This window comes from Candidatus Omnitrophota bacterium, assembly GCA_021735655.1.
Lineage (GTDB): Bacteria > Omnitrophota > Gorgyraeia > Duberdicusellales > 4484-171 > JAHKAJ01.
This window is the reverse complement of sequence record JAIPGM010000001.1, coordinates 115,343-173,013: the sequence shown is the minus strand read 5'-3', so window position 1 is coordinate 173,013 and position 57,671 is coordinate 115,343. Positions and strand designations below refer to the sequence as shown.

The following is a 57,671-nucleotide window of genomic DNA, read 5'->3' as shown; positions in this document are numbered from 1 at the left end:
TTTTCAAAATGCGGCGAAGTATGCACTCGGGGAAGATAAGAACAAAGCAGGCGGGCTGAAGCTTCACCAAGCATTCTAATGTGACGCTGTTCTAAATTATAAGCAAAGCGGCGGCTCGAAGGCGAAAGCCGCAACATTATCCCTAAACTATCGCCTAACTGCTCTTTAGCTTCTCTTCGCTCAGCCTGGCTAGTTAGGCTATCACTAATTAACTGATCCATTTGAGGATATTTATAGACTATCGCCGCTAAGGCGCGTGGGGTATCAGCTGTTCCAAAAAATCGGCTGATTTTTCGCTCAAGCTCTAAACTGGTAAATTCTTTTAAGGAAGCTTGCCAACGCTGAGCCCCGGTAACTTCATATCTATGGCCCGAGCGCCGATGCACTGAGCTAAAACCTCCTTGAGCAACCCCGATTCCTTTAGCTTCAATGAAAAAAGGCTTATCTAAAATTGAAACAATGATCGGCCGATTGTCATAGAGTAAAATACCCATCCGGCCGCTAAAAGCCTCAGTCCTGCCAGAAATTACTAAGGCTGAATACCGGCTAGGCTTAGCTTTAGCTTGGGCTCGGGAAGCAATCATCAAAACTTTACCGGAATCGTATAAATCTTTCAAATGCTGCGGCAAGTATTGCCAATCAGAAGACTTTCTAAAAGCATTTTCCTTAACCGATCGAGCAACTAAAGGAACTAATTGGGCTTGACGATAAGTATGCTCTGGATCCAGGCGATAATCATAAAGATAACTATTAAAACTTACATCTCTTCGGCAATGGGCAGTCATTCTTAAATCAGAACTGCGGGCTAGAAACTTTAAGTTGTAGCCTTCGGCAGTTAACTCCCCAAGACTACGCCCATTATCTAAAGGTACTTGACTAGCTAAAGCTTCTTTTTCAATAATTGCTAAAGATAAATTGGGCCCGGATAAATTTTTACCGTAAATTTCCTGCTCGAATTGATTCTGAGCAAGATAAAATACAGCTAGATTAAACCTATCACTATAGACTGAAAGCATATCGCTAAAATAATCATAATATTCACCGGCTAATTGCTCAGGGCTATAATTAGAGCCTTGGCCATAGGTATAATCGTAAAGAACAAAAATCCTAACAGTTCGCTTGTTCACTGAGCCGACAGCCAATGACTCAACTAGATTTCTTAAGCATTTAAACACATTGCCGCCAGCAATCAGAAAAACAGCTTCAGGAAATAAAGTTGTTATCTGTTCAGTTGAGAGAGAGCCTACCGACGAAACAATATCCATAGGGCTATTCTGATGGGCGGTGTTTAAGACAATATTACTACGGCTTACTTGGATTTGCCCTAAACCCGAAACTAATTTATCAATCGCGCTAGCTAAGGCGGCTGGACAATCTCCAGCATCAACATGAACAGTAATTAATCTAGCTTTTCTGAGCATTCTAACTGATAGATTTATTTTTCGGCCGTTATCGAGCGGCTTTTGGCCGCGAAAAGGATTATTAAAAATATGGCGGGCTTGTTTAATCACTCGCCAGAGCATCGCTGGAGCATCTTTAGACATAACCAAAGTAGTTGCCTCAGCTGAATCAATCCAGACAATCGGCACCTCAGCTATTTGGTATCCGGCTAAACGCGACAAAAGTAACAGTTCAGTATCAAAAGAAAGATGGTGATCGCGAGCATAGGGTAATATTCTGACAATTACTTCTTTTTGAAAAAGTTTAAAACCGCGCTGGGTATCACGAATTGAAAAAAGCGGCCACAAAATCAAACGAATGCACCAATTATAAATAACTGTGCTAACTCTCCCTAAAAGCGGTATGCCGCGAGCTTCGGCCCCGCTTTGGCGGCGTGAACCAATGGCTACTCCAGCACCTTTGCGAAGAGCCAAAATCAAATCTTTAGTTTGGTTAACATTACTGGAAATATCAGTATCAGTAATCCCGATATAATCAGCCCAACCGTGGCTTAGGGCCTCTTGAAAGCCACGCAAAACCGCTCCACCCTTTCGGCTGCCTAGGAGTTTCTTTTCTTGTTCAGTTATCACCACTACGAAAACTTTAGAATAGATATTAAATTCCCGATTCTGGGCATCAATCTCAGCCAAAATCTGCTCAAGGCATTTGGCTGAAGCAAACCCGGGAGTTCCGTCATCTACGGCAATTAGCCGCCACTGGAAATTAGGATTTTCTTGCTCGAGTTCTCTAAATTGACTTACTTTAACCCTTAAAGCATCTTCACCATAGGGATTATCAGAAGTCTTGGGAAGTAAGCGTTGCTGTTCATTGTACATCGGCATAACAAAAGTCACCCGCATCGAATTAGTTATATCGGAAAAAGAACTTTCTGAACCTTCATTGATTAATTTACCATTATCAAGTGGCATCGACTGGTCACTATCCGGTAACCTACCTATCCATTTTTCTTCTGGTAATTGATGAACTAAATGCAAGAACTCATTCATCCCTTTTTGTCTTGCTAAGGCTCGCAATAAGTTTTCGGTTTCTTGATCGCTAACTACAGTATAATCTTCATATAGATAATTTATTTTTCCGGCTTCAGCACAATCTACAACCAGCACCTCAATATCGGTAAACATCTTTCCTTGCGGCGAAATATCAACCACAAACTGATGATTTCCTAAAACAGTTTCAGCCAGTAAAAACCAATGCTCAGCCGAGCCAATCTTCTTAAGCAAAAATTTAACGCTCAAGTCAGGCCTTCCTCGAATCAGCAAAGCTAACACTCCATTGTAAGCAAGGCAAGCTTCAAACGGCTCTAAGAAAGTTTTAATCGAATCTGACTTACGCTTAATTAACTCAAATAATTGTTTTTGAACCATATCGTGGCCATTATCTAAAGGTTTTGCAGCTTTAGTCTTTTCGGCTCGGGGAATAATCTGAAACGGAGTAAAGGTATGGTCTTGATCGTAATAAAACTTTTTAGCTTCATGATAAAGCTTTAGGGCCAATCGATCATCGATAGTCAAACAGTCTTCTTCAGGGATATAATTATTGCGCCAAAGATAACGAAAATAAACAAAATAAAGAACTCGCGACAAATGCCTGCCCCGGTAAGCCGGAACAATGCTCGGGCCGCCAAAATTGGCTATTTTTCTGGCTGGCATTGCGTCATTTCGAAAATAAATATAGCCAATGATATCATCTTTAGGCCGATATAAATCAAACCAAACTTCATCGCCCTGGTCAAGGCTAAGCCAATACTCAAGGCCATCAACCACTAAACTAACTAAACTCCCTGTTTGAAGCTCAGTAAACAATAAATCTTCAGCACCTTTGGTTGATATATCTATTGCTCGGGATCTAGTTTGCCGTTTTTCTTTTTCATGGCCATTGTCGAGCGGCTCTCGCTTCTCAACCGGATGAAAAGCTTGGGCCACTAAACAGCCAATACTCCCCGCCAAAACATGAAGGGTTGGTAAATACTTATTAAATTCACTTGGTAACATTATTATATACTGCTCATTAACCCCAGCCTCAATTAAAACTTGTTTAGTCCGCGGCGCATAAGGCATAAATATTTCTCCACCGGGAAGAATACCAAAATTAGCAGGATTTAAATGACGTTCAGGCTCGGGCACATCAATAAAACGCACTCCATCTTCTTGAACTACTGATTGATAGTGATCGCGATAGCGAGGGTGTGTACGGGCAACCTGATGCAACAAAGGATCGATTAACATCAACTGGCCTGATTCTGGCCGGGCCATAATCGGAATTGCTCCTAAAGAAGTGTCAATATGCGAGGTTCCTCTTAAACGAATTACGCCCTGATCATTGATCACCAAAAATCCCGAAGGAAATACATGAATCGGAACCTCGGGAATTATATCAGATAGCTGCTGTTTTGAATTTAGAGCGGCTGCCGGAATAATCATAAAGCTGCCGCGCTTACCATAGCCACTGACGAACTCACCGCCCTTAAGATTGGCTAATGCTGAAGAAACCGGAACTATTCCGAATTTAGTAGAAATCATCAAAACAGCATCCTTGGTCCAAAGCGCCTCGCGATCAATTTCAGCTTCCTGACCTTGAGCTGGCTCAGTAAGCTGAAATTTACTGGGTCGCAATATCGGCACATAACCTAATTCCTCCATCTGATGTAGTATTTGATCAACCAAAGGACTTTCATCACTAGATGATAACTCCGGATCATTGGCCAGCTCAACCAAAGCTTCATGGCCAGTAGCTGGATGAATAAACTCAGCTTGCTCAAGACCCCAAAATTCTGACTTATCTTTCTGGCGTCGCTGAGCTGAACTAGAAGAAAGCTTTTTATCAGCTGCTAATACCTGAGCAGCAAATTTATTGATTAAAGCGCGATTGCTAACCCGACTAAAATGTGGTACTGTTCCGAGGCAAACCCGAGCCCAACCTTGACGTTGAGCTAAAACTCCTTTTAAATATTCAACTGAAGCAAGCCGGGATTTAAATCTAATCGCTTGAGTATTTGGCTCTAACCCTTCCTGTAAGGCAGTTTTTTCGGCTGCGGTAGGCTTTCTTGGGCTTGGTTTAAGGGTCCCCTTAAGTGCTTCCTCGGCAAATCTATTGGCAACCGGGCCATTAAAAGCCGGGGTCTGAGCCAAAGCATAAAGAGCAAAAGGCTGATACATCTCAGCTCCATCTCTGACTACATCCTGCAAACAAGTAATTATCTTCGGGCCAAAAAGTTCGTAATGATCGAACCTGACCATAGCTTTAAGAGCGGTTCTTCGAACCGAAGGATATACATCGGGCAGTTCTCTATTTATTATTTTAGCTACCAATTCCTGGCCGGCTTGATCGAGAAGTAATAGACAAACCACTTCTTCGATCTGCTCAAAGCTAAGTGAGCGGGCAGTCGGCCTTATTCCAGTTCCTTCGATAACCCCGGGATAATAATTATTCCACCACCTAGCCTCTAAACAAGTAGGCTGAACTTGAGTTTGTTTTCCATTATCAAGCGGCTCTAACTCTGTACCATATTCTAATTTTAATCTCAAGTAATCATCTACTGTAGCAACTAAAATACGATTGAGATGGTCCGGATCAAACTGACCATAAGTTATATCAATCAACAATGTTTCATCAATCACAACCCAATAATGTTTTTTATATAGCTGCTCATCAACCCGATAATAGCCAACAACTATTTTAACTAAGTGTCTCTGGCCAAAAACTTCTTCGCTGGCAGCGGCCAAAGCTAGGCTAGCAAGATCACACATACTTACCTGCCCATTACGAAAGCTCTCAGCCTGAAAGCGTGCCTCTCTTAATTGCTCTAAGGTTAAAAATATCGCCTGGCTATCTTCATTCAAAGCCTGATCAAGATTTGCAATGCTTAAAGTGGTTGAATCAATCGACTGTAATTTTTCAACTAATAAACTTTTTAATTGCCCAAAGCCTTGGTCTAGACTAACCCTTCTAGCAGCCTCGGTTTCCTGGCTACGACGTAAAGATTGTAAATATTGAAGTATGCCTAGGCCATTATTCAAAGGTCGCTGTAGTGAGTATTCCGGCTCAGAATGCTTACATTGCTGTATGTAACGATATAATATTGGTACGGTTGTAGTAAAGCCAACTAAACCCACGGCTTCACCGCCAAACATCCGCTGATCCCGCAAGAACCTGTTCATAGTGATTGCCCAAACTTTTGAAAAAACTGCCTGAGCCTTTTGATGCAATCGCTCATGTTCGGCTAAATCCGGCTGCTCCGGCGCTTCGTAAGCTTGGCCGCCGGGTAAAACATCATCATAGACTATCGGGCTTTGGGGATTTAAATCTAACATCCACCCTTGGGCTACATCAACAAAGGAATGTACCTGACAATGCTGATCAAAAAACAAAGCATCTTCTGTACCTAAGGCGCCACGTATTTCAACGGCTAACTTCCAAACCCGAAAATTCATCAATTCATACAAAGCTCGCCTTACCGCTAATTGATTAGCTTCCAAACTATCCGGATAAACAACAGCTACTCCGGGTAAAATTTGACTGATGTTTAACTCCGGTAAATTTACGGCTTGGGAGTCATACTCAGGAGGCTCAGGCAGAAAACCTAAATATCTATTTAGGGCAGCTGGCTCACTAAGCGGATTAGGCAAACCCAAACAGTCAAAAATTGCCCGGAAACTTTGCAGCTGGAATTGATAGCCGCCTTGATCCGGTACGCCTTGGGGATTAATAACCTTTATGCCCCGCGGACCTCTTATAAATTTAATTTTCGGCTGCCAGGCACGGGCTACGGTTTGTGAATTAGCTAAAAATCCCAAGAAATTTGTCCACTCTGCCTGTAACTCTAACTGTAAAGCTGAATCATTTAATACCGCCTGGGTAAGATTTCCGACTGTAAAGCGTCCGCTAAAATTCTCGGACTTAGTTCGAACATAATCCCTAAATGAACGCCGGTCACTATGGTATCGTTCTTCTTCATTAATATGGGTTATAACTGCTTTTACCAAGGTTGCTGGATCAGGTAAACTGCCAGACTCGGCAATTTGACGGTATAGCCCAGCCAGTGAATCACTCATCTGGATTAAACCCCGATCAAGAGCTTGCAGAATCCCTAAACGATAATTAAGCTTATCCTGATCTTTAGCTATCTCGCTAAGATAGCAAAAATGGCTGACACTTAAAATGGTTGCAAAAAACTCACGCAAGCCGCGATTAGCCACTGAAAGCCCCAAGGCACTAGTCATCACCTCATGATAAAGCGCTTCCTGAATCACCAGGCGTCGTAATTTTCTATCGGGAATATCAAAAATCCCTGTTTCAAGACGCAAAACGCCCCATAAAAAATCACCCAAAGCCTGGCTAAGACGAATCCAAAGCTGTACGTCATTGATACCGACAAACAAACCGCGGCCATAGGCTTTAGCTAATTTTTCAAAATAAAAGTTAATTTCATAAGAGTGACGATAATCTATTGGCCGGGATTTTGGCTCCTGGCTAGTTAACTCCCCGGAAACTTTAATTCCGCTTGGGCTAAGTTGAATCTGAGAAATTACCTCTTTCGGCCCGGTTGATGTCGGGCTTAAATAGACTCCCCTTTGAGATATTACTAAACTACTGGCTGAGTATAACTTTTGTTCACCGTTAGATTCAACCAAGCTAAGATGATTAAACTCTTGCTTACCATTATCCAAAGGCGTCCGCTCAATTAGACGCTGGCCAATCCAACGGCGATGCTCAAGCATGGACAAGGCTACTGAAAGATCAAAATCCTGATCGCCCTGCATTGGCATTCGAGTGGCCCAATTACGATCCATCATCCACTCAGGCAGATTAGGGTTATTTATCCACCAGTTGTCGGCTACTTCATCTCCGGCATAAACCATAGCTATATCCGAACTGCCTAAAAGGAAACGACTATTTAATTCTTTTAGACCGCCCGGGCCCTCCAAACGATGCCGTAAATAAGCGTGTCCGGCATAAGGATAGAACCCGTGTTCATGGTCAACACAAACCCGCGGCCCATCATGTAACTCTAAAGCTTTTGCGTTCCAACCCGGATTTAAATCAGGTCCGCCACCCCATTTCCACATCCGATAGAAATGCCAGTGATAATTATCAAAGCCCATTCTCTGAATACTTTCAAAACCCGGGCCAAGTAACTCGCCAAGCCTGAAAGCTCCATAAGAATTAAAAACGTTGTCTAATCTCCAAAGTAAATCATGACCCGGGGACTCCCAACTCTGAAAATTAGCAGCATAAGGACCGCGTTCCCAATGAATCCAAGGAAAAAGAAAATGAATAGCATCAGCCCGAACTCCCTGAGCGCCCAAATCACCTAAATAATAATGATAAGGGTTTAAGAAAGGTTCATAGTCCAACTCTCTTAATCTAGGCCAATTCCAAGGAACCAAAGATGTCCAGAATTGTTCAGGGTCACTACCGATTCCGGGTACACCGGGTGAACGATCAAAAAATTCATAATGCCTATCTCTTGAAATGATGTTTTGGGTCCAAAAATTAATACCACCCTTAGCATGAAAGAAAGGATTATCTAAAAGATAAAAGACACCAATATTGCGCAAACCTTCAAGCATATCGCGAGCCTGGCCGAAAGCAATCCATTGCTGGTATTGATAGAACTGAATTAAATCTGAATATTGCATATTTTTATTTTGCTCAGCAACGTTGTACTTGATAACATCTGGATGGGTATCCTGCCTAGGGCAATACATCCCTTCATGAACCCATAAACCAAAATCATTACCCAAGACATCATTGAAGGCCCGGTAATGACCAAGATGGGTTAAATCCCACTCCGGCCCTCTACTTCGCTGATTGTTAACAAACCTTTGAAAATCTTCCCAGCGCTGGCGGTATTGTTTTTCTCGATTGTCTCTGAGATTAAGAAAGGCGGCCTTTCCGATTAATAATTCACGTGGCCGGATTGATCGAAAATCAACGCTACGCTGTGAATGACCGTAATAATCGAACTTACCTAGAAAAGGTTGAGCCTCAGGGATAAGCCCCCAATCAATATAATCAGTATTAAAATAACGCCAATCAGCCGCATCATAAGGAGATTGCGACCAAGGTAACTGCAAAGAAAACGGTAAGAAAAGTATCGCTTGATGGCCTAAAGACAATACATGATCACGAACAAACGGCACTACATAAGTATATTTTCCAATTCCTGCGTCTTTAGCTGTATCGAAAAGTCGAGTGTAATATATCGGAAGTACGTATATACCAGAATGCAAAACTTTCCAAAAGTTAGCTGGCTGGCCATTATCCAAAGGCGCTCGGCCGTTATCTAGCGGCCCCTGCTGTTTACCTATATATATAGGGGCTACAGCAGAGAGAGGGCCCGCCAGCCACGGTGAGGTGTCCTCTCTTTTAACTGCTGTAACCGCTAATAAATCTATATTTTCTTTACCGTTGTCTAGGGGTCGAGTATTGTTTTCATCAAATAAATCAAGGATTCTTTGTTTGAAGACTGCTAATTCTGGATCTAACCCACCTAATAAATCATTAGGTAAGCTATGCATCCAGCGAGTAAGGCTAGCGCGATCGACTCCTAGATCATTAGCTGCTTGGTTGCGACCGCCAGAAGCCAAAATTGAATCAAAGATTGAACGAATGGTTAAGCCGGATGAATGTCGAAAATCAGCTCGAGCCATAACCTGAAATGCCTCACGGGCAACCTCAACAGCTGTAACTACCCATTTGGCTCGTTTCTTTCTAACGGCAGTTTCGGAAATTGCTGGCAGATACATCTCGGCTACTTCGCTGTTATTTGCTCTTAACCTCCGGAAAGTAAATAAAGCCTCTAAATATGACTCAACTAAAAATCCGATAAAATCCAGGCGTTCTTCATCAGTTCGACGGCCATTATCTAACGGCTGCATATTCGAAAATGGCAAAAGGCCTAAAGCTACATCCTTTACCGAAATCACCCGCACCCCCTTGTTAACCGGAGTTTGTTGCGGGCAAAACGGCCATTCTTTAGTGTAGCCAGTTTCCCAATAGTGAGCTTGAGTTGTGGCAACAGCCCGGTAGCAATTAACCGCGGTGATTGAAAAATAATCCGGCTTTATCGCCATATAATAAAGGCCCATACCATTCTTGCCGGCTCGTTTAAATGTTCTATGTGCCTGAACGGCTTCTTCTAAACGAACATGGTTGTAATCGTCATTAATAAAACCATCACCGCGATCTAGCAAACAATAAGTAAAGCGTACGGTTCGTCCTCTAAGCTGAGCCATCAAAAATAAGGCACCGTACTTTCCGCCGTGTTGCCAAAGATTATCAATAGCATGAATTATGCCAGCTCGATAATCTTTATAAACCTCGGAATCAAAATACTGCTCATGTTCAGCTAATACTTGATTTTTAAATCCGTTAAGCGGACCAAAGGCATCTATGCTAACTCTTAAAAAACCTGGCTCTTGTGCTGGCTTAAAATTTTTCTCAATCTGGCGAGCTATGCTTAAACTTGGCCCGGGATTAATCCAATCCAAGTTAGCCCAAACATTATCAATTTCATGAAGAAGGCTATGATCGATCCAATAAGAAGAAGGCATCGGAACTTCTGGCTTACCATTATCCAAGGGCTGCTGATTATCAACAATCAAGGAAGCGGCGGCTAAGCGGTTCTCAACATTAGCTAGAGTAATAAACTTATCTAAAGTCTGGCAACGTGCAGCTAAACCGAGCTCTCGATAGACATCTGGATTTTTATGAGCCAGTTCGTAAGCCACCCGCAGAGAGGTAGCTAAACCCAAAACGAATTCTCGTTGATTAAGCCGTTGATATAAATTAATTCTTTCCAAATAAGCCACATCGAAAACAACACCTCTATGCTGATCAGAATCCATTGAGTCATACACCTCTAAAGATTGACTAATTTCCTCCGGCGTATAGTTAATGCCCAACCAAGAAGCTTGCGCAAGCAAATCCTTTAATTGCGCTTTAAGGCCACCGATCAAAGAAGCGATAACCAGAGTACCTTTTCCGGTAGCCTCAGCCGCCACTAAGCCAAAACCTTCTTTTGATGAAGGCTGTATTGCTATTTTACGCGGTAAAGAAATAACTAACCTACCGTCTCTTTTTTCCATCTCAAGTTGTTGCTGTAAAGCATTAACCTCAAGAGCATTTATCTCAACACCGTTGAGTCGACCTATCTCTTTCCGAGAAAATGGCCGAGCAAACTGACCACCAACACGCAAGCTGCGTCTCTGGGCCCAATTTAAGGCTACTGTCCCGGGTTTATTCCCAAGACCGAGCAAAAACAAGGCTTTCCTAAGTTTAGGAAATTTCTTTCTAAGATAGCGAGAATAGGCATCGATCTTTTCAAAATCGCGTTTTCCCTTAGGGTTATCGTCAGCCATATTTCCGGCATAAACAAATTGTAAATCATTCTGCAATCCCGGATTATCCAAAAATAAACGCACAAAAGCCTGAATGGCCTCCAGCGGCCCCTTAAAAGGATCGAAACGTGATATTTCAACAACCGTAAATTTATTGGGATCTAAACCATATTTAACCATAGTTGCCCGAATAAAATTATCAGCTAGGGGAATATTTTTATAACTAAAAGGGTTAATTGCCGGAGGCATAATAAAGGTTGGCACGCCTTTAGTTTGGAGATGTAATCCTAAAGCAAATTCTTCGGTGTGATAAATAGCTATATCGGCCAACAATCTTCTAGTCGCAACTTGGGCAAGATTAACCGAAAGGGAATTAGCCTGCATCATTTGTTCAAAATCAACTGCTGCTCCAATCATACCCTCTCTCATTAAACGCTTTAAAAGATAGTCATAGAGTAATTTATCCCGTACTGGATCAAGACGGCCGCTAACCATATCGCTAACAAATTCGGCAATTTGACGATTAGGAGTAGAGGTGTCAATATGACAACGCCAAGCAAGATGAACCTCTGGATAAAAAGCCCTGATCAATGGTATTAGACCGACTATCTGAGGGTCTTCGGCAAAAAATAAATCAAGTCCATCAAAGTAACCATCCTGCTCAAGGCGTTCAAAATTTCCGATACTGGCTTCGTCAAACAAAGCTATTTCCTCTAAAGAAATATCTTCCTTGGCTGGCGACTGAAGTCCTTCATGAATATGCACAGTTACATTAAAGAAAGCACTGTGGCCATCCATAACAACCCACTCAGCAGCCATTCCAGCGCTGCACATAACTGAAACAATATCATGCATCATCTCGGCAACGCCACCACCAGATTCAGTAGCGTTCATCAAAACTATCTTCCTAACACCGGATTGATGTAAATTTATAACTTTTTCTCTAAGGGCTTCAAGACGCTCCCCCTTAACTAAACTAATAAAAGACTCAAGGCCTAAGCTAGAGCGAATATTTACCCTCATCTCCTGACGACGGGTTTGAGCTATTTTAGCCACAAACCGTGAAACCTCATATTCGCTAATTACTGCCGGGTGAGATTTGCTTTGCTTGCCATTATCTAAAGGCGGAGCTCGCACGATTGGACTAGTTTTTTCGCTTTTTCCGTTATCCAAAGGAACAGCGTCAAGGCTAAAGTTTCGACTAGCATTTACAGTAACTTTTGGCTTTAAATTACCAACTAAATATAAAGCAATCGCCTTTCGGAAACGAGCTGCTCTCCTAGCTTCAGCGGCAGCTGGCACCCCTTGACCCAATTGATATTCTTTCTCACGGCCTAAAAGATCGGTAACTTGGAGAATTACTTCCAACTGAACATGCCAGTAATTTCTTAATACTTCAATAATAGGCAATAGCTCCATTTCAACAAAATCAGCTCCGCGAGCTTGCCAATCAGCAAGATTAGCAGTGGTCTGACAACATAAACCTTCAGAATGCGCTCCCCGAGCGCCTACTGTATGAATCATGTCGTTAAAATCTTCATAACTTAAATTTAAATAGCTAAAAAGTCGATCAGCGTCAACTTGGTTAACCGGAAAACCAACTGCCTGAGGATCATCATCAATTAAACCCTGCATTATAACTGCATCATTTAAAGCAATATTATCAGCTACTGCTCCACAGGCTCCTAAAAATAAAACTCTTTCTATAGCTAAGCCACCTTGTTCGAGAGGGCTAACTACAAAGTCAAGAACTTGAGCAATTTGACTTCCGTAGGCATCACTAAGATCAATTAAAAGAATTTGGTTATCTCGGCTAAAGGTAATAACCGCATGATGAAAACCATCAACCTGAACTTCCCTTACGGTTGCTGCCGGATAAACTGCCTGAAGATCTTCCAAGCGTTCAGTGAGATTAAAACTAAATACACACTGGGTGAGCTTGCCGGCTAAATCAGCTAAATTATTCTGATAAATAGTTCGGTAAGCAGTTTTAAAATCTCGGACAAATATTTTTTCACGCGGCACACCCAAATATTTCAACATCGCCAAATAATGATTAAGGCGAGTCTTGCCTTGGACTCGTCTTAAAACATAGGTGACACCACTTTCTCGATTTACTACATACCAGCTTTCTTTAAGATTGGCCACCCCTACTGAAAGCTCACTAACTGTGGCTCCTTGAGCTCGCCATTGCCCAAGTAAAGTATTAGTGTCAACAACTAATCCACAATGGATTTCAATTGCCGCTTGGCCTTGGGCTACTGCTAAGGGTATTTCTTGAGGAATTCGATCGTCAACATAAGGCTCAATATCAATCAGACTTTCCGCAGGGCCAGAAGGAACATTTAAAGAACCATACTGCTCAAGATCGCAAAAACTAAAACCCGGCACATAACCGGCTCTTTCGCTGGATTGCGGCCGAACCGCATACATGGTTCGCTCAAACATCTCCGGTGCCCTAACCCGAGCCCAAATATAAAAATTATCAATAAACTGCCTGTGTCTATTTAGGAATTGATCGGTTAAAGTCTCTAGTTCAGAATCGCTTGCGCCTCTCTTTAGAGCTACTACAATCTGTTCGATAAAATCTAAACAAAGATTGCCATAACGATAAAGAATTTGTTCATATTCTCGAATACTAGCCTTATCAGTCCCGGCAAAATAAGCTAAGCGCAAACGTTGCAAGAATATCTCAAACTGAAAATAAGGTATCTCTTGATTAACTCTAGCTATACAGTTAAGTAGCCTTTGAACAACTGGTTCCGGCTGGCGTCTCCCAGCTAACTTAGCATAAGCGGTATTAGGAAATACAATTAGCTGATTAAACGGAAACAATAATAATTTAGGCACCTTAGCTAAACGCAAGAAAGCTACATTAGTCAAGCAATCATCCAGGCTCATTAAAGGGTCAAAATTAATAAAACCACCATCAATATGAAACCCGAGCCAAAGCAATATCCGAATAGCCATTCTAGTCTCAAAGGCCGATACAGCCTTATTGTAACGCTTAAGTTGAGGATCAGAACCACTCTCAAAACCAACAAAAACCGTAGTAAACCCGAGGCGGCGCATACGGATAAGCCGCAATATCTTTTTAAATTTACTCCATAAAGAATCAGCCCGACGATAAATGTGATAAGTCATAATTGAAGCATAAAAGGTAGTTGTCCTAGGTATACGTCCGCTTCGCTTTAGTTGCCTAATCCCGGAAAATAAAAGTTCTACTTGCTTTGGATCGCTACCCAATAAATCTTCAGCTACAATGTTGATTGTACTTTTACCGGAATTAACTTCTGCCTCGATACTCTTTAAAGTCTCAGCAACATTAAGCAAGCGCCATTGATTTTTTGGTATCTGAGCTCGACGACAACTATGCACACAAAAAGTGCAAGGCCGCGAACTAGCTTTTGAACAATCACGAGTTCCCTCAACAAAGCCAACATCCTGATACCAAGGAAGCGGCTGTTCATTGATCTTGCGAATATTTTTAGAAGGAGCCACGTAATCAGCTGCCGAAAGTACCTGAGGATAAGTAAATTTAGCTTCTCCGTTTTGATCAACATACCAAAGATTAGGAATTGACTCTCGGGCGTCGCCTTTAACAATTCCCAGCATAGCTTCTTCACCTTCGTTGGTTACTACTAAAGCTTCAGGAAAAGCTTTTAGGATTGCTGCTTCCTTGCCAGATATTCCCCGGTTACCAAAAACTAATCTCGTGTTAGGTGAAGCCTCTAAACTAGCTTGAATCTCTTGAGCAAAATCCATAGCCAAATCAAAATACATCGGATTAACTGAAAAACAAATAAAATCAGCTGAGGCCTGACTTAGATGCTCGCTAAATTGAGTAATCTGGCTAGGGTTATAATAAAAAACTTCCTGCTCTAACTCGCCGGAATAATTTTTCTCAATAAAACCGGCTAAAGTTTCAATGCCGGTTGCCGCAAACCAATAGCCGCGCCAACCACCAAAATTAATCCAAATAATTTTACGCGGTTGATGGCCGTTATCGAGTGGTTTAGATGACGCTTGTAGACTACTTGAACCAGATTCAACCCACTCACTAAGATAATAAATAAATATGCCGGACCAAATAATCCTTACATTGGCCACAATAAGGTCGATACTATCCGGCCAAAGTGACCAAGAAAGGCCTAACCAAAATCCCCACCAGCTGGCATTAAAAATCCAAAGACGTAGATAATTAACAATATGCTTTTTAATTGTTTTTTTACGGTAGCTGTCATAGTCAACAATATATCTTTGAATTAAATAGTTTAGCGGTAAACCGATGAAAGCTGAAAATAAAGTTATATCTAAAATAACCTTCCAAACATCACTGGGAACATTAGCTTTCAAAAATCCATACCAGGCACCAAAAACAATTAAACCTAAATATATTGATCCGGCTAAAGTCCAACGAAGTATCTTTCCGAAATTTTTACGGCTCAGGGTTTGGCCACTAATTGTCTGCTTTACATACATCCCAAAACCACAAGCTAGACCACCTAAAAACCCTTTAACTAACATTGCGTTTAAATCCGATGATTTAACTGTATCAACGTACCAATCACCAAAATAAATCGATAATCCGATAGCAAACCAGGGAACTATTACTAACGAAGCTAACCTCAAAGGACTTATCGGCAAACGCACTTTACCGTTATCGAGCGGAATAGCACTACTCTTTCTGACCGCAGTAATGATTTCTAAAGGCTTATCATAAATATCTAAGCCATGTTGAATGGTATAAGTAAAATGTCCATGGGCAACAGGCCCAAACTGGCGAACTCTAGCTATTGATTCACTAATATGTCTAATTTTATTTCTCTGGCCTAAAGAACCGCTACCTAAATATTTCCAAGTTTTTGAAATCTCGGTAGAATAGGCTTCAGTAGTAAAAACAACTAATAATCTGCCACCGAGTCTAGTCACAGTTGCAGCCTCAGCAAATAATCTGAAATGATCCTCAACGTAAGCTACCCCGTTAACCACTAAGACTAAATCAAAACGCTGATTCCACTGCTCAGGCAACTTATCCTGATTTAAATCTAAAACTAAGTAGCTAGGGTTACCTTTTAAGTTAGGATTCAATTCTAACTCTTGCGCCCTTATGCCTACGCCAATACACTCTTCAACCTGAACTTGGTTCAAGGTCGGTATATAGGTATGGGCTCCACTGAAAAGATCTAGAACTCTAAATGTCTGGCTATCTCCATTAGCTCTAAAAAATTTAGCCACTGCTTGATATACAACGCCTTCAGCTTCAGGAACAAGATAAGGCTCAGTTCTAGTTTCTTGTTCAAAACGAGAAATAGTCCTAGCTTTTCCATTATTGAGTGGTTGCTGGCTAGCCTCTGTATCGGGGCTTACTAAATCAAAAGCCCGAACCCCCCACATCCTTACTGTTTCCTCATCGTAAGGGAAAACCATTCTTGAACTTTCCCGATCGTATTCGGATCCGAATAGATCTCCTTGGCCAGAAATAAAATCTTCTCTTTTTAACGGGTTATTTATAAAATAATCGGCAATCCGTTCATCAAGGAAAACACCGTCTATTTCTAAAAAGGCTTCAAACATCTGTTGGTTGTAGCTATCTAAATTTCTAACAAAACCTGCAGCTCGATCAGCTGAATCAGAAAGATCACCGAGATCAAAAATTACAATACTATCATTAACCTTTAATATCCCGTAATTTCCCACAATATTAAAAGTATCATCATCAATAACCCCTTGTTTATACATAGCAATTATAAGCTGTTTAAACTTATCAACATAGGTAATTGCCTTTAATACATCTTGGTCCTTAGAGCCTCGACGACCTAAACGTTTTAAATACTCAATTAACGGTAAAACTTTTTGTTGGACGATAGCGATTTGAGTTTCAATCCTTCTAGGATGTCCAGCTTGATCAATAACGTTAAAAACAAAAGACCTAACCTCTGGCCAACGGGCATCAATAATCATTGTGCTGGCAGCTAAGCCTGTGCCTAAACGATTAATGGCGATGCGGACTCCGTTTAAAGAATAAAGATCAGCATTACGCAAAGAAGCTTCGCTGCTAGCAATTTTAACTGCTAGGCCATCGTCAATATTTTCATCTTTATAGCAAATTAGAAAACGACCAACTCCAGCATAAATAAGCGGCTCAGTTACGGTAATCGGGCTTGAATCATGGCTTAAATTTCCAACCTGGCGCTTTAAGGCTTTGCTAACTGCGCCTAGCAAGAAAGCTCCGTCTAATTGGCTAGCTTCATCTATACCGATTCTAGTTAAAATTCTTCTCTTAGCTCCAATGCTTCTTTGTTGGTCTACGTCCGCTAATACTTCCGTATCCACAGTTCTGAGTTTTTGGCTAAACCGATCTAAAATATCCCACTTACTTTCACCTTTATCTGAACGCCGCCTAGGTCTTCGGCCATTATCAAGCGGTTTCGCCTCATCTAATCTATCAAGAAAATATTGAAATATTTCCTTAACTAAATCGTTACCTTTTGTAAGATAACGACTAGCTGTAGTTATACAAACTTCAAAATGTAAACCATATATATCAGAAAATACCTCAGATAGCTCAGTTAAAATTTGGCTAACTTCTGAACCTTCTTGTTCAATTTGTTCAAGTAACTGATCGAGCCGCTCATCAACTTGAATTAACCTTCTCATTATCTCTGAAATTATAGTACTCTGAATTTTAGCTATATTCTCAATAAAGGTTTGAAAATGAAGAATACTATCTTTGTGTATTGAAACTAACTCTTTTAATTCGGTTACTGCCTCAAACAGATATCCGCTATCGGCTTCTAAATTGGTGAGAACAGCTAGAACTTCATCTCGCCACTCTTCAATTTCGGCATAAAACTGGTAACGAAAAACACCCACCACCCTCTCATTGGTTTCAAGCAAAGAAGTTAATGACTGAGGAAATTCTCCAAGCTGAGGTTGACCAACTAATTCCTCAAATCTTTCACGAAAACCAGCCAAGTCTTGCAAAAACTGGTCAGTATTTTTAAACCAGTAATTTTTTGGTGAACTTTGTTGCCACTGAACTAATTCTCCCAAAGCCATAAAAAACCTTTTATTTGCTTCATAAACTGACAAAGGTCGGCCGTTATCTAAAGGACTATCAGCTAATTCTAAAGTTCTCTCAAGATCAAGTATTGCCTGAGGTTGAGCTGTTTGATTCGGAAGAATAATTAATTTAACCCGGCCTAAATTTCTTATCGTTTTTAACAAATTGTATATCTCGCCGGTTAACATAAATAGACCTTTCTGACGAAGCTCACGAGTTATTCCATAACTAAGCGGACCAAGTGCGCCTAATAAATTAAGTCGATCAACCCCTTCACTAATTTCTAAATCTTGCCAACTAAAACAATCAAGGGCTCTAAAGGCAATCCGACCAACTTCATTATCCAGCAAACCAGCCGGCTTATTAGTAATGTGAACCATCGGAGCTTGGTTAGCACTCATGGTAACAACAATAAAAGCATTCTGTTTAGTCGGTGATTCTTTCTGTTTACCCTGGGAGTTCTTAGGTAAAAGTGCCGAGAATACAGCACCCACCGGAGTGCTTTGACGCTGTGCTTTAATATCAGCAGCTAATTTTAATAATCTACGTGCAAGAGTCGGTAGCGCTTCTCTTTTATCAAGACTTAAAGCCCGTTGCATTAAAACACAATCATCTTCAATTCGCGCAACTAAAATATCTAAAGCTAATAAGTCAGCTGGCTGATCAATTGCTACTATCCGACTTTGGCGTTCAGCAATAATTGCTCTGATTTCACCTAAATTGCCGTTAGCTGATTCAAAAATCTGATGTATTCCTCTAACCCCGCGATTTTCTGGAAGAAGTCTTTCGTTAAGTTTCTCAAGGGTGGCCGCACGCTGGGCTAAACTTAAAGCCCGATTGTAACCAAGAACTGGTTCAATTGTACCGATAGCTAAACGAAACAATAAAAAGTATAAATCAAGCGATATCAATCGTAATCTTAGATAAGGTGATTTAATATCGATGAACACATCTTTAAACAACCGCTCAGCTTCCTCAGAGCTTACTCCTTGAGGAAGAATTGTTTCCGGAAGATGGATAGATGCTCCCTCAAAAACAACAGCTGCTAAGCTTTTTTCAATTTCTTTAGCTGCCTGCCAACGCTCTTGAGAAACAATAATCGCACTCCTAAGCTGATTAAACTGAGCTGGTCGATTTTGGCTCCGGCTGATGGTAACCGCCATACTAATGGCCGGTTCTAAAATACCACTAAAACTATTTAATAAATTATTATGACATTGCTGACAGTTAGTTTGAGCCCGTTTAGCTTCTTCAGCCAATTCATAGTAACGGAATACCTCTTCCTGTAAAGCATCACTATGTTCCAGATCTGCTGGTTTACTCATAATTGCAACTAAACCCACCTGGGTGGCAGTGAAACGAATTCCCAATGGACCAAAGCGTTGATTAAGCATCGCCAAATGATCTCTTACTGCTTTTTCAGTTTCCAAGAAACTCTCAGCGGCTAAGCTTAAACTCGCTATCTGTTCATCCCACTCAGCTAAACCTTGAGGAGCTATCTGGGCAGTCATAGCTTCGATTTCAGCATCAGAATAAGGGTTATTCTTTCCGTTATCAAGCGGTTCACCCTTAGGGGTCGCTACTATATCGCTAAGGGTTACACCAGTCGTTAGTCGCTCAGCTAATTCAAAAAATCTCGGATCGCGACAAATCATTCCCAAGTATACCGGTCGATTTAGGTTCTTAGGATTAGAAACCATTAATCTAACTAACCCTTCATCTCCTCTCAATTTCTTAGAGCTTTGTCTTTCAAAAATAAATATAAAATCAGCGCTGGTCCTTCCATCTTTAAGCATTCGATATCCTAAAATTTCATAACCCGGATACAAATCACCGGGCAAACGCGGCCTACCATTCTTAGTTCTCCATTCAAACTCATCGCCCAAGTTTACAAACTCAGCTAACTCTTGATATCGGGAATTTATCCATTCTCTGAGCCTAGGACTTTTTAGGCCAATCTCTGAACCAAAACTACCAACCCGAATTACTTTTACTAATCTAGTCGGTCGCCCAGCGGTCCTTACCTCAATTAAGGTTTCTCCAGGGAGTAAACCACTGTGATTACGAACTGAACCACCGGAAGAAATATTATGAGTTATCTCAACTGAAGGATTAGCTCTTAAATATATACCTAACTGTCTTCTTAGGTAGCTAAGTGACACTGTTAGCTCGCCAACTCGCATTAATATTTCACTGGTTTGGCTAATTGTATGAGGCGGACCTTGAGACAGCTCAGCCTGGGATTGTTTAAGTAACTGTGGTAATAATTTTGCTATCGGAATACGCTTGTCTGGACTCTGGTCTTTATCTTTTCCGTTATCGAGCGGTTTATCGTGACCAGATTTAGGTTTTCTTTTATTAGTATCTACACTAAAGAAACGCGAGAAAGACCCTTTGACATAATATTTATCTAGGCCAGATGATCTTTGTCTTAAAAAATATAATCCCATTGAACGAGCATAGGCCGATAGACCCTTAGGCTTAGTTTTCTTTCTGGATCGTTTTATCAAATCATTTACTTCGACAATTAGTATACGAACTACTATATAAAAAAAGTTAAGCATTACTACAGCTATCATTATCATTCCTGAAACTACAAGTATTTTTGTGATTACTTCTCCATAAGGTATATGCTCAGCAGCAGCTAAAGCCGGAATCAGAGATTGTCTGCCGTTGTCTAAAGGACTGGCTTGCCTCTTCCATCCCAAAGTCCAACGTAAACCTTTATTAACCTCACTTTTGCCTCTCGGCTGCAAAGTAACTACCGGCATAAACAATCCTGAACGAACTTCAACATCTAATATTGACCTAGCCCACCTTATGCCTCTGGTTTCAAGCATCACGCTGTCCGGATCAAGCACGATATGAACAATTCCTCGACTTAATTCCCTCTTGTCTAAATCAGCTGTATCTTCAGCAATAGCTAGTAGCTCTAACTTATCAGCGAAAAGCTGATCCGGATTAGCAATACCCAAACCCTGGTCAAAACCAACAACCGTTAATTCTTTTTCACCCAGCCAACCTTGACGATAATCCGCCTTAAATTCTCCACCCCTTCCGTGACGCATAATATTTAAAAACAGCTCATAACAAGGAGCAATAACTCTGTTTACGGTTAGGGTTATTCCCTTAACTAACCTAAGATCACCGGGCATACCCCAACCTTTGTCAGATAATTTAGCATTTAAACGATTTGAATAAATTGCGGCGAGTTTAGCTGAGTGAGCTCTATCGCTAAGACTCGGTACCTGCTCCCTTAGAATAGTTTTTTGCTGGTCAATAGTTCTTCCGTTATCCAAAGGCTCATCATTTTTATCTACCAACAAAGCTTCCAACTTAACACTAGCCGAATTAAAACCGACTTGCCCTCTTTTAAGAAATAACTCAAATTCTAATTGCTTAACTATTCCCGGTAAATCTACCGGCGAACTCATGTGATGGTAGGCGTCTCGAGCTATTTCAAGTAAAATCTTGATATCAGCTATTTCTCTTCTAATTTGGCTGTTATCCTTTCTCTGCTGAACTAATTTCTCTCGAGCTTGCTGTGAAAAATATCTTTGTAGTCGCGGATCATTAACGTATTGGGCAAAGTCTCTAACCCCTTGAGCAACCCGCTCGGCAGCATTCATAGAACCACCACAATCATCCATAACTTGGACTAAATTAAAACGGTAAAGATCAAAATTCAAAATACCCCACTCAGCTGGACTGATAAAAGCTGGCCGAGCAACTATACCTCCATTAATTAATAAATCTCTGACTCCTTGTTCAAATAACTTCATTACCTTAAGTCTAGCTTGAATTTCCGATAGGCTTGCCGCTGAACCAGCCGCAGCACCGGCAAACTCCGGCAAGCTTCCACCACAAAAGGCACAAAGCCCACCGAGAAGAGATCTAATCTCGAAATCGCGACGGCTGACACCCTCTGATTTAGCTTGATCATCATTTGTCTTACGACCATTATCTAAAGGTATCTGTGTCTCTAAGGTAGTCATCAACTCAATCAAAGCTAAAGCATCGCCAAAGGTCTTAACTTTTTTCCGTGGATTACTAAACCCGAAAGCCCCGCCATCAAAATTAGAAAGCCAAATCGTGTCAATATACTCTGGAGTATAACCCATCTGGAGAAAGACTTCCTTAATTAACAAAGCAATTTTTGAAAAATCACCGAATAATTTAGCTTTGGCTCTAAAAGCTATGTCTAAATCTTTACTAAGTAACTCAGTTTTATCTATAAAAGAATTAGGAAATATGGCTACACTATCGGCTTTTTCATCTTCAACTCTAAAAAAGAGCACAATTCGAGCAAAACCTCTATCTACTTGAATACCAGAAGCCTGAGCAATCAAAGAATGATTAATTGCAAAACCATCTAGCTTGGCCCGATCAGCCGAGGCAAAAATCGGAATATTCCCCTGATCGTCATGGACTAATACCGCACTAATTTCTTTATGCATTCCTTTGATTTGAGCCTTAGCTAAATTATCTAAAAAACAAGGAACAATTTTGGAAGCAGCATTGCTAAAATGAGTATTCCGCGCCACACTTAAATGGTAATCCATATTTCCTGGCTTTAAAACTACTTTTGCTTTTCCGTTATCAAGCGGCTTTTGACGACCTAGCCAAACTCCGCTACGTCGCAGGTCAGCCTCTCTTAAAGGAGTCGGTTTCCTTCCGATAACCTGATTGGGCATATTAAGGCGTAAACTTTTTAAGATAAGTTCACCTTTGCGTTCAGGATCTTTACCGAACACCTCTGGTCGATTCGCATAAAGTCTCTGAACTGCATCAATTAACTCTGGATCACCTTGAGCTAGTTGTGGCAAGTGAGTAATTGCTGAAACTAATGTGCACATTAGCTCCATAAAACCCGGGGTTCCGTGATCGAAAAAATACTGATTAAACTCATAGCGAGCCTTTAATACTGGATCTAAAGATAAGAGCTTTGAAAATAAATCTGTCGATTCAGTAAAATCTCTCAATAAAAACTTATCGGAAACTACTAAATTAACATAACCACGCATCTTACGTTGAACAAGCCTTCGGGTACTTTCATCAATGAAACTAACACGCTCAGTCATCTTACCTAAAATATCAAGTAGTAAATCACGCAGATAAGGCGATCTAACTTCCGCTAAAGGATTAGCTAAAAGAATCATGGTACTGCCTTTGGTCTCAGCCAAGCAATACTGTTTATGTCCCGGAAGCAAACTCTTATCGCGTGGAGTTTGATCGCCAGCATAAAGAGCTAAATCATCTGAATCTAAACCATCGACCTTTCTAAAACCGAAAATTGATGTTGTAGTATGGATGGCTGCTGAAATAGCTGCGCTATATTGAGATCTGCGCGCCTGTTCGCGCGGGCTCGGGCCTAAATCTTTTTCGCGGACTAGCTGACTTACTCTTTTATGGGTAATAAGTTCTTGGGAGCCTTGCCACCAAACCCCGGCCTCAGCTATTTTCTTATCGCTAAGATGAAAAGCTATAGCCGCCTTAGCCGGATCATCGCTTTTAGCCACATATTGTTTTATGGCTACCTCAACTATTGGAACAGCTTTCACCCCTTCCCCCCTAAGAATAGCTCTTAACCAACTAGATGAACGCAAAGTACAAGTTTTACTAATTGTAACTTCTAAACCGCTTTTTCCGGCCTGAAGTAACCTAACTGCGGCTCTTCCATAAGCCTCTCCCAATCTAGTATCGTAATCATCTGAAGGAAGGCCTCTTAAAATATAGCCTAAAATCGATAAACGAACATTCTGCATTACCTCGCCCTTAGCCTTATAACGCAAGTCAGTACCAAAATAATGTGGGTACTTAAGTTTAATCGCTTGATAAAGCCTATTTATATCGGCATCATGCTTGGCCAAGCGTGGCAAATAACGAATAGCTAAAGACAAGTACTCAGCTATTCCTGATAATTTGGGGTTACCATGTACATCGGTTTGGCCTTTAGAATAAAATTTAGCCTTAAGAAACGGTATAATATCTAAGAATTTATAAAACAGCGGCCCTCCAAAGATACGATCTTTTTCCTGGAAATCTCTAAAGCTATAACCTTCAGCCATAGCGATAGTCAAATAACCTTCCTCTAAAATAACTGACAAAGCTTTAATTAAAACATCCTTAAAGCCAGCGCTTTTTTCCGGGAGAAGAATAAAGTTAGCTCCAGCAACCTGCTGAGCTGCCAAAAAGGTTAGCCAGCCAGCATCACGTCCCATAAATTCAATAACTTGAACAAAATGATCCTCTTGGGCCATGCGATGAGCCCGTAGGTAAAGTCGCCGGGCCTCAGAAATAGCACTATGTGACCCTAAAGATTCCGCCAAAAAGTCATAATCAATAGTTTTGGGAATAGCTATAGTTGCTATGCCGCTTTCAGCTAGCTCGCCGGTTTGCTTAGAATGGTCATCACCAACAACAAAAATTACTCCGGCAAAAGCAGCGCAATTAACTAAAATATTTTCGCGTTTATCCTTAAATTTAGCCCGAGAAGACCCAACATGAATACTCGGCATTCCTTTTAATCGCTCAATGCCTTCGGAAGTAATATAAATAAGTTGATCAACGAATAAATCCGGATTAGCCCCTAACCCTTCAAAACCATTCAACACCCCTAATACTTTATAACCATATTTATCAGCCTCTCTAACTGCACCATAATAAGCTGAATTTGGCCCGGCACAATCACCGCCGCTCATGGCAAATAAATAAGTTTTAGCTGGATCAATATTATTAAGTCTTAAGAAAACCCTGAGTCTGGTTGGCAATGAATCTAGAGTTCTTTTGCCATTGTCGAGCGGAACAGATATATAATCCGGCAAGGGAGCTGGATCCCGCCAGCCACGGTGAGGAGACCAGATCTCACCTTGCCGAATTCTATTTTTACCATTGTCTAAAGGCTTAGAAACCCCTTCTTCTCGAGGAATAAAAGCCATGGCTTCAATTTCAACTAACCACTCTGGCCGACAGACATCAGCCAAAAGATATAGGGCCGGAGTATCGGGAAAATGCTTTTCAACTACCGACCTTACAGTCTGATAATCCTGCCAATTCTTGATATACACTCTTAATTGCGGTATATCTTTTAACTGGGCTCCAGCCTGACCAACTACTAATCTTAAATTATCAATCGTGGTCTCAGCTTGACCTCTTACATCACCAACAGAGACTACCTTTTCACCTTTAACTGAAGCTGTTCCAGAAATGATTATCCAAATGTAATCCATAAATACAGCCATACCACGGCTAAAAGCCGGGGAAGCTTTTTTCTTTTTCTTTTCTCCCTTGGGTAATACTTTTTTGGAATAAGCATGAGCCGGAGTTTGTTCGGGGTTTTCAATAAACTGAATTAAAACATCGCCTCGATTACTTTCAGCGAACAAAGCTAAAGCTTCAAAAACAAAAGCCGGACCAATGGCAACGTTTATTCCTTGGGCTTGAAATTCCGGCAAAGCACCGATTCCGGTTGAAGCCGGAGGCCTGACTCGGGCTAATTTGAATAATATTTTTTCGAATTTCTTTATTCGATGAGTAAAAGAAAACTTTAAAAACCAAAAAGCAATCCTCGTTCGCCAGGAAAGAAGCCAAGAAGATGGACAATGCAGACGACGGCCAAAAATAACCCCTGATCCAGAATCAGCCGTATCAAATAAAACGCGTCGGGCTTGATTAAGCTTTTGATATCTCTCTTGAGTTTTTTCTTGATCATCAAAACCAACTATCTCACGTTCAAAAAGCCAGGTTCTAATTACATCTTCAAATTTAAAGCTTACCGCGCCAAGCCTAACTTCTTCTAAAACAGTCTGTAACTTTAAAAAAGTATTATAGGCCTGCTGATAGGTATCAGTTAAATTAGCATCCGGTTCAATTCCAGCCACATAAAGCATCCAAAGTCCGTCAGCATTAATTAAGGTTGCATATTTATTTACTCGGTAGACTTGGACCCCCTCCCCCTTAATGACAATCAATTCAGTAGCAGCTAGCTCACCGGTTATCGGCGGCTGATGAATAAAACTGGTTGCCGGAGGCGCCCTTCCATAATAATTACCTAGCATTTCTTTAACCTCGGGTCTTTGGCTCGGATCACGTAAAAACATATCCTGTTTAACCACATCACTATTATTAAAACCCTCTCTAGCTAAGGCTGAATCTACTTGTGAAATTATGCTCTGAGTTTGAGTTTCTAAAGAAGCTTGTTTATCTTGCGGCAAAACATTAATAATCATCACTCTATGTCTAGGACCGTTAATCACTGAATAGCCTAGAGTTTCTGAAGGTTTAAACTTTTGCATGAACGGTTTACCATTATCAAGAGGCACTCGGCCGTTATCCAAAGGAATTGATTTAGGTGAATTTTGTTTTTGACTTAATTCCGGCATCAATAACTCCGGATATGGCTCATTAACTGAATCACCACTATGCCATCTTCTTAGCCAATAACGCACGCGCGAATCCTGTAAAAGTTCAGCGGCAAAACTGCTAGCAATCGGATGGACCGCATGAAGACCAGATAACCAACGATCAACGCCCTGAGGGACTGTGACAAAAAGCTGCCGCATTTGTTCTATAATCTCCTCGGCTGGCACAGTTGAAAGCATCTGCCAAAGCGGATCACGCTGATAGGCTTCATGTAGCTGACTAACATTCATAAAATCAAAACTCCACTGCCGAGGATTGCCATAGCCCCAGAAAAAAGGATTAGCTAAAACCCAAAGGTCACTTTGCGCCACAAATTGCACATAGCGCGACCCATTGCTTTGCCATGACGACCAAACCGGGCGGTTAAGCCGGTAAGCTTCAATCTGCTTTTCTCTTAAAGCAAGGCGACCCTTATTAGCATGACTTATAGCAATCGATTCAGGATGTATAATGAGAATACGACTATTAGACAATTGAATACCAACCTTACAATTTGTTAAATGATACATTTCAAACATGTCTACGGCAGTAATAGCGCCATTAGACGGCTGAATAAGAAATTTTCCCTTAAGCGCTTGCCGCACTGATTCAAGATAAGTTATAATCTCATCGCCCAATAAAGGAACGGCTATACCAAGTTCTATGCGGTATTGTATTGAACTATCCAATCTGCCGTAAGCGTCAACAATATGCTTAATCCGCTCAAGGCCTTCGGGCAAAAGCCCACTATTGATAACCAGTCTGATGATTGCTTTCTCAGCAAGAGCGTTTAGCATACGCTCAGCAGCCTCTACGTCTCGAGCCCAAATACCATTACTAAATACATTAATAAATCCAGCTTGCTGACGTCGGGTAGCTGCCTCAAGAGCAGCAAATAAAACTTTCCGATTCATTGAAGGTTCCCCGCCGGTGAAACTAAACGGCGCCAAAGAAAAGGTTTCTGCCTCCATAAACTGACTGACTATGTCTACGGCCTCGGCTTCGCTTAAACGGTGAAGGTTTCTCCGGGCCGGGCCTTTTGGCGTGTGATGATATAAACACCAAGGACACTCATAGCAACAGACCTCAGTTACCTGTAGATCAACTCCTACCTGTTCAACCGGTACCATTTGTTCATCAGAAAGTTTTATCTCTCTACTTGCAATCTCAGACCAAATATCAACGGCAATTTTCCTCACCCACAGCAAAGATAAATCTTCCTCAGCTGTCTGCTGTTCATAGATTACCCTTAAGGTTCTTTCGGCCTTAGACCACTGCTGGCGCTGGGTTTCATATAAATGGATGAAACATTCTAGAAGACGTGACCTGAAATCGTAATTATTTTCATACATTTCCCTGAAGCCAGAAAGCAAGTCTCTCAAAGCGTCACCGTCTTTAAAAACGTCTAAGCTCTCAAATATTGCAATTGCTTTCTGATAATTTCTATTTAACAGCATTCCTGGCAATTGGCTAATATCGACTGTAAGAAAGGGATCTTTACCATTATCAAGGGGAGACTGCACGCCCAAGGTTTCCTCTAGGTACCTATTCTGGGCAAGCTCATTAGCTGCTTCGATTCCCGATCGAGCAAGAAGTTGTATTATTATATTATCGCAATCATCAGCTAAAAGGTCCCTAAACACCAAAGATAGTTTTATGAAATCTTGGCTACCAATTCTTTGACCACTAAACATTTTCAACCCTTGCTCAACTATTTTATATTTTGATTTAGGAAACGATTTGGAATAAAAATAAACAAATATAACTAATCCGAAAAAGCCAACCACAAACCCTCCAGCCAAAGTATGGATAATCAAAACACCAACTATAGCAAAAAGGATAAAACCAACTGCAGCGTATAATACTTCCCCAAAAACTCTGACTTGGTTATAAGCTACCTCTAACTCTAAAATGCCTGCTCTTTGCCTAAATACATCAAGATGTGGAACTGGTAAACTCGCTTGAGCAAGGTTAGATTCGCCTCCTCGGTATGGTCTTGGCAAATCATAATAAGGCATTCCTTTTAAATCCCAAAATTTAGCTGTTAATGAATACCTGCCTTCACAATACTCCATAGCGCCCTCGTTCACAAAGCTGCTTAAAGCTCTCTTGAGCATAGGCAGACTAAGTTCAGCACCAAACCTTACTTTTACCATTTCAAAAATATCATTTAAAGTAAATGGCAAATGTAAAAGATGCACACGGACGATTTCCCTGGTTATGCTTCCGTAAATAACTTCCGAAAGATGTGAGCCATCTATAGATAGCTGACCTTCGTTAATTAAGCCTAAAATAGACAGCATGGTATTTATTAATCTATCACTATATCTAAGATCAATCTCTGGGTATTGAGAACTTGATGAGCAATTAACTAAATCTTCCAAATAATCAAGTAAAATAACAGTTTGATCAGCCATAACCTCTTTGAATAATGCTTGTGTCTCCGGTGATAGCTCACCAAACCGTGAAGAACGAAAAATTATCTTAATAATCCAAAAGAATAGCATTTGGCTTTTTTCCCAAGATTTTAAAGCCCACAACAAAGTAGCAGCATCTTGATCCTCATAAACGTATTCATAGGCTAACTGACTTGCATTATATCGCTCTGCATCCACAAGACCATCTACCACCAGTTGATCAGTGCACATAGCACCCCTTAAAGGATAGTAAGTTCTAAGCGGATAGGTAATTTTTTTATCCATCCCGGTTCTTCGTAAAAATGCAATATCCTCTCGCAGCTCCTCGATTGTGACCTTTTGATCAAACATAATAAAACCAGGAACATTGTGTATGCCTGCTTCATCGATTATCCGTAAGGCCATTTCATTTTCAAATACTGTGGCATCTTTTCCGTATCGAGCAAGCTGAGTAGGAGAACCTGACTCGATACCTGTAAATAAAACCACTAAGCCAGCTTGTTTTAATCTTGTAAGTGCCTCTATCCTCAGCTCGTTATCGGCTTCAATCTGAGCCCTAGCTTTAGTATCACCTTCTGGTTGGACATAGATTGATCTCACGCTAGCTGAACTGCCAAAGGTTAAATCGGGATGAATCTCGCCTCGTGCCTTAGCAAAAATAATTCTCTGGGCAAGCTCCATAACCCGTACAAGGCCTCCACCAAAAATATCTTCATCAACGAAATTAACAAATCTGGCTCCTTGACGACTTACATCAGCCATATCTCTTATGACATCCTCAAGCGGACGTCCACGCCAACCTACTTGAGAAAATTCTGCTCCTTCCAAATAAGTCTTACGACTACACATTGCACAATTATGCGAACAAGAACGGCTTGTTTCTAAAAATACGACCCCGCCGGTTCTGATGACGTGAGAAAAAATATCCCGCTGAGGCATTCCAATATCAGACAAATCAGTGCGTTGTTGAGGTAAATTTACTCTCGGTACCCCTTGATGTATATAGGCAAAATTGGTAATCTGCAAAAGACCCATCTCCCCCCGGTAATAACGCACAAAATCTCGTATAGTATTTTCTCCTTCTCCAGTACAAATTCCAACTTCTGGAAATTCCTTTAAAATCAATCCTAAATTATATTTAGCCAACACATTGCCAAGTATCACTAAAGGCCTAACTTCTTCTGGCAAAGTACGTATATAAGCCATTAATTCTCTTAAATAATCTAAACTACCAAAAAACAAAGATAATCCTAAGATGTCCGGCTGTTCTTTTCTTATCCTTTCCTTTACCCCTTCAAGGCCTCCCTTTTCAACAAGAGGGTGGACCGTGGCAACGTCTACCGTGCCCTTAAACTCATCTCTTAATACTCCAGCTAACACGGAAATACTCAAGGGTTCATCTATTTTGGTTTCATCTCTGATCGGACTTAGAAAACCCAGCATTACTCTAAGGTGGCTGCCTGTTTCTTTAGGTTTATCTCTATTTTCTAATAAAGGTTTACCATTATCGAGAGGCACTCGGCCATTATCTAAGGGTTGCCCAGAACCAGTAAAATCATCAAGATTAAATAAGGTAAGTTGGATTGGTTTTAAACCAGCTAATTCGGCTAGGGAAACTTTTCTTCTTTGAAAATATTCTGGCGGAGCCCGTTGTCGCGAAGTAAGCATCCAGCCAGTTAAGCCTAAATCAACCTCACCGTTATCAGCCAACGGCCAAATCGGAAGTTGCCAAAATTTTTCATCTCCGTTATCGACTCGTCCCAAAACTTTAGCTGATTTTATCTGCCGATATTGAGCATGCTGCGGCTCAAAATGCTTTCGAACCATCCAATCAACTAACTGCCTAAGCACATAGCTTCCTTTTTTATAATCCGACCAATGTCTAATCGTATTTACGTGCCGCCGTAGACTACTTAAAGCCTCATCAATTAAAGGCACAATTATCACTCCAATACTACCAGAAGCTTTAGCCCTTTCTATCTGGGTAGTTAGCTCTTGGAGATTTCTCTCTAATTTTCTAAGAACAGCTATCTTGCGTGATCCTTGATCCGGTAAACTTGAATCAAAGCCAAAGCTTACCAAATCTACTGCAGCCTGAATTTCAGAATCAGCTAAACGCTGTTTTAATAATTCCAATTTTGCCTTAACGTCAAACAAAATCCTATTTCTTAAAGATTTTCTTACTTCAGTTACTCTGCTTTTTACTCTTCGGCGATTGGTTAAAAGTACTTGCTCCTCATCTCGATGAACAGCATCAGAAGGAAACCAAGAAACTTCCGATAAAAGCCTGCGTTCTTGCGGCGTAGTCTGGCGATGGTCATCATGACCATAAAGCCAATCTAAAGGATGACGACCAAATATATTATCTTCTTGGTTGTGACCAATTAATTTAGCAATAGTAATTATTCTAGCGGCGGCATCTTTACGTACATTTGCCTCAGTTGAGCCCAAAGATTCAATAAGTTTCTCAGCAACAAGTCTTTGATGCCTAGCTATGAAATCTAACCAATAAAGAGTTTCCTGAGCGGTCTTAGTCCAAACTAATAATACCTGTGGCGTAGCCGGTTGAGCTAGAGTTACCTCGTTTTTAGTAAAATCATACTCTTCATAGCTTATCGCTCGGCTTTTTAAATAATCAGCATAGCCGGTTGCCGACTCTAAATTTATAAATCTACTAGTTGCTTCAAGCGGAACAAATATCACCGTAGTTCTTCCAGCTTGATTTAAAGCATCGATTAATTCGCTAAAAGTCATCTGCAAGCATATTTCAAGCTCACCTCCGCTTAGAATAAAAACATCTCCCCGGCTAACAATATCCTGCCTAGCCTCCGGTGTAAGCATTCCACCCTGGGAATGATAACCACCAGGATAAGGACAATCTAAACTATTAGAAAATAAAGGGATGGTTCTTACAGTCCGTCGGTCATAATAAAGTTTATTGACTCCTTGAATAACCATCTCGTAAACTCGTAAACCCAAACCCCTAAGCGTGCCAGCCTTATTCGGTCGACCAACATGAGTTACAAGTAGGCTATTTTCCGGATTAAGACCAGAATCTAGCAATCCGGTCAAGCGCCCTCTCAAACTTTCAGCTAACTGTTGACGAGCTAAATCAGCTTGACCATCGCGGCCGTTATCAAGTGGTTTTCGATTTGGAAAAGCTTCAGCCTCTAGCTCAGCTATAATTTCTTGCCAAATTTGTTCTGACTGACGCTTGGCTGAAGAAGTATCACCTTCCCCGGTTTTTTCTCTTAACTTTGCACAAACTATACTTTGTAATACATAACGGCTGCTAGTTGAAGCTATTTCCATAAATACACGCTCAACGCGGGTAACCTCATTTTCTTCAATTACTCCCCGCTCAACTAACTCTCTTACCCATTTAATAATATAAATTTCCTCCTTAACACTTAAAGTTATCTCTTCGTCAGCATCAATAGTATCCGGGATGTAAGCTACATATTCAACTAAGCTCAAAGTTTCTAATCCCTCATCCACTTCTCTTTGTCTTAACCTAAACTCTAGAACTCCCGCTGCCGTAACCGAGCTTCCCCCCATAGCAAAAACAATACCCTTCATGCGGCCGTTAAAAACTGGATCGGGAAGCTTATTTAACCTTGCGGCCACTAAACGATATTTGCTTTGTTTATCATCAATTGTATGTTCGGTAACCAAATCTAAGTTAAATTGTCGATTAAATGTCTTGGATTCACCAAGATAAATTCCCTCATCTAAATTACCATATTGCCCTTGATTGTTACGATGATACTTTGCCCGATCAACTTCAAGTACAAAATCTATCTCTGGACCGTGGCCCTCAAGGCTAAGCTCGATTACCCGCGAATAACAAACTTGATCTTCAGCTGCTTTAGCTTCAACAAATTCACCCAAATATTCTTCCTCCATCTGGCCATTACCGCCTAAGGTTTTAGCTAAAACCTTATCCCAGCCGGGAACTTTATGTCTCCTAAAATATTCGGCGGCTGAAAAAACATTAGCTAAGCTTGGAGTGTTTCTAATTTGAAGATAAGCTGGTTTAAGACGTGGGGTTATATCCGAAGGAATATATTGACACTGTTCAATATATCTAACAGTAGTCATTACCTGATCTTTAGGGTAGTTGTTATGCCCACAAGTAATGTGATGCCGCAGGATTCCAACCACAGCTCTTCTTACCGGCACAAAATTGCTATCCATATACCATTCAAAAAGCTCAACCTCAGAAGCCTCAGCTTGGCGACCAATTTTAACTTGGGAAAATTTACGAAAACCACTTCGAAGACGGCCAAACATGCCTTCGCGAGCATAGAGGTAAAGCATTCTTACCTGTAATTGAAGCGGCAACAAACCAGTATCAATTATAGTTGTTTTTGAGACTCTGGACAATGCGGCTACGCCGCTACGATAATGACTGATTGCACTTTTTCTTTGGCCTAATGCCTCATACAAACAACCAATTTTAGTTTCAAGGTTGGCTAGTTCAAATAAAAGGCCTTTAGCCTTTAAGGCTTCTGGCCCACTTGGCGTGCGGGAGGCTAAAGCATCTAATAGCTGACGATTCTTTGTAGTAACAGCTGAATCTACGGCAGCAATTTGAGCTACAACCATCGATTGGGTAAACATATCATCATAAGCCTGCATATCAGAAAGCAAGTCATCGACCTGGGGGTAAACACCAAAAGGATCGTCTTGCATGGCCCGTTGATGAGCCTGCTCAACCATTTGATCGGTGATATTTCGGCCACTTAATAAAAAAGGAATGAACTCCTCAAGCTCGCTTTGATCGTGGTTAAAAATAGTAGCTACAAACTCTGGTCCACTTGCATCCTCTAGATATTTACTTGGAAGATAAATTATTCTTCGCTCAAGACCAATATGAGTAAGCTGATAATAAATCTCGCCGGTTAAATCCTGGCCGTATAAAAGAAAATGGGTTGGCAGGTCGACTTCAATTACGGTTATATCTTGTTCAAAGCGCCTAGCTCTGGCCGCGTAATCTCCGCCTAAACTGGCTAATGTTTTAATGGCTAAATCTACTTTAGCTGCGTTAGGTGAAGCTAAATCGGTTTTTAAGGTTTCCTCCCAAGGTCTTGTCTGGTAAAAAGCACCGCGCTTGATTATTCTCTTACCAAAAGCCTGAATAATTAAATCCACCTCTTGATGACGAGCTAAAATACCTACCCCGAAAGAAAGATTAGGGCTACCAACCGTAAGCGCTTTCAGTTGCTCTAAAGAAAAATCGTTTTGGGAATCAGAAACTACCTCTTTCTCTGGCTGCTTAGTTGATTTCCCATTATCCAAAGGAGTGCTCAGGACATCTTGACCGACTGGCTCAATCCTTACCTTTACAAATCTTTCTGCATGCGGTCGCCAAAGCGGTAAACTATTTAAATTTACCGAACTAGTTTCCTCTCGAGCAAGTCTTTCTTGTAAATTTTCCCAGGTAGCTAAATCCATACTCCGAGCAGCATCACAATAATATTCACCATTTCCGCCTCGGCGTTCATTTTGCGAATGGTTTCCGTTAAAAATAATTAACCCTTTCCAATTCTCCATGCCCTCACTAAAAACAAAAAATACATTAGCCTGGGTCATTAACTGTTGGTGTTCTTCTTGATTAGCCCAAAAATATATAGTTGCTTGCGGATTGTGAGTGTAAATCGCTTCTAAAAAGGCATGAGTTACAACCCGATGGTGTGGATGATTGCTAAACGGATGGACCATAAAATATTGATCAGCCGCATTCTCCCTTACAACAGCGTCAATTTTTTCAAGTTCACTTTTAGTTAATCTCTGAAAAACACTACGATAAGAATCAAGGCTTCCATCCGGCCTTCTGACTGCTTTAATCAAGCTTAATCTTAAATCAAGATTAATGTGCCTTTCACTGGCATTGCCAGTCTGATTCCAACCAATAAAACCAGCATTTAAGATCGCTTCCTGGGCCCGGACTTCTCTTTTTGCCGCCTCCAAAGAAGTTAATTTGCCTTGGAAAAAATTAAAAGCAAAATTATCAGTTACTCCGGCTGGATCAGGAACTGCTGTAACAAAAATTGGCATATTATTGCGGTATCCCGGATATTGCGGAATAAGCTCAGTTATCATTCCCCTAGTTTCACTAACAAACATATTTGCCGTAGCACCGGCATGAATGATTAAATCATCGGGATGAGTTTCAATAATCATCGTCCTTAATTTTGGACTGAATGCTCTTCTAAAACTACCACGATCAAATTCTGCGACTACAGCTAAACTTTCCTCAGGCGCAAAGCGAACCCTTTGACCATTTAAATGGTAATTATCCATCATCCCGACTACTGGTTGCTGTTGGGCGCGAATAATCTCTAGTAATTGATATTGCACTTGAGGATCTTCAGTTCCTTGTGCAAGCAATTTTGATATTCTAGGGCTTAATTTATCCCGACCATTGTCTAAAGGCTCTTTCTTATCTTCAGCTTGTTCGATCTGCCTTCTTATTTCTTCTAACTTTTGAGTAATATCGGCTGACAAACCAGTAGTATTTACAATTGCCTCAGTAAGAAACTGAAGCATTTTAGGACTTTTTGGAGCAATAAACCATTTTAAAAAATTAAATAATTTTTGGCCAAAATTTCTATTACCTATGGATGCCTTAGATACTTTTCCATTATCTAAAGGTACAGCCGCTGGCCTTGCTTGCTCTAATAAGTTCCCCCAAACTGCAATTAAGCCCTTGGCCTGATTGTCAATATCGCCTTGGGTCATGCCCATAGCTAAAGCATTTACGGCAATTTGACCATAAACTAATTTATCGGCGTAGTCTCTGCTGGCTTGTTCAATTTGAAGCACTAACGAATTAATATCCGGAATTCTTACTCCACCTTTACGCTCCTGTGAGTATTCAACAACATATCCGGTTCCACTAATGATTTCTCCCTGTTGGCCACGCACAATCGGCCTCAAACGTTCTGGGATAACCCCATCTAAGGTTCCAATAGTCGGCGAAGCATTTTGTTGAGCATTACCAAAACTAGTTGGGCCGGCTTCTTTTCCTTCCCAGGAAAGCATTCCGCCAAAATCAGTGCCCTGCTGCATTATCGGAGAGGTATGTATATTATGTTCCTCAATAAATAAAACATGAAATCTCATTCTCGGATCCTGTCTTATTAATTGACGTAACCGTTCACGCTGTTTTTCAAAAAACCAACTAAAGCGGCGACCACCGATTAAAATTACGGCGTTAGCGGCAACAATTCTATCGCGATATTCTTTATTAAACAGCATATCAATGATAAGATTGGGGCATTTATAATCAACAAAACGGCGGACAAAAGTAAAAAATGGCATATCTAAGATAGATTTTCCGGCAGCTTTAAACTCCGCTTCCGTTACTCCCAGATCGCCAAAAGTACCATCAAATAGCTTTCGGACAAATAATTCTTTTTGTTTATGTTTAGCACGTAAAATACTTGCAATGAAGTCTCGCTTGACCCTTGGTTGTCCGTCGGAAACTTTGCCTAAAGCCGCGAAAAACTCTTGATGGCTTCCGGTTACCCCTAATTGATCTCGATAATGGGCAACCGTGGTCTGGATTCTTCTTCCCTGCCAACGCTCAAGATCTGAACCTTCACTATTACCAAATAAAGGATCCTCAACTACCTTTTCGGCAAACTCAGCAAATATTTCCTCACGTAAAATCCGGGTATGCATGGTTGAGCAGCCAGTGATAACATCGCTGACCTGACCAGTTATTTTTACTAAATCAATTTTTCCGTCATGGATAGCCGGACGGAATCGTTCAGCAATGCTTAATTCAGTAAAAAAGTCATTTTCAGCATCCTGCGGATAGTAAGGCATGCCGGCTGGAACAATCGTATGGTTATAATGATGAACCACTACGTCGCGAAAACCAGAATATCTGGCAAAATTATCACCGCGAATAACTCTTTTTGCCCTCTTTCCCCGACTATCTTCTACCTGGCCGTATTGAGCTTCGATAACTTGAGGAATGACTAAAGTAGTGTTAACTTCGCTAGTTGAAAAAAGTAATTTTTTACCGACAAAATAAGTTCCCCAGCGCGGTTTTCGCTTCTTTTCATGATTCCTTCGATTCTCTTGACCGCGACGAATGAATTCTAAACAAACTCGGCGATAAACTAAAGATTGAACTGCCCGCCAATAATCAGAGGTTTCTCCCGGATAAGCTTCATTGAAAACTTGAGCTTGCCTAACTACGACTCTTCCGTTTTCCAACCATTCAACAACTTCACTAGTCCCGTCGTATTTATCCTGAACCACCTGAGACGGACAATATAGCCAATATTCCTGTAATTCAGAATGTGGGTTACGATATAACTCAATGGTTAACTGACCAATACCAAATTCAGGAACAGGCCCTTCAAAAGTATCGACTAATTCAAGCATACCATTTTGAGGGTTGGCTCGATTGATGATAACTGTTTCGATAATATCACTATCAGCTATCTGAGCTGGACCCTTAAGTTGCATCAAGCCTCGATTTTCCTGCTGTCCCTTGATTGCACTTGAGTACAATATGCCCATAACATGAATTTGATTTCGGGCAGCCGCTAAACTACGGTATTCTTTAATAATTCGATACCAGCCGCGGACTAAATCCGGCTTAAAGCTTCCTAGTCCACCAGCCATAAGCAATTTAGCAAATTGGGAAGTATTGTGAGTAGCATCTCTTCTTATTTCAGCTTCGAGAGCGGTTTGCTGATCCAAGCTATCAGCAGCTTCAAGCTCAGCCTTACGATATTGTCGCATTAAACTAATCTGATAATCATAAAAAGCCTGCAAGAATCCCACCGACAACTCATACTCCATCTGAAATATGAAAATCTCCCGGTCAACTAACTTTTCAACTGAACGGCTCAAAACTTCATCCTTTAGACGATCAGCCCAAGTTTTTGATACTGAAAAACCTTGAGTCTCTTCCAAGCGATCAGCCTGTCTTATTCTTTGGGAGACTTCAAGTTTTATTTCCGGCTCAACTAAAACTGCCTCAACTACAGCCCTAGCGCCTTGTTCGTTAGTACCTTTTTCCTGATAAAGAGTATTAAGCTGCGTCAACCGTTCACCTAAAGGAGTGCCCTGAAGTTGTGGTGAAATTGAAAAAATCGTAGGCTTGCCATTATCAAGAGGCTGTCTAGCTGCTTGGTCTTCTAGGGAGGCTTTGCCGTTATCAAGCGGCTGGTTAGTTAAAACTTGTATTTGATTAAGCTTATCTAGCAATTCTTTGTTGGTTGGGTCTCTTCTTAAAGCTAAAGTAAACCAACGTTCAGCATCCTGATGTTCATCCTTCTTCACTGCAGTTTCACCAAGAAATTTATAAAGGTCAATAAGCCTTTCTCTAGTTCTTAGCTGTGGGTCTCGGCTCTTTCGACTCCTCTCTAAGGAATCTTCAAAATGTTTAGCAGCAATTTCGTTAGCGTTTTGGCCTGCTTGACCTTCTAGAATCATTTTCATCCCCAAGAAATGAGATTGAGCAGCGCGACATCTAAAAGAATAAGTACTGCTTCTTAAATTTTCGGAAAACCTAAATGTATCAATAGCATCTTCAAACAAACCCAACATTCCAAGAGCCTTAGCTAAATCATAGTAATCAGTAGCTAATTGCTGAGCTTGACTACGACCATCAAATATGTCTAAAATTCTACTAAATGACAATCCTCGCACTTTATATAACGCATCGTATTTTGATTCTACGTCTGAAACTTTTGTATTCATAGTTACCCGATAAACTGAAACTTCACCCGCAGTCGTACTAACCACAACATCAACGACTAAATAACCACTCGAACGGTCGAATCTTACTCCCTTCAATCTGCTGTCCCAAGGACTATCTTTAATGTGAGCTGCCAAGAAAACTGCTTCTTCAGCACTGACTAAATCTGTAGCATCAAAAACATGATTAAGACGATATTGCCCTCGCTGCAATTTTCTTCTTGAAGTTTTAGGATAAAAACCATATCTCGCTAGCTCAGCTAGTTCATTTTCTAAAAATTTATCTTTATCTTTAACTAAGTTTGCCTGAAGCTTTCCTTCAGCCATTGCCTGATAAGGCACAATCCGGGCGCTCATTTTTCCACCAATTGCCCTTACATTAGCCGCAGCCATAATTCCTTCGGAAGTTCCCCCTGAGTCAAAAATAAAATCTGCCGAGCCTCTCTTTAAAGCCACTAAAGCTGGCATAAGGTTCCCGTCAGCAATAAAGGTAAGGTTCCCGCTTTGATAAACCCCAGTTGCCTTAACCTTGCTATCAAAAGCTTTGTAAGTCTGCTTCAAACTATCAAAATCTTGCAGGCTTGGCTTCTGACATTGTTTTTCTTTATCCTCGATTCGTTTGGCCTCATTTAAGAATTCTCTAAGTTCTGAATCACCTTCATCTATCTGCATTCCGCTTTCAACCAATTGCAACAAAGGAACCCGTGAATGCCTTTCTCTGAATAACATTACCCCTCTGAGCTGACTTGTTTTCTTACCTAAACTAGCTGCTAGATTAGTCATATTTTTTCTAACGCTGTAGTTTAAATTTAAATCGCAATTTCCGGCGGCCGGACCAACCGATAAAGCCCAAAGATAAGCTAAATCGGTTATTTTCATAATCCCACCACGTGGTGCGTATACTGCCGGAGCAGTACTACCAAGAAATTTTGCTGAAACTACTCCGTTAGTTACCTCTAAAGGATCAATTCCGATAGCTACATTCGCTTCTTCTCTTTCTGGAAAATCACTTTGAAATCCAGCCCCAACGTGTTGGCCGACATAAAGACTAGGTGCCTCATCGCGAGTTCCTTCAGCATTATAAATTTCTCCCTTTAACCAGGAAAGCATAGCATAATAAACCTCAAACCAATAAGTAACCTCACCATCAGCTTGGTTTTTAGCATAACTATTATTTATATCATTTAACCAAGAATAACCATGGGCCGCCGCTAAAGCATGGACACTCACTAAATCGAGAATTTTTCGTCTAGTGAATAAAGTGTGTTTTTGTCTCTTGGTGGTTAGACCTGATAAATTCACGCGCCGAATACTTTTAACTCCACTTAGAACCGGATCAGCAGCTAGATATAGTCTCCTGCCTTGATAAACTCCATAACCATTATCTAAAGGCTCCCTGGCTTGACTGGCTAAATTTATTTTCGTAAAAACAAAAGTTCCTTTAAGATCTTCTATCCTTGAATCGGACTCAATTGTTGGTTTAGGCTGTCGGCTAACATGCCCACCCGTATGGATTTGTAAATCATCTACCTGATCTGAAACCCACTTTAAACCAACCCCTCTGCCGGTAGAATCCGGACGTTGTTCAAACCGATCATCTTTTCTCCGAATAACCGGTCTTCCTTCATCATCACGGAAAAATCCCGGACCAACATCAACCATAGCTAAATAAAGCACATCATCTTCACGATCAAAAAAGGCTATCAATCTTCCGCTATCGTCAGCATGTTGTCTAACATTTTCAGCCAATAAACGTACAGCTTCTTTTATTGCAAACTTATCATCTTCAGAAACATTTCTCCATAAACCAGCAATTGCCATATTCAATTGATGCTCTGAGCCAGAATAGACTATATAACCTTTGGCTTTCAAAGCTTTTACGCCTTCGAGTACGCAAATGCTAGATTCAATATCTCTAGGATATTGTTTATCCCAAACTTTCCAAAAAACAATTACATCTTCAATGAATTGTTCTTGAATTGACTTACCATTATCCAAAGGTAGCGATTGTTTACCTATATATATAGGGGCTACAGCAGAGAGGGGACCCGCCAGCCACGGTGAGGTGTTCCCTCTTTTAACTGCTGTAACCGCTAATTCTTCTTTATTTACTCTCCCGTTATCTAAAGGTTTGCCAGAAATACCTTCCTCTCCGATAACTTTTTGAGTTACTTGCGAGACTCCTGTAGTCTGAGGTTCAAGCAAAGCTTTCTGGAGTAATATTCGATATCTCCCTAATTGATGTTTATCGTCTAGCTCATCCAGCTTGGCCAAACGTTGCTCGTTGGCAACTCCACCAACCTGATCTAACCAAGCAATTGCTTCAACTGCAGCTAAATATACTGGATTATCATTTTGACTCCCCTTAGGATATTTTTGCGGAATGAATGCTTCTTGATAAGCCCGAGCCCAAATACTGGCAAATTTTTTATAGGTATCATAAATCTGGTGCTGTAAGTAAGCTTCAAGCAATAAATTATCGCGTCGACAACGTGGCCATTGATCAAAATTTCTATGCCTATGTGTAACCCAACTTTGGAATTGACCAACAACACGCTGAACATGCCAATCTAATAAGCTAATATCTTGATCATTTTCGACTCTTAATAAGCCGGGGAAAAATTGACCGGTCAGATCAGTTTTAGAAACTACTGTCTCTTTTAAAAATACTGGGCAAACGGCTACTATTAAATCTTGCTCCCAAGTATAATAGGTGCCTGAATCACTGTGAGTTTCAGCCCTAACCAGACCACGATAAACTTGTTTTTCTTTAGTAGCTATACGAGATTCAATGCCTAATCCTTGTTCTTGTGCTCTAGCTATAGCTTTAATAAATCTTTTATAAGCAATTAATTCTACTAATCCTCTGCGAACATAACCTTTTTTCCAATTTGGACCATCTGGGCCAACTTCGTAACAATCAGTAGTGCGAAAACTATTTTTTCTTCTAAAATTATACATCCAATGGGTCCGGGCATAAGCTCGAGCTTGCGAATATCCTTGACGGCTGACTAAAAACTCTAACTGAGTAGCTAAAACCTCTGGATCATTAGTTTCTAAAGCAATCAAAGGAATATCAAACTGGATTGCAAAATTTATTTGTGGATAATCCCAAGAAGCATCTTCGGCTATGTTCAAGGCAAGAGCCAAACAACTTTCTAAATCAGTTGCTGATTTAGCCGCACTGGCTATAGCCACTACTCCATGCATGAGCGAAGCCCTCGGGTCAAAATTTCTTCTTAAGAAAACTGCCGCTAGTTCAATTACCTGTTCAAAGGCAACTTCTGAATCATTACGATTATCAACTTGCGCTAAGGCCTCAATTAAAGCCTCAGCAGCTGAAACTTCCTGATCAAGCATTATCTGCGATAAATCTAAAAGTTTTCTAGCTAAAGCTTTATTGCTTTTTAATCTTTGATTAAATCTTTCGATCGGTTGCCAAAAGGCATCATTAGCCTCTCGATCATCAACTCTCTTAAGAAAATCAATATATTCATCAGAAAATTCAGTAAAACCTTTTAAGTCAAGATTGTGTCGCCAATGCGCTTCATCGACTCCGTTATCTAACGGCTGATTTTTAGAAACTAACTCCACGGCTGCCTGATTAAATCTAGTCATATTTTCATCTAAGTCATCAATTGAATCATTCACAACAACCACTTCTGGTTTAAGCTCAGGAAATCTTTTAAGCTCATTTACAGCCTCCTGAAGGCGTTTTTCAGTATCAACCCTACTCATGCGTCTTGTCTTCATTCGCGACTCAAGAATACGTTTAATTTGCTCATCGCTTAAAATTTTGAGCCTATCGAATGATTTAGGTATAACCGTGATTACCTCAGCCTGAGGAAAAATTTCTCTTATTCGCTCTACCCCAGCGATTGAAGTTGTATCAAAAAGTAATGCTTTACCGGTGGCGCAGCACCTATCCAAATTACCTCTATCTAACCCATAAGCATAGCCGCCATGACGGCCCCTTCTTACCATTAACATTTGATCGGCCCGATCTTTTGAATCAAATAATTCTTGGCTAACAAAAACTCGATAACGATCAGCAGTTTCTCCACTGCGTGGTTTTCGGGTAGTAGTAAGTCGCGGGAAAATAAAACGGTCGTGCCGATCATCAAGCAAATTATCAATAAAGGTAGTTTTTCCTGAACCAGATACACCAAGTACGATTACTGCTTTAGTTGAAACATATTTTGCGGTATCTTTTCCGTTATTAAGCGGTACTTGCCTCTGATATTGTATTTCCATCTGGTTGATGATCTCCGGACTGGTTGCAAGGGTTGATAGATAAACTCCTCGGAAGCGACCGGGATCTTGAGCAAACTGAGTAAAAAACATTACTGGTTCCCCATAATGCATTATCACTAAATTACGAATAAGGGCTATTAGCCGCTGATTATTAGTTAAAGGAAAATATTCAACCACTCGATTAAGATGCTCGGCTATAGGCTCACCTAAGTTTAAGCCGGTTGAGCTAAGCCCTTGATTCATCAAGCTAGCCAGTTCAATGACATTTCCTAAATGTTCGGCTAGCTGACTATCGCGGATATCGCTATTTTTTAACAGGGCCATCTTAGCAACCATTAACAGACCAAAAGTTCCTTCGCCGATAAATACATAGTCACCAATTGGTAGTTTGGTTTCAAGAAGTTCATCTAAAGTAGCTCTGTCCTGTTGATTTAAATCTTCGAAAGGAGCAATGACCACTAAATGTTGATGTCCCTGTAATTGTACTGAATGGTTATTGGCTGAAACATTAATCCGAGTAGTAATTGAGCCTAATGCTGAGCTATCCCGGCCATTATCAAGTGGCTGACCAGCTTTATTTGCATTAGCCAGCTTACTAATTTCTACACTTAAAGCACCGACAGCTTTCTTCGGCCTAACTGCTATGGCATTGCCATCATCATCAAATATTGTCGCAAACAATCCCCAATGTTGACCATAGAAAGGAGTTCCTTGTCTATCAAATCTTCGGTATCCTGCTGTTGTGCTTTCTAGCTCCGGTTTCCAGTGATTATCGTTAGCGCTCATAAACATAAAGTGACGCAAATTCGGAAATTTTGCTCTTGCCCCAACTATCTCATTTAATGTTCTAGCCAGCTCTATCGCTTGAACATCCTCTCCATCATGAGAACTCTCCCCGATCTCATGGATATTTATTTCTTTACCACCAACTATCTGAGCAGCATTTTCTAAAGATTCTAACAGGCCTGGTTTATCATAACGATTAAATGACCAACCAGTCAAAGAAGGAACTTTAGCAACCTGTTCAGTTGTCGGCAATCCAGCCCAAACTGTATATATCGGCTTAGGATCAAGACCTAGGTCTTGATAGACTCCAATAATGCCTCGAGTTGTTTCCTCTGTAGCTAAAAGGATATTATCGATAACATGCCCGTGTATTACCCTTGTTCTTTCTTGATTATCAACTATCCCAGCTTCATCCAGACCCTGCAATAATCCCTCAATCTCGCCCGTTCTGGCAAACCATTTAGGATTATTTACAGCTAAATAATCATATTCGTTAAAAACATTCCAACCAACAATAGTTTCAGAAAAAATACCCTCTTCATTGCGTAAGCTAAACTCATGATACAAACCCCTAATAAAATCTTTGTATAGGTTCTTTTCCCTACCAGAAATACCCCAAGCATTAATATCGATTGGTGAAGGAAGATAGCGACCATCATAGTTTGAGATATGTGGCAAAAGACGAACTCCAGCTTCATGCATCTGCTTAATCCATCGATAACTTTGAGCGTAATTGCTACCGGCAATCGGAGGAGTATAAACAGAGAATAAAACAAAAGGAACATTCCATAATTTTCTGATCAATTTCGCTTCTTGGCATAAAAATTCAACATCCTGATCAGTCCATACTGTCTCCTCATATGCCCCAATATTTCTTCCTAATCCAGGAGCGAAAGTTAATCCTACTGTGAGTCCAGTCCCAATGAGATTGCCTTCCGGTTTCAAATCAGAGGACTTAGAACAAACAGTCAAAAATGACCCCACTCCCAAAGCGGTCACCATAAAACCAAAGCTACGTCTCGATAAAGATTTTCCATTATCAAGCGGAGCTCGAGCTTTCCTATCAGCCAACAGAACACCAAGCTCTGTAGCTTGCTCAATAGATAAATCTTGTAATTTCTTAGCCTGATTAACTGGAATTACTGAGGTACTACTTGCAACATTGATCCGCTGGAATCTCATATTTTTATCTACTCTAGATGCAGCCATGGTTCCGTCATACCCCTTGGTAATCCTCCATAAACTATCACTAGAGTTACCGTGATTTATCGGAGCAATCATTATTCCTGACAAGTCGAGATAATCTAACAATATGACCGGTATTCCTTGTGGTAATGCCCCGGAAACAATGATTCGTTCAAATTTTTTACCGGCTAATACATCTATTGGTTGCATTGCATCAGCTTGAATAAGGAAAATATTGCTAATCCTCGCCGCCGAAATATTACTTTGAGCAACCCTAGCTACTTCGAGGTCTTGTTCGATTGAATAAACACTACCGCCATAGCTTAAAGTAGCTAATATGGCGGTTTGCCAGCCTGAACCGGTTCCCACCTCAAGCACATACTGTCCATATTCAAGTTTTAACAGCGCGGCTTGATAGGCAACACCAGTACCTTGAGACATCATGCAATTACCGATAAATATCGGATAATTTGAATTATAGGTTGCCGGTCTACTTAATTGCGAAACAAAATTATGGCGCGCATTTAAGCGCATTGCCTTAATAATAAAATCTATCTGATCAGCTGGCACTGATCGTTGAGATAAATGTTCGTGAATATTTTTATAAAACACTTCTTCCTGGCTGATCACCTCAAGACCATTAACGCCATTATCAAGTGGGGCTTGAGATTTTCCGTCAGGATTGTCTGGGCCATCTTTCGATTCAGCCAACAACCTTTGCGCTTCTTGAGAAAGCTCAACAATTACCGCTGGACCAAAATCAATAGCTTTTGGCTCACTTTTTTTGGTTTTGGTTTCTTTCTTTAGTTCTTCAGGATCAGCATCACGATCACCAACTTTGGCAACTGGTTGAACTTTCGTCACTTTCCCTGAAGTTCCGATATGCGAACGAGGGCCAGACTTTCTGATGCCATTATCGAGAGGTGCCAATTGGCTCATCGCTGTTAACTTTTGGCCAACTAATGTTTCAAGAAAACTTTCATCATAATGTGCTACATTTCGCTGTATGGTTTGTTCAAGATTTAGACTTTCAGCTGGCACATGGCCTAAGGTGCCCCTGCGATAATGCAAAGCAAAAAAATCGGCCAGATTCATTTCTAAACCTTGCTTGCCCCACCACTCAACATCTTCGGCGGCCAATCTATCTAAAAATTCCTGCGGTAATGCTTCCACTTTTGTTTCCGATGACAAACTTAAAAAAGTCGAACCTACATCTTGATGCCATACTATCCGCTCACCATTTGTAATCCATCCAATTGGAACATCAAATATTATCGCGACTAAATTTCCTTGCTGACCACGTTTTGGTTGTTCTAAGTAGTCTTCTAGTTGCTCAGACCATCTTCTAAAACCGACAGTTGTTTCTAAACCTTCATTCTCTAGGCAAAAGTACCCCGCAGTAAGCTCTATTTCATGATAAAAACCAAATTCAAGAATAAGAGCTGCCTTTGTCGGATAAGCTAAGTGTGAAACTGTCATAACTTCTTTTGATTTGCCATTGTCAAGCGGTTTATAAGTTAAGATTCTCTCTTCTCTATCTAAAGCCCGGCCTAAAGAAGTCAGCCGCATGCCGGACAATGGCCCTGTATGATTCTCGACCTGAGGAACAGCTAAGGAAAGTATCAATTTAACTACCTGACCAAGATCATTTAAGGCTGGATTAAATTCGTAGTAGGCTGAATCAGAAATATCGCCATTAGCTAAACGTAAGGCTAACTCTCGATAAGGCGCAAGAGCCTTGATTATACCTTCTCGCTTAGCTTGATTGTCCTTAGCTTCACCTAAGGCAGATAATTCAGCAGTTAGCCTTTCTCTGACTTGGCTTAACTGAACTATGACTGGATCATTCTTTCTGATTTGAAAATATGGTGAAACAACAACATTGAGATGGCCAACAGCTGCTTTTATCTGGTGAGCGCTAGAAAGAACCTCCCCTAAGGATAAAGACGTATTTCGCGAAAGAACAAGATATGAATTTTCAGTTCTTTGACGTACATAGATAACCCCTAAATTGGTTGATGCAGCTAAAAGATCTGCTAATCGATTAACTGTTTCATCAGCTTCCTGCCCGCGAATAACAAAAATTGAAGGCCGACGATGTGCCCAGGCTGAAATTGCAGTTGCAGCAACTGCGCTAACGGTAGTCGGCGGATCTTTATTCCGAATAGTCTCAGCTGATGGTTCTTCCGGCATAATTTCTTGATTATCGGAAATTATCACTCCGGCTGCTTTCTGATCAGTTAAACTCATAATTTGATCTACATCTTTACTGATGGATCTTCCTTTAGCATCTTTACCGCAAACCCGAGTTATCGGCACAAGGTCAATAACGCCTAAATCAGCCGGATGATTAATATCATCACAACAGGCAACAGCCCTGCCACTGATTCTTTCAACTATAGCTTTTCTAGCTTGACGGGCAAAACCGGAAGCAAGCTCTCTTTCCTGATCAACCGGGATAGCCCCGCGCGGTGTAAAACCTAATACTTCTATTGTCGGATTATATTCGGCTAAAATAGCTGCGACAAATTCAGCAGCAATACCTTGTGGAATAACAATATTTCCTTGTGTGTCAGGCTTAAGCCCTCTAAGGATTTCAGCTAATACTGGATTAGCCTCTAGCAATGGTCCATAGTCCGGATCATCTGTTTGGTTAATTCTAAAACCTTCAGAAAGAATAATAGTTATTGCTCCGACTTTAGCCATTTTTTCTCTAGCCCGGCGGCGGATTTCAGCTACAGTTTTAGGATGCTCGGGAACATAAGTCTCCATAGTTGGCTTGGCTTTTTCGGCTTTTTCGGCTAACTCGGCACCAAGTAAGGCGATCGCTTCATCTCTTCTATCTCCGGCCCGAGCTGCTAAATAACCGCAATCCCGACCCATAGCTTCAATAATTACTACTTCGCCTGACCCCGGTAAAGCTGCTGCCCGATAAACATATTCGTTCACCGCTTGGGCAGCTGACTCAATTCCTAAGGGTTTAGTGTATAAAGTGTCAGCATCAATTGTTTTAGGCACGCCAACTACAATAACTTTTAACCCGGCCTTCTCCAATAATTCACCTAATTTTTTAGCTTCATAAAGATGATCATTGCCGCCAATAACTACTAAAAATCCAAAATTCTTACGGATATTATCTAAGGCTACGGCGGTCTCAGCTTCTCCCTCTTTTAAATTCCTGCGGGTTGAAGCAAATTCAAAACTCGGAGCATAAGGCATAATCTTAGCCATTCCCCTAGTTATTGGAACAATCTCAGAAGTTGGGTCAGCTTTAATCAAGCCATCTAAGCCTTTTTTAACCCCGGCTAGCATATGGCCATCTTGCCAAAGATAACGCGAAAGATATCCGGCAACTGGGTTAAGACCAGCACAATCACCGCCGCTAACTAATATTCCACCCCGAAAACGAATTGGCGTAAGATGCCAAACAATCCAAGTAGGCATTCTAATTAAATGCAAGAAGCTTAAAAGTCTGAGCGCTACTCTATCACTAAAGCTTATTTCTTGAACCTTATCTGATTGACGACCGTTGTCGAGAGGCCTACCTGCTGGCCGTTCAACAATGTTCACCTTTAATAATCTTTCAGCGTAAAAAAGCTCATGGGCCAAAATAACCAGGAAAGCCTCTACATCGCCACGCTCAAATATCATCTCTTTAAATCCAGCATCAGCCGCAGCTAAAGCTATTTGTTCGGCTCGCTGGGCATAAAAACCCTTACCTCTTCTTAGAATTTGAGAATCATAAATTTTTTCAATCCATTTCTCCTTATGAGCCTGTTCTAATTGACTATAGAAATAGAATGTGTTTGCTCTCATTCGATGCTGTCTAAAACTTAAATCATCATCCCAAAGAAATATCTGGGCATTCGGATTAAATTGATAAATAGCTGATAAAAATATCCGGGCTATTGCTCGATGATGCGGATGATTCGAAAACGGAGATGGAACTATATAGATATCTCTATCGGAATGCTGCTTAACTAAATTATCTACTTTTTCTTGATCTTCATCAGTTGGTTCCTGGAATATAGTCTCAAATGATAACAATCGGCCAGATTCATCACGAGCTGCTTGATCAATCGGTAAGTTTATCTCTAAATCTACATATTCACCTTGAGCCATGCAATCAGACCCAAGTTTAGCTTCAGCGCTCCGAATCCAAGACTTTAATACATTTGAACTCGTATTCATAAAAGGGTTTTCTGCAATTTTGGTTACGAAATCCCCAGATTTTGAGAACGCAAGAAACTCACTAATCAGGTAAAGGACTCTGATAAAATCTACTTGATAATCAGAAACTCCGGCTGGATCAGGTATGGCCATAGCAAAAATAGTATTACTATCGCCATACATTTTTAAAGCAAAGGCAAGATCACCAAAATTAAGCATAGCGTCATCCGGATGGACTTCGACAACCATAATATTTTTACCACCAAAAACCTGTTTAAAAGTTTTTCCGGTTCTAGTCATATAAACGACTTCTTGATCTCTTGCTAATCTTACCGGCACACCATTTATATGATAATTATCAAATAAACCATCGAGTGGCTTCTCTCTCAGGCGACTGTAAAGTAATAAAGCTCTTTGGACATCCGAACGCTCGGTACCCAAAACTAAAAGTTGTTTAATTATTTTACTGGCTTGAGCGTCAGGAATCTGACCGCGAGCCATTTGCTCAAGTTGGGTTAATAGCTGGTTAGTTGTATCAGCTGAACTATTCCGGCCGTTATCAAGCGGAACAGCAACTTTCACTATAACTTTATCCTCTAAGGCTGGAGTTAATTCTTGAGGGAACTGGCCAAAAAGAGCAATTAATTCTGAAGCTTCTATTATTCTTGACCATGTTTGGATAGTTTCCGGGCCAACTCCCAAAATCTCTACTTGATCTGAAACAACCGGAGAATTCTTAAAAGTTCTTACCACAACTTCACTTTCATTTTTTGCCCTTAATCTAAGGTCAAAGATATGAGTATTAGCATATACGGTTAAATCTTCGTCTATTTTTTGTTTTTTATTGTCAGCCAAGGTATCAAACTTATGTTGTTCAAACTCTTCAACTTGACTTAAAGGAAACCCGGCAATGACATCACGCAGCTCAAGGATCTTTTGTCTTAAATCATCTATGTCTACATTATCTTTGGATGGATCAATTATTCCACTCTCAGGTAAAACTATACCCACCGCCTCTAGATCAGCTTCACCTACCATTACCGCCTTAGGATGACCGTCGAAGAAAAATTCACTTAAAACTCCTGATATTGTCTTTAGAGCGGTTATGTTAGTTTTTTCACTATTTAAAAACTCTAAAACTGTTTGGTAAGAAGACACAAAATTATCACCTACTATCATAGTAATTCGACCCTCAGTTAAACCAACCAGCGTAGGAATAATTACTGTATCGGCTTCAGCTAGGCGAGATTTTAAAGATTTTTTGCCATTATCTAAAGGTTTCTTTATTTGTCGTTTCGGTAAAATTACTACGGTTTGCATGCCTCCGGCTGATAACCGCTCAACAAAAGTACGCCCACCAAGCAAAACAATATCAGCAATAACTTCTTTTAGGCCTCGGCCGTAGCCACTTGATTCAGCATGTACCTTGGCTGGCTTTGAAGAAATTACTCCGGTAACAGCCGTTAGATCACCGACCGCTTGAAGATTGTATTGATGCACCTGAGCATCATTCATGCCCGGTCCGTTATCGCGAACCACAACTTTAAATTCTTCTCCTGATTCATCAATTTCAATCGAAGCAAACGGACCAGACATTCCCTTGCAAACTGTGCAAGAATTCCTGATGATATTCATAAAAATTCCTAAAAAGTAACGACTGTTTATCGATACTATAACTCGACTACCTTCAGGATTGACCCTTATCTCGGGAACCTCAAGTTCTTCTTCGCTAGCCTCTCTTCGAGTTATAAAAGTTATTGCCTCAACTGCACTAAAAATGGCTATCTCGTCATGTAACAACATTAAAACTACATCATAGGCATCTTTGGTTGCCTGGACTAACCACCCTCTTATTTCTAGATCCATATGACTAAAACATTCACCCAAATCGTCAATACCCATAGTCCGGATAAATTCAAATTCAAGAAGTTTATCACGTAACTCTTCCAATAATGCTTCACAATGATCACAAGCCTGAGCTATTTCATCAAGAACTTGATCGGTAACAGCCTCGCCACCTTCGCGATACTTTCTTAAACCAGCAATGTCTGCGGAAAATCTTCCAAAAATCGCATAAGCTTCTTCAATTTCTTTGGATTCTTTCAAACAGCCTAGCAAACCATTTAGATGATTACCAATATCGTGGTTGGTATTTCTGATTGACCGAGCTCTAGCTAAAATACGTTTCCTTTCTTGCTGGGTTTTTCCATTATCTAAAGGTCCTCGGATGAGTTTCAAGGATTCCTCTTTAGCTCTGGCTATCCTTGCTGGATCTTGCATAAATAACTGTAATATATCCGGGGTATAGGCGGCAAACTCTTCTTCAACTTCACCACCAACGTAAGTTTCAGGAATTCTTAGGCCAATTTCGCCAGCTACTTCAGGATTCGGTAGATGACGATCAAATACTGTTTCAAGATCAATCTCATAAATTCCAAAAGCCTCGCCAGTACCATCTTCCTGATCGCGCTGTTGAGCTAACCAAGCAATAAATTCTCCTCGGCTCTTATTTACCTTAGCTGAATTAACCCGGCGACTGGATTCCCTAGCTTGGCCTAATTCATCATCAGTTAAAATATATAATAAGAAAGCACCTTTAAGATAAGATATGTGCTTTACGGCAATATAATAACTAATAATCTGTATTGGATTAGTTGGTAATCTGCTTAAAATCAACTCTTCTCTTATCTCCATTCTTGCGGTTGTTTCATAACTACCGCTCTGGACCCCGCCGCCAACCAAAGTAAGATAACCCTCATATGGTTTAATTGCCCGACGAATAAAGAAACCTCTCCTTCCTCTGGGCGATAAAACTACTACGTCAGCCGAACGAAAACAAAAACCACACAACTTTGCAACTATTGTATCTACGGCTCCGACTACCGGCAGCTCTTGATGCAGATGAGTTTCATCTAAGGCACGTAAAAGCCTCCCCTGCTCATCGCCTAGAATTTCAATATGCGGCCTATTTTCCGGTATATACCAACCTTGCCCTAAAGCAACCCTTACTCTATCAATACTGTCACTGACATCAGCTTGGCCCAAGCCTAAATCATCTAACTCTTGAGCGATTCTTCTAAGTTCGGTCTCAGGGTCAAGTTTCTTTCCATTATCTAAAGGCGCACTAATGCTCTGAATAAAAATTTGAGCTACTGCACCAATTTCTCCCTTATCTTGAGAAAGTATTTCTAAACGCTGACGATTACTATTAGGAGCAGTCCTAACTTTAGCTAAGGCTGTCTCAACTGAAGCCTGATCAACTGCTAAATCAATAGCAATTTCCTTTGGTTGTGTCTGATCTTGCCACTTTACGATTTCAATAGTTAAAATGCCATCTCGATGAGTAAATCGGAAACGATCAGCATATTGCATCATCTGTAATAATCCCACATGTTTACTACTAAGGTTAGCGGCAAAATTAACTAAATCATCATAACTAACAAAAAAGTTACTTAATGAGAATTCCGAAGCATCACTCTCAGAAATAATTTCTAAGGCCGACTGACCATCTAAAGTAACTAGATTAACAGTTACTGAGCCATTACCGGCTGCATGTAAAATTATATTTGTACTCATTTCCCATAAAATATGTCTAACTTGCTTATCTAAATAAGCCTCAAACCTTTTTGAATCAGCTTCCGCTTTAAGGAAACCTTCCGGAATGGTTGTTTCTTCTCGATAGGAAATTAAAAGTGTATCTTTGACTAGGCGTTGTTCGGCTGGACTTATCTTTCCGTTATCTAAAGGTTTAGCCTGAGCATCAGCATTATAACTAGCTATCGCTTTATCAGTGCGTGCTTCATAAACCCTGAAGAAAGCATCTCCAATCGGAGTATCTTGACCGGCGATGCTTACTGTTTCCTTGGGGCTACGATCGAGGATTCCATCACAATCATCTAAAAACGACGCATGTTTTGGATCGTAAGAGCCATTAAGCAATGTATTTGCATTTACCGCTATTAAAACTGTATCTTCTAAAAGCAAATCAGTAACTTCTGAAAGATCTCTTTGGTTATTTAACCAATTAATAGCGATATTAGATCTCAAATATTGTTCGTCATACATCATACCTAAAAGTGGCTGCTGTGCCCGGCTAAAATGACAAGCTGAATGGTCAAGCATCATCACCGGAGCTTTCAGTTTTGCTCCAAAGGCTGACAAGGCATCCGGAAAACTACTATCATAAGGAACACGCAATGAAGGAATTTTATGACGGATAAGTATAAATCGTGCCGTTTGTAGCCCTTGCGGCAATTTTCTTCTTCCAGCAACAATACTGTTCATTTGTTCTGACGAAACTTCTATAATTTCAAGCTCTCTCATTACTTCTTTAGTCATGTAAGGATATAAACCAGCTAAGCGCATATTCTGCCAAATAACTAATGGCCGATTACTTAGCCCATTAGAATCCATCCAATGTCTTATTCTTAATATTGTTTCATAAGCAAATAAGGCTGAGGGCATTTCACGCTCAATGAGCTTATCTACGGTTGTTCCGCCCGGTAAATATTCCGGATAAACAACATGTTTGTGAGTAAACTCTCCGATATCTTGATAGGCGCGTTGCCTTCCATTATCGAGCGGACGGCTAGAATGAAGTTCATTGGTAATTTGCGGTGAGAAATCAGTTAATACCTCGTTCGGATCGATTTCCCGCAAGAAAGCTTTGGCCTCCTCCTGTGCCTCCTGTGATTCAGCAGCCCGCATAATTCCAAGGAATATACCAAAAAGAACATTCTCAATCATGTCCCGCGAAAGATCTGACAATGTTCCTAAAGAAATTCTATCCGGGGATCGTCTAAGATAACCTCTGACTATCCGCTCGGTCTCTGGTTCGAAATTAAGACCGCATTCATAAACGAATCTGATTGTTCTTAAAACATTAGGTAAGGTTATTTCGTCTTCATCGGCAAACCCGACTAAACGAGCTGTGCTAGTAACTGAATCAGCTAAGCCCTGACCGTTCCAAAAATCCCAAATAAGTCTTTGACCAACTGATATATAGGTATGTGAAATCGATAAATCGATAAAATGCTGACGGCTGCGCTTAATGAAGCTAATCGGTGCCCCGTCTTGGCCAATATAGCAAGTTAAGCTTACCGGTATGCGTTCAAAGGCAGCTTTGCCGCGCGGTGAACTTATCCGCTCAGGAGTACTATCTAAATCATCAGCAACCATTTCTAAGATTGCTTCGGCTTTTCCCCGGGCAACCTTCCTCTGAGCTTTTACTGGTAATTGTAATTCACGCGCCGATAGCTTCGGAAGGGCCATAAGATCGTAATCGCTGACAAAACGACCTAAATCATAAACCTTTCTTCTTACTGCTCCGCCATAAAGTAAAATATCACCTAAGCTTCCCACGCCCTTATCATAAATTTGTTCAAGAAAATCAATAATTCTTCCTAGCTGTTCTTCACTACCAACTAAATCGTCCACCTTAATCCCCTCTACCGAATTAGTATAAGTTAAATGTCGCGACTGAAAACGAGTCTGATTGCCGGAAATTAAACCTCTGACTTGCGAATTGACTAAGTCCAACTTATTGACTTTTTTACCGTTATCTAGTGGCGTCTGAGCTTGATGATTACGGCTTGATTTGATATGCGCAGCCATTTCTTGAGCTGTACGAAAAATTCTTACGGTAAAATCAGCATCTATTTCATCTAATTTTCTTCCCGAAAAGTCAGGATACTGTTGACCATAAACAAAAATTCGGTGTGGGATGAGAAATAAATTTTCCGTGCTCATATTTCCACCAAATAAGTGGGTGTTGCTAAAATCAGCATTTACGAATTCTGGCCTATCTAAAATAGCTTGGTCGATCCCATCAATATAATCAATTGGGATTAAAATCTCAACCTGATCAAAATCAACCCTATCTTCATCAAGCGAGGTTGCCAGTAGCACTCCATAAAAAGCATCATGAACACACACCCGCCACCTTGAACCATAGATAACAGTAGTAATAGCTTGTGCTTTTATACTTTCAATTTTTTCGCGAATTCTTTTATGCATATACCACTCGTATTCACGTACGGTTATCGGAAAAAGTTCATTATCTACTCCTTGATCTGACAATATCTGACTTACGGCTTGATTTTGTCCTGGCACATGGACTGGAATAACTATTACTGGATTTTCTTTTTTACCATTATCTAAAGGTCTTCGCTGTGCCTGGCCTGACCTTAGGCGAGCAATCATCTCAAATAATAATGGCTGGCTAGCTAATCTAATCTGGCCTCTAATCCTCGCTGCTTCTTTTCTTAAGCCAGCTATGGTACGAGTATTAAAATCTTCGGCTGAGTGTACATCAAATAAAGCTGCTAACCTTTGCGGATCAACTTGTCGGAGAAATTCTTTAACATAAGCAACTTGACCAACTCCAACGCTAGGAACGATTATTCTTCCCTGTGAAGCTGAGTAAGCAGCAAATAATAAAAATTCATCAACCGAGGCTAGCTGACCACAAAGACATAATGGATAATCAGCTGAAACAGCGTCCATTAATCGATTAAGCTCACGCATAACCATAAAGCTAAACTCACGCTGGTATTGAGTAGTGTCCTGACCACCACGAGTCTTACCCAATGAAAATGAAATCAAGTCATTGCTGCCAACACTGCCAAATTTTGAATTAGCCGCTAGGGTTTCAGCCTGATCAATAGCGCTAGAAGTTTCAAACATTACCCCTTCGCTGAATCCTTCGGCTAAAACACCATCATCGCCTAACTCCGCTTTGACTTCATCAACTAAGGTCATGGCTTGATCCCAAGCTTGCGCATCAGTAACCATTGGAAACATTGCTCTAAGCTCAGCATAAGAACCCGACTGGCCCTGGTTAGCAACTATTCCTTCAGCGTTAACCCGTATCAAGGCTCTTAGATGAACTGTGGCAATATTACGCCCATCACCCGGTTCAAGCAGAAAAGCTAAATTCTCTAAATCATTACCGTGGAAAGCCGGCGGATTTTTATCAATCAAAGTTCGATCCGGTAACCTCACCTGAACTACCCGAACACCAGACTTAGTGGCAATCTCACGATATATATTAACCCAAGCCTCTTCCTCTTGATCGGAGTAAATACCTTGACCCGAGATGCCTTCTTTGCCGATTCCATCATATAAGTTCTCAACCCGAACTAAACCAATTAAGTGGACCAAAGCCAGAGCAATATCAGATAGTTGTTCAAGATAATCCATAATTACGGCTACTGAAAAGACAGTGCTGCCATCGGCTAAGATAACTGGATTACTTCTTCGAGAAAATACATAAGCATCTACGGCGTCCTCGGCCATCTCCTCCGATAAAGCCTGATTGGCAGTCTGGCTATCCGGACGAACTGTTAGAATCCCGGCCTCAGTATCAACAATTGCTCTTACTCTTTGACCATCAGCTTCCCGCTCAGGCACGGCTTCCCAAACTGAGATCTTATGTCCATCAACAACAAGGTGAGCCTCAGCTAAAACCGGAAAACCTTCGGCTCGAGCTGCAATACCATAATGCAAAACTCCGGTTTCAATAACTACAATTGCCACCAGATTCGGATAGCTCTGACGTAACTGGCGATATTGCGATAAATCACTTAAATCATGTCTTAACATAAGGATAAACGGTGCATGTTCTGGAACATCTTCAAGCACAACAGCTAAATCAGCCTCGGGAAACTGAATTTCTCTAATTATTGCAGTGGTAATTTTTGATACTTCATGAAAAGCTTTATTAAACATTGCCCTTTGAGCCCGTGAATCAATAGCAAAGCCGACTACACTAAATTGCGTTCCTCTAAAAACAGCTACATGAGCCGATACAACTGGATCAGAGAAACGCATAATTGCTAAGGTGTGACCTAAACTCTGTAAAAGCACCAACGGGAATGAACAAATTTTACTTTTCATCTCATCAGATAGGCTTGGATCAGCTAAAGCTGCCTCATATTCATCAATTCTACTAGTAAAGACTTCTATAACTCTTTGTTCGGTCGGGTTTTGCGGCTCAAGACTCTGTTTTCTTGCTAGCTCAGAATCCTCTTTAAGATAAATCTTTCCCGACACAGCTACTGCCGCCGAATGCACTTTCTTAAACAGAGTGCCTGGATCATCATGACCGCTTAAAGCTACTACTGCAGCTTCCCGGTATGTACTCGGTAATGTCTCAGTATTTTCAGCAATTCTAGTAATTAAACGTGAGTGAGTTTTTTGGTTGGTTAAAGCATCAACTGCAGTTAAAATTTGTTCAACCCAAGTTAAAAATCCGGCTATCGGCACAAATTCAGTTGCTCTTGCCTCAGCTACACCAAATTCTAAGGCCGCTAAAATTAATCCACTAATAGTTTCTTTGGAAATTCCTCCCAAACCATCAACTTCAATCTCTAGATTAGCTAAAACTGCTTCAACCGCTTGGGTTAAGATAGCTATTTCTCCTTCAACACAGCTAACCTTATAAGTCAAAGGGTATCCCTGATCTTGATTGTCATATTTAACAATTTCGCCAATTCTTACAATTCGCCTTGAATCGGTTGCCCCAGAAATCGTAAACATGCCTTCTAATTTTTCAACTATCGAGTTCCTGACCTCTTCCGGTAACTCAGCTAAGTCAACTATTTCCTTCTGTCGGTCAAATCTGCCTTGAGCACTAACCACTAAACGACGATTAGTGCGTCGCTTAGCTCTTCTTTGTTCACTAGTAGCCTTGAAATCTTCGGGAATCGTAACTGCGTTAAGTTGGTTTTGGGGAATTTGTTCCGGGTTTAAACTTGAACCAACCCAAGCACAATGAATAAAAATTTCCTTACCGGCGGCCGGAGCAAACTTAGTTTCATTCTGACTTCCCTGATATTGAATAGTGTCACCGATATGAGCATCTAA

1 protein-coding gene (cut by both window edges) is annotated in these 57,671 nt (G+C 40.8%); it reads right to left on the bottom strand.

The whole window is internal to a 4-alpha-glucanotransferase gene (locus tag K9L86_00250; protein ID MCF7907297.1) on the bottom strand: the coding sequence, 137,664 nt in all, runs 18,025 nt past the left edge and 61,968 nt past the right edge, and what appears here is coding positions 61,969-119,639 — codons 20,657 (complete) to 39,880 (partial); reading right to left, the first codon wholly in view occupies window positions 57,669-57,671. Both the start codon and the stop codon lie outside the window.